Genomic DNA, 57,116 nt, shown 5'->3' with positions numbered 1-57,116 from the left:
CGTCCAGCTCCGCGTCCTGGCCCAGCGCGATGCCGGTGTCGCGGCCGCCGTTGACCAGGTTGACCACGCCGTCCGGCAGGCCGGCCTGCTGCCACAGCTGCACCGTGCGCACCGCCGTGCGCGGCGCGAATTCGCTGGGCTTGAAGACGATCGTGTTACCGGCGATCAGGGCCGGCACGATGTGGCCGTTGGGCAGGTGGCCGGGGAAGTTGTACGGGCCGAACACGCCGAACACGCCGTGTGGACGGTGGCGCAGCACGGCCTCGCCGTCGGCCACCTTGTTGTGGCTCTCGCCCGTGCGCGCCGCGTAGGCCTGCACCGAGATGTCGACCTTGTTGGCCATGGTGGTCACTTCGGTGCGCGACTCCCACAGCGGCTTGCCCACTTCTTCGGAGATCAGCTGCGCCAGTTCCTCGGCGTTGGCCTTGAGCAGATCGCGGAAACGGGTGCAGACGGCGATGCGCTCATCCAGCGGGGTCTGCGCCCAGCCTTCGAACGCGGCGCGTGCGGCGGCGCTGGCGCGCGCCACGTCCTGCGCCGTCGCCTCGCGGCTGGCCCAGGTCTGGCGGCCATTGGCCGGGTTGACGGTGACCAGCTGCTCGCCGCTGCCGGCCAGCCATTGACCGTTAATGAAGTTGCTCAATGGGGTGTTCGCTTCAGACATTTGGGTTCTTCCTCACGTTGAGAGACAGGGTGCGCACGGTGTCGCCGGTATGGCAGTGCAGTAGCTTTTGTTCAGCTTCGGGCAGCGCGATGGCGCCGTTGACGGGGGCCGCATGTGACAGCAGCATGCGGAAGTCGCGCATATTGGTGTTCGACACCAGCACCGGCTCGGCCGGCGCCGTTTCGGGCGCGCAGGCCGTGTCCCAGTCGCCGGCCAGGCCGATCTGGGCCAGCGTGCTGTCGCGCATGGCGCGCAGTTCGGACACGCGTGCCTGCAACACGGGACCGGCGTCGAAGATGTCGACATAGCCTTCGAAGTGCATGCCTTCCTGCTCCAGCAGGCGGCGCGCCGGTGCCGTGGACGGATGCACCTTGCCGATCACGTCGCGCGCTTCCTGCGGCAGGTAGGCCACGTACAGCGGCTGGCGCGGCATCAGCTCGGCGATGAAGGACTTCTTGCCCAGCGCCGTCAGCTCGTCGACGTGGTTGAAGTCCATCTTGAAGAAGTGGCGGCCCAGGCCCTCGTAGAACGGCGAGCGGCCCGCCTCGGCCTGGTAGCCGCGCATTTCCGCGATCAGCTTTTCCGTGAACAGGTGCGGGAACTGGGCGATGAACAGGAAGCGGCACTTGGACAGCAGCTTGCCGTTGTTGCCGCTGCGGTAGTCCGGGTGCAGGAACAGCGAGCACAGTTCCGTGCTGCCCGTCAGGTCGTTCGACAGGTACAGCGTCTCCATGCGCGTGAACACATCGAGCTCGCGGCTCGAATGCACCAGCGTGCCGATGCGGTAGTTATAGAACGGCTCCGTCAGACCGACGGCGCTCTTGATGGCGCACACGCCGGCGATGCGGCCCGTGTCGGTGTCCTCCATCACGAACATGTAGTCGCGTTCGTGCGGCGGGATGGTTTCGGCGAACGAGGCCACGGCCACGCGGACCCGGTCGCCCAGCATCTTCATGTCCGGCTTGAGCGTGGTCATGCCGCTGCCGACCTGGGTGGCCATGACGTACAAGGCATCGAGATCGTCGGCCTTAATTGCGCGTACAACTAGCATAGGAATTCCAATGTTTGACTGAGTGCTTACAGACGGACGCAGACCACGGTGTCGCCGTCGGTCACCTGCAGCGCGGCCTGCACGGCCACCGGCAGCGCCACCACGGCCAGCGATTCGAGCGGCGCGCAGGCCATCACGACGGCGCGGAAGTGCTGGTCGGCGCCGGTGGCGATGGCGTAGGCGACGGGCGGTTCGCGGTTGCGGTCCGGCTCGGCCGGGCAGGTGGCCACGCGCCGCTGCAGTGCACCGGTGAAGGTGCGCAGCGCGTGCTTGTGGGCTTGCAGGATCGGGCCGCCGTCGAAGATGTCGATGTAGTCGTCGGCCTCGAAGCCTTCGGCCGTCAGCAGGTTGAACGCCAGTTCGCCCGACGGGTGGATCTGGCCCATGGCCGCCTGGGCGTCGCCCGGCAGCAGCGGCACGTACACCGGATAGTGGGGCATCAGCTCCACGATCAGGGTGCGGTTACGGGCGCCGCCGATCACGCGTTCGGCGTCCAGGAAATCCATCTGGAAGAACTTGCGGCCCAGCGCATCCCAGAACGGCGAACCGCCCTGCGCGTCCGTGATGCCGGCCAGCGGCACGAAGAAACGGTCGGCGAAGCGCTGCGGCGCCAGCACGGCGAACAGCAGCCGCGCGCGCGACAGCAGGGCCGCTTCCGGCGCGTCGCACATGCTGGGGTCGACGTAGAAGGTCGACAGCTGGGAGTAGCCCGTCAATTCCGAGCACAGCGTGAGCGCGTGCACGCTGTGGCTGATGTTCAGGTCACGCGACACCTGCTGGATCACGTCGTTGCGGAACGAGAAATAGGTGCCGTTGGAACCGGCCGCCGCGTAGATGGACGCGGTGCCGAGGATGGTGTGGTCGGCCAGCGATTCGAGCACGAACAGGTAGGACTCTTCGCTGGGCATGTCGACGTGGGCGGCGAACGAGGCGATCGAACGCTCGACCAGCGCGGCGATCTTCTCACGCGTCTTGGGCAGCGTGTGCACACCCGGCATGGTCACTGCCGCCAGCGCTTCCAGGGCCGCGATATCCGCAATCTCTACCGGACGGACAACATACATGGGAGCTCCTTCAATTTCTTACCAGGCTTGCGGATGCCGGTGGGGTAAAACGCAGCGCTCCCGCGCGAAGGCGGGAGCGGCGGGTTGCGGTGCGGTCGCTTACGCTGCCTTGAGCAGGTCGTCCAGCGCGGCGCGCAGCAGGCTGTCGGCCTTGGCGATCTGGGCGTCCGACACGATCAGGGCCGGCGCCAGGCGCACCACTTCGGTGCCAGCGATCAGCAGCATCAGGCCATGCGCTTCAGCGGCCTTCTGGATGTCCTTGGAACGGCCCTTGAAGCTTTCGGCCACGACCATGCCCAGCAGCAGGCCGGAACCGCGCACGGTGCTGAACACCTGCGGGTAATCGGCCGCCAGTTTCTGCAGCGTGGCCACCAGGTTCTTGCTGGCTTCCTTGACGCGGGCCAGGAAGGCCGGCTGGTTGATCGTCTCCAGCACGTTCAGGGCCACGGTGGCGGCCAGCGGGTTGCCGCCGTAGGTGGTGCCGTGGCTGCCCACGCCCAGGCTCTTGGCCAGTTCGTTGGTGGTCAGCATGGCGCCGATCGGGTAGCCGTTGCCCAGCGCCTTGGCCGAGGTCAGGATGTCCGGGGTCACGCCGTAGCCCATGTAGGCGAACAGCTCACCGGTACGGCCCATGCCGCACTGGACTTCGTCGAAGATCAGCACGGCGCCGGTCTTGTCGCACAGCGCGCGCAGCTCTTTCAGGAAGTCGGCATCGGCCGGCACCACGCCGCCTTCGCCCTGCACCGGCTCCACCACCACGGCGCACACGTCATCGGTGATGGCCATTTGCGCCGCCTCGATGTCGTTGTACGGGATATGGTCGATCGACGGCGGCAGCGGCTCGAAGCCTTCCGTGTACTTGGCCTGGCCGCCGACGGAGACGGTGAACAGGGTACGGCCGTGGAACGAGTGGAAGCACGACACGATGCGCGACTTGTGCGCGCCGTACTTGGTGTGGGCGTGCTTACGGGCCAGTTTCAGGGCCGCTTCGTTGGACTCGGCACCCGAGTTGCAGAAGAAGGCGCGGTCGGCGAAGGTGGCTTCCGTCAGCGCCAGCGCCAGGCGCAGCACGGGTTCATTGGTGTAGCCGTTACCGAGGTGCCACAGGGTGTTGGCCTGCTTGGTCAGCGCCTCGACCAGCACCGGGTGGCAGTGGCCCAGCGAGTTGACCGCGATACCGGACGTGAAGTCCAGGTACTGCTTGCCGTTCTGGTCCCACAGGTCCAGGCCGGCGCCGCGCACCGGCACCATGGCCGACGGGGCGTAGGTCGGCACCAGCACCTCGTCGAAGGTCTGGCGAGTTACAGGACGTGTGGTCACGGTCGAATCAAGCTTGGCGTTCATGGCTATCCCTATCAAAGTGGGTACGGTGGCGGCGGGGCCGCACTGGAGCACCCATTATAAAAAGCGGGATGCTAAAACTCTTTTGAAATGGCGACAAGGATTTTCATTTTTACCGCGTCCCGGCGGCGGACTCAGAACGTGTGCAGCACGCCCAGCTGCACCCCGTCGATGGCGCCGCCCGGCTGGGGCGAGCGGATCTGGGCGGCCGGCGCCACCACGGCCGCCCCCACCAGCGCAAAACTGTTGCGCTGGTCGTATTGGCGCAGCCGGGCCAGCGATCCGTACAGCGAGGTGCGCACGGACAGCCGGTACTGGGCCTGCGCACCCAGCTCGGCCGCGTCGCCATGGCCGGCGCCGGCCAGCCGGTCGCGCAGTCCGGCCCAGCCAAACGACAGCGCCAGCGGGCCATCGGCGCGCCAGCGCACGGACAGCGAATACAGCATGGAGCGCTGGCTGCCGTCGCTGCGGCGCTCGCTGCCCACGGCCCCGAACACGGTCCAGCGCGGCGTCCATGTCCAGGACGCGCCCATGCTGGCGCGCCGCGCCCGGTACGGCAGGGCCGCATTGTCGACCTGCTGGTAGTTCGCCCCCAGATACAGGCCGGGGCGCTCGTATTCGGCCGCCAGCTGCAGGTTGCGGTTGGCGGCCGTCTCGGCCAGCGGCGCGGCCCCGCCCGTGGCGCCGCGCGCGGCCAGCACCTGCAGCGTCAGCCCGCCCAGGTCGGGCGAGAAGTAGCCGATGGCGTTGTCGATGCGCGGCGGCGCGCCATACATATTGTTCCAGCCCGACGCCTGGGTGGCGCTGGTGAAAGCGTCAAACTTGCCGTTCATGTAAAACTGCGGGGTGTTCTGGCGGCCCAGCCGCACTTCGCCCAACGGGCCGCCCAGCCCCACCCAGGCCTGGCGGTTGAACAGGCGGTTGCCGTCCGCGCCGCTGCCGTCGTCGCCGTTCAGGCCTGCCTCCAGCACGAAACTGCTGCGCAAGCCGCTGCCCAGCTCCTCGCGGCCCCGCAAGCCCAGCCGGCTGGCCAGCAGGCCGCTGGCGTCGATGCGCGTGACGGGCGCCAGGCCATCGGCCGCGATGCGGGTGGCGAAGGTGTCGATCACGCCGTAGGCCGTCACGCCGCTGTCGGCCAGGGCACTGTGGCAGACGCCCCACAGCGCGCCGGCAAGCAGTTTCAGATTTGCCCGGCAGATTGTGTCTTTGCCGCGAAGATTGTTCATCATGTCTATATTCCGCCCTCAGAGTGGGCTATGCTGTGAAACATTCGGGGGCGCATCGCAAAAGGCTACTCTCAAAATGCACACAGCACGAGCCGCACTGGCCACTTTATTTTGCATGCTGCTTGCATGGCCCGCCCTGACGGCGGCACAGGTTGCGCTCACACCACAAGAGCAGGCGTGGGTGCGCGCCCATCCGGTGCTGACCATGGCGCTCGACCAGTTCAACCCGCCCATCGCCTTCCGCCGCGCCGACAGCGAAGGCTCCTACGCGGGCGCCTGCTACGACTACGCGGAGCTGGTGGCGCGCAAGACCGGCCTCAAATTCCGCTACCAGGGCTCGACCTGGGACCAGGCCCTGACCAAGGGCATGGCGCACGAGGTGGACGGCGTGCTGTGCGCGCGCGACCGGCCCGAGCGCAGGAGCAGCCTCAATTTCTCCCTGCCCTACCTGGAACTGCCGATCGCCATGGCGACCCGGCCCGACCACGCCGCCACCCACATGCTGGGCGACTACGCCCACCAACGCGTCGCCGTGGTGCGCAATACGGCGCGCGTGCCGGTGCTGAAGGCGCGTTGCCCCGATTGCGAGCTGGTCGAAGTGGACAGCTCCCAGGACGGCATGGCACGCGTGCAGCAGGGCGCAGCGGACGCCTATTTCGACGACCTGCCCGTGGTGCAGCGCGCCATCGGCCAGGGCGCCCCGCTCAAGATCGCGCTGCTGTACTACTACTCGGAGGCGGCCACCATCCGGCTGGCCCTGCGCAACGACGCGCCCGAACTGCTGTCCATCATCGACAAGGGCGTGGCCGCCATCACGGCCGACGAGCACGCGCTGATCCGCGCGCGCTGGCTGGCGGCGGCCGAAGGCACGCCGGTGCAGCGCGAACTGGCCCTCACGCCGGCGCAGCGCGCCTGGCTGGCGGCCCACCCGGTGCTGCGGGTGGCCGTCGACAGCGGCCGCGCGCCCGTCGAATGGCGCGGCGAGGACGGCGCCTTGCACGGCATCTCGCTGGACTTCCTGCACCGCGTGGAAGAACAACTGGGCGTGCGTTTCGAGCTGCTGCCGGCGCGCGACGTGGCCGACGAACTCAGTCGCATCGAACAGCGCCAGGTGGACCTGGTGTCGGCCATTTCGCACACGCCGGGGCGGGCCGGCTTCATGCTGGTGACGGAGCCGTATCTGAGCACGCCGGTGGTGATCTTCGCCGGCACGGCCACCCCGCCCATCGGCGGCCTGGCCGGCCTGAGCGGCCAGCGCGTGGCCGTGGCCGCGCGCACCGGGGTGGCCGACGTGCTGCCGCATGACTGGCCCGGCATCGCCATGGTCCCGGTCAGCAACTTCCGGGCCGGCACCGAGCTGCTGCGCAACGGCAAGGTGCACGCCGTCGTCGGCCCGCTGCTGACAGGCACCCACCAGCTGGTGGAGCTGGGCGCGACCGACGTGCGGGTGGCCGGCGAAACCGATTACCGTTACCAGATCGGCATCGGCGTGCGTTCCGACTGGCCGGAACTGCTGCCCATCCTCGACGCGGCGCTGGCGGCCATCCCCAAGAGTGAGCGCGAGGCGTTCCGCCAGAACTGGAGCACCGTCCACTATGCGCACGACATCGATTACCGGCCGCTGGGCGCGCTGCTGCTGGCGGTGCTGGTGGCCGTCACCTTCATCGTGCAACTGCGGGTGATGGTCAAGCGCCGCACGGCCGAGCTGCAGCAGGAAGTGGCGGCGCGCCGCGCGCGCGAGGCCGAGATCCAGGAATTAAACGCAGAGCTCGAACAGCGCGTGACGGCCCGCACGGCCGAACTGCGGCAAGCGAACGACGACCTGCGCGTGGCGGCCGAGCAGTTGCTGCAGACGGAGAAAGTGGCGTCGCTGGGGCGGCTGGTGGCCGGCATCGCGCACGAACTGAGCACGCCGCTGGGCAGCGCGCTAACAGCGTCCACCACGCTCAAGGCCCACGTGGACAGCTTCGCGCGGGCGCTGGCGACCGGCCAGCTCAAGCGCTCGGCAGCCGACACCTTCGTCGGCCAGTGCCAGCAGGCCACGGAAATCATCGAGCGCAACACCTTCCGCGCGGCCGGGCTGATCGACAACTTCAAGGAACTGGCCGTGGACCAGGCCAGCGTGCGGCGCCGCGTGTTCCCGCTGCGGCGCACGGTGGAGGAAGTGATCGCCAGCCACCACAATGCTTGGAAGCACCGCGGCCACCACATCGCACTGGAGGTGGCGCCCGACATCGAGCTCGACAGCTTCCCGGGGCCGCTGGCCCAGGTGCTGTCCAACCTGCTGGAAAACTCGCTGGTGCACGGCTTCGAAGGCCGCAAAGGTGGCCACGTCCAGATCCGCGGCCAGCGCCAGGACGAGCGCGTGCTGCTGACCTACACGGACGACGGCAAAGGCATCCCGGCCGAATACCGCAACAAGATCTACGACCCGTTCTTCACCACCCGGCTGGGCCAGGGCGGCTCCGGGTTGGGCCTGTACATCGTGCAGACGCTGGTGACGGGGGTGCTGGGCGGCACCATCACGCTGCAGGGCGAACCGGGCGCCGGCACCTTGTTCCAGATCAGCCTGCCATTGAAGGCGCCCCAGCTCACCGAGCACAACGCCAGCGGCGCGCATGGCATGGTGGCCCTGCCCGACGCCAGCGGCCCGGCGCCGGTGCAGGCGCCTGTGTAGGACGCCTCAGCCGGCCGGCGGCATCAGCTTACGCTGGCGCTCCTCGCGCGGCGTGTTGCCGAACAGCGCGCCGAACGCAGTGGAGAAGTGCGAGCCGGACGAGAAGCCGCACATCAGCCCCACCTGCACGATCGAGTGATTGGTTTCCAGCAGCAACTGGCGCGCGCGCTGCAGGCGCAGCTCCAGGTAGTAGCGCGACGGCAGGCTGTCCAGGTATTGCTTGAACAGCCGTTCCAGCTGGCGCCGCGACAGGCCCACCAGGCCGGCGATGTCGTCGGTCGACAGCGGTTCCTCGATATTGGCCTCCATCAGCGTCACCGCCTCCGACAGCTTCGGTTGCAGCGCCCCAAAACGGGCCTGCAGCGCCACCCGCTGCCGTTCGTCATGGGGACGCACGCGCTCGATGCACAGGCTTTCCTTGATGGCGGCCTGCACGGTGGCGCCATACAGCGCCGCCACCAGCGTCAGCGCGAAATCGATGCTGGCCGCGCCGCCGCAGCAACTGAGCATGCGGCCGTCGAGCTCGAACAAATGGGGCGTGAGGATGGCGCGCTGCGTCAGCGCCTCCGTTTCCGCGTACAGCGCCCACGGCAGCGCGATGCGCACGCCGGCCATCAGCCCGGCGTCGGCCAGCCACAGCACGCCGGCGCCGACCCCGCCCCAGTAGCGGGCCGAGCGGCAACGGTCCAGCACCGTGCGCAACAACTCCGGCGGCGGCGGGGCTTGCTGCTCGTCGGCCACCAGCAGGGCCAGGTGCCAGCCCGGCTGGGGCTGGGTCAGCGCCGCCTGCTGGGGACTAAGGATATCGAGCCGCAGTTGCTCCGGCCCCAGCATCCGGGCCGCCAGCCGCAGCGGCTGGACCAGGCCGGCCCAGGTCAGGGCGTCGGGCTCGCCCGCGTTGACCAGCAGCACGCGCAGCGGCTGTTCCTGGGCCAGACGGGAGAGCGGTGAAAATGGCATGCGGTGTTTAATGGTCAGAAGGACGAGATAGTTGGGGCGGCGCTCATTCCGGCGCCAGCACGGCGGCGGGCCGGCTGCTGCTCCACTGGCTCACTATCATACCGGAGATCAACAAGGCGGCGCCCAGCAAGCCGTTCCAGGCCAGCGTCTCGCCCAGCCAGAAATAGGCGAAGATGGCGGCGCAACCGGGTTCGAATGCGTAGATGACGGCCGCCTCGTTGGCGCTGCTGTGGCTCTGGCCCCACGTTTGCAGCGAGATGATGGCGGCCGTGGCCACCACGCCCAGGTAGATCAGGTTGCTCTTGTAGGCCAGCACGGCCTGCCAGGCGGCCGCCTGCCACGGCCCGGCCAGCTCGCCGGACGGCATGTCGCGCCACAGCAGCCAGCCGGCCGCGCACACGGCCACGGTGACGATCTGGGCCGCCGTCAGCGTCATCAGCCGCTGCACCTTGCGGGTGGCCACCTCCATCATCTTCACGTACAGGCCGAAGCACAGCGCCGCCAGCAGGGCCAGCGTGTCGCCGCGGCCCCAGCTGATGCCGCCGTCCCAGCACAAGGCGAACAAGCCAGCCAGCGCCAGCAGCAGCGCCACCACGATGCGGCGCTCGGGCAGCTTGCCGGACGCCATACCCAGCAGCGGCACCACCAGCACGTTCAGGCCGGTGAGGAAGGCGTTGCGGTTGGAACTGGTCAGGCTCAGGCCTTCGATCTGGAACACGTAGCAGAAGAACAACACCACCCCGGCCAGCACGCCCTGCCCCACGTCGCCCGCCCGCGCCCGCCAAAGGAACGGCGACAGCAGCAGGCCGGCCAGCGCGAAGCGCACCAGCACGATCATGCTGGCCGACAGGGCGCCCGTCATGTCCTTCATGGCGGGAAAGGTGGTGCCCCAGACGAGGGTGACGGTCAACAGGGCGGCGATGCCGCGCAGGTGCAATGGGGCGGAAGGCTTCAAACAGGTCTCGACACGATGGCGGTGGCGGCGCGCTCAGGGGCGCCGGGGAGGCATAGTGTACCCGGCCACGGCGCGCTTGGCGACCTTGCCCCAAAGATGGGCGCGCCCGGCCAGCTATAATCATGGTCTATGGGTGAACGCTATTTGAAAAGTATCCGGCTGCTGGCCGAATGCATGCAGGGCTTTGAGCGCCTGTCGGGCGAACACGTGCGCGAGTGCGGCCTGACCCACGCCCAGTTCGACATCATCGCCACGCTGGGCAACACGGCCGGCATGTCCTACAAGGAACTCGGGGAGAAAACCCTGATCACCAAGGGCACGCTGACGGGGGTGATCGAGCGCCTGGAGGACAAGGGACTGGTGGCGCGCGAGCGCAACGCCAACGACAAGCGCTCGTTCTTCGTGCGCCTGACGGCCGCCGGCGAAGCCACCTTCCGCGACGTGTTCCCGCGCGTTGTGGCCAGGGGCAGCGCCGTGTTCGCCAATTTCACGGCCGATGATTACGCAGACCTTGAAAAAACCCTGTCCAAGCTCAAAACTGTCATTAACGGCAGCAGTCCGGCCACCCACGACTCAACCAAGGAAAACATTTGAAAACAACTCTGCTCGAAGGCAAGAAACCTGCCAAATTCGATAAACACATCATCGGCAACCTGTTGCTCAACGTCAGCACCCCGGAAGAAGTGCGCCAGGAAAAGCTGTTGATCGGCATCCGCAATGAAGCGGGGGAAATCTATCGCCTGATCGGCGCAACCAAGCACAACAGCTTCATGAACGCGATCGAGGAATTGTTCGACCTGGGCCTGGTCGACGAACTGCAGGACACGGACGCCACCCAGGACGGCTGCGACGCCATCTTCAGCGAAGCCTGATCCGCGTCCCACCCTTGCGGCAAGCTATCGGTTGGCCGCAAGGGATAGAAAAGTATTTTGCGAAAAAGTTCCACACGGCAATATTCCGAGTATAATTTTTTCGATGGACAGACTGGACGCCTTCAAGCAGATCGCAGCTCAAGCGAGCCGGGGGGAGCTGACGTTCCCCACCAATGTGAACGCCTCGTTGCGCCTGCAGCAGGCGCTGAACGACCCTGATTGCCATATCGACGCGGCGGCCAAGCTGATCCAGGCCGACCCCTTGCTGGCGGCCCGCACCGTGGCCATCGCCAACGCCGTCGCCTACAACCGTTCCGGTAACGAAATTTCGAGCGTGCGCGCGGCCGTGCAGCGGCTCGGCATGCGCACGCTGCAATCGCAGGTGGCGGCCCTGATCGTGCGCCAGCTCGGCGGCCAGTCCAGCGACCCGGCCGTCAAGGCCAAGGCGGCCCAGTTGTGGGAACACACGGCCCACGTGGCCGCGCTGGCCCAGGTGATCGCGCGCCGCGTGACCCATGTGGACCCGGACACGGCCATGTTCGCCGGCATCGTGCATGAAGTGGGCGGTTTTTATCTGCTGTCGCAGGCCGGCGCCTGGCCCGGCATCCTCGACGGCGATCCCGGCGACTGGATCGAATTCGGCGAGGCCGAGATCGGGCGCGGCGTGCTCAAGAAGCTGGTGATCCCCGAACCCGTGGCCCAGGCCGTGGAAGCCATGTGGGTGGGCTTGCGCGCGCTGCCGCCCGAAACCCTGGGCGACACGCTGCTGCTGGCCAACGACCTGGCGCCCGTGCCATCGCCGCTGCAGGAACGGCCCGGCGCCACCACCCTGCTCGGCGCGCGCACCATCGACTTCCTCGTCGGCGAAGGCACGCTGCACGACATCCTGGCCGAATCGGCGCACGAAGTGCAGGCGCTGTTCGCCGTCCTCATGCTGTAATCCCCCTCCCGCAAAGAACCGGGGTCAGGTCATGAAATTGCGCAACTTGCGCAATTTCATGACCTGACCCCGGTTTTGGGCCGTGAAGCGGGCCCCACCCGTTCACTCAATTCCAGCTTGTTGCTCACGCCCAGTTTCAGGTAGCACTCGCGCAGATAGGTGCGCACGGTCGACGGCGCCAGGCCCAGGTTGCGCGCGATTTCCTTGTACGAAAAGCCGGCCACGTATTCGCGCGCCACCCGTTCCTGGCTGGCCGTCAAACCATCGCCCACGCGCGGGCGCAGCGTGAGCCGCACCCGCTGCGGGCCGCCATCCGCCAGTTCGATGTGCACCTGCTTGCCGCTCCAGTGGCGCTGGCCCTCGGCGATCGCGCGCGCCAGCGGCAGCGGCAAGGGGCCGCCCTGCCAGGCCGGCCACTCGCGCAGCAACTGCTGGCAGAACGCACCGCTGGCGCCGACCAGGCAGGCATCGTCGTCAACGTCGGCCACCAGCTGGTTCTCCAGGTAAGCGCCCAGCGCGTGCCGCCATGACAGCTCGCCCGCGTGCATCAGGTGCGGCACCAGCAACTGCATGCGCACCCGCTCGTCCTCGCTGAAGGGCGCGCCATCCTGGCGCCGGAATACGGACAAAAAGGTGCCGAACCCCGTTTGCGCATCGCCATGGCTGGTCGCCAGCGACGGCCCCAGATCGTAGTGGCGGTCGAAGGCGCGCATGGCCTCGCTGTAGCCGCTGTCGTCCACCAGTGCCTGCGTCACCCCCACTTGCGCCTGCACGGCGAAGGCGAAACTGTCGTCGGCCGACACCGCCAGCCAGTCCAGCGCGAAACGCTGCGGCAAGCGGTATGGATGACTCTCGATGATGCGCGGATGGCGCGCGCCGCGCACGCCCGTGCCCCACCAGGCCGCATCGAACGGCAGGTGCTGGCGCAACGCGTCCAGCGCGCCCTCCTTGAACGCGTGCGGCGCCGCCTGCTGCGCCAGGGCGTTCCAGTGCGTGATGAGGTGCGAAAAATCTTCCAGCTTCAAGGTCACTCCCGGGTCGAGTCGGTTCCGATCATAGCCCAGCCGCGGCGGCGCGGCTACGGCGGCCGCCCCCTGCATTTGCGGAGTGGCGCCGCCGTTGCGCTTCCACCATGCTGTCAGCCCAAACACACCAACACCACACCAACACCAACAACAGGAGACAACATGCGATCGATACTCATGGCGGGCGCCGCCGGCGCGCTGCTGGCGCTCACGGGCTGCGGCCCAGGCACGCCGGGCGGCACCGCCAACCCCGCCACCACAGCCGGCACCTTGATGCAGGCGCCGCCGCTGCGGGTGGCCTCGCTGAACCGCGACGACCTGGCCGCCCAGCTGGGCGCGACCAGCGACGGCCAGCAATTGCTGGCCATGGCCGGCGCCCCAGCCTGCGGCGTCGATTTCCACTACTTCCAGTACCGCACCACGGGCGGCGCGGCCGAACCCACCTCCGCCTCGGGCGCGCTGATGCTGCCCACCGGCGGCGCCGGCTGTTCCGGCCCGCGCCCGGTGCTGCTGTACACGCACGGCACGGCCGTCACCCGCGGCTACAACATCGCCGCCATCAACGATCCGTCCAACGAGGGCTGGGCCGAAAGCGCCATCATGGCCGCCTTCTTCGCCGCCCACGGCTACATCGTGGTGGCGTCCAACTATGCCGGCTACGACAGCTCGCCCCTGCCCTACCATCCCTACACCAACGCCGAGCAGCAGTCGCACGAGATGGTCGACGCGCTGGCGGCGGCGCGCGCGGCGCTGGCGGCCGGCTTGCCCGCCGGGGTGTCCGACAACGGCCAGTTGTTCATCACCGGCTATTCGGAAGGCGGCCACGTGGCCATGGCCACCCACCGCGCGATGGAGGCCGCCGGCATGCACGTGACGGCGGCCGCGCCCATGTCCGGCCCCTACGCCATGCTGGCCTTTGGCGACGCCGTGTTCGCGCACGGCGACGTGGGTTTCGGCGGCTCCATCTACTACCCGCTGGTGATCAACAGCTACCAGCACGCCTACGGCAACCTGTACGCGACGCCGGCCGACGTGTACGACGCCACCTACGCCAACGGCATCGCCGCGCTGCTGCCCGGCCAGTACAGCGCCAGCACGCTGTTCAGCACGGGCAAGCTGCCCATGCTGGCCATCTTCGACAGCGCCACGCCGCGCACCGGCGACGCCGCGCTGGACGCGGCGCTGGCCGCGCCCGACGCCACGCTCAATCCGATCGCCGCGCTCGGCTTCGGCCAGCCGGCCTTGTTCCGCAACAGCTTCCGCACGGCCTACGCGCGCGACGCGCTGGCCACGCCGGACGGCGCGCTCCAGCCGGGCGGCGACCTGATGCCGCCATCCGCCGAACCCGCCTCGCCGATGCGCCGCGCGCTGAAAAAGAACGATCTGCGCGGCTGGCAGCCGCGCGCACCCCAGATGCTGTGCGGCGGCATGAACGATCCGGACGTGAATTACCCGGTCAACACGCTGACCATGCAGGGCTTGTGGGCGCCGCAGGTGGCCTCGGGCCAGGTGCGCGTGGTGGACGTGGACCCCACCTCCCATGGCGAGCGCGCCTCGGCCGGACAGGTGGCCAGCGTGGTCGGCGGCATCGTCGCGCAAGTGGTGATGGCCGCGCCGGAAGCGTCCAGCGCGCAGCAAAGCGCGGCCGTGCGGACCGCCGTGGCGTCATATTTTTCGGCCACGCCAGCGGGCAGCGCGCAGGGCGCGATGGCGCTCGGCCTGGCCAGCGTGGCCGCGCAGGCGGTCGACTATTTCCGCGCCCAGGGCGTGACCCGGGCCGACGAACTGGCCACCCACGTGGGTGAAGCCATCATGGCCAACTACCACTACCCGCTGGTGCAAACGGCGTGCGAAGTGGCGGCGCAAGCGTATTTCGCCGGCTTTGTGAAGGAAGCGAAACAATGAACAAGTCATCGATCTGGGCGCTGGCCTTGCTGGCCGGCCCTGCCACGGCGCACGCCGACGACATGCCCGCCAACCAGCTGCGCGCCGGCATCTACGCGGTCAGCTATGCCAGCCACGCCGACGACGTGACGGGGCCGTTCACGCCGCCCGGCGTCAACCTGGCGGTGCAATCGGTGCGCACGCCGTATCTGGCTTATGCGCGGCGGCTGGCGCCGCACTGGGAGCTGGAACTGGCCGCCGGCGTGCCGCCGACCACGCGCACGGTGGGCAGGGGGCCCGCCAAACTGGGTTCGGTCCCGTTCGACGGGCAACTGGTGGCGACGGCGAAATGGTGCTCGCCCACGCTGCTGCTGCACTACCGCTTCGGCGCCGAGGATGACGCGCTGCGGCCCGCCATCGGCCTGGGCGTGAATGCCACCTGGTTTTACGAACGCAGTTCGACCCCGGCCGGCGACGCCGTCAACGGCGGCCCGACCCGCATCAGCCTGTCGCGTTCGGTCGGCCCGGCGGCGACGGCTGGCTTGTCGTACCGGCTCACACCCGAACTCAGCGTAATCGCGTCCTATTCCCGGGTGCGCGTGAACAGCCATTACCAGTCCGACACGGCCGGCATCGCGCGCGCGACGACCATCCGCTTCAACCCGTCCGCCTGGGTGCTGGCCCTGGGCTACGCGTTCTGAAAAAAAAAGCCCGCCGGAGAGGCGGGCAAAGTCCAAAACTAGGGATCTCCCGAAAGAGATACATGCAGCTTACGCGCCGCATGGGCCGTTTTCCGTGCGGCAGCGCACATAGCGCGCAATATTGTCGATTCGGCACCGTGCGTGTCCGCGCAGTCCGCCGCGGGCACGGCCGAGCCGGGCCATCCGCCCGGCACCACGACGGCGCGGCGGGCCACCAGCCCGCCGCACCTGTCCCGTTCAGGCATCCTCACGCAAGCCCTGTTCGCTGCGCCAGGTCTTGAGCAGCGCATGGCGCCGCACCGGGTAGCGTTCCCCGGTCGATGCGGCCGCCGCGATGCGGTCGATGCGGAAGTGGCGGTAGGCGCCGCGCAATTCGCACCAGGCCGCCAGCAGGCGCTTGCCTTCGAGGAAGGCCAGCGCGAACGGCCACACGTAGCGCTCCGATTCGGCGCCCTGCTCGTCGCGGTACTGGATGCGCAGCCGGTGCTGGTAGCGGATCGCCTCGCGCACGGGACGCACGAAGGCGTCGCTGGCGTCGGGCTGGCTCACGCCCAGCGGCACCCACAGGCTGGTCTCGGCCATGTCGTCGCGCAAATCCTTGGGGGTGGCGGCGGCGATCTTGGCCAGCGCATTGGTGGCGGCCTGGGCCAGCGCCTCGTCGCCCTGGCGCCGCACCCAGCGCGCGCCCAGCACCAGCGCCTCCAGCTCGTCGGCGCCGAACATCAGCGGCGGCAGGAAGAAACCGGCCCGCAGCATGTAACCGACCCCGGCCTCGCCTTCGAGCGGCGCGCCCAGCCCGCTCAGGGTCTGGATATCGCGGTAGATGGTGCGTACCGACACGCCCAGTTGCTCGGCCAGCCGGGCCGCCGTGACGGGCCGGCGGTAGCCGCGCATGGCGTCCATCAGCATGAATAATCGGCCGGTACGGCTCATCGTCTTTCCATCCCCGCAACTGTTTGACCATACGGCCGGTACGGCATTATGACAAATTTGTGGCTATCATCCTGCATCCTGGATTATCCTAATGCCCATAGTTATTTCCATTTACCAACAATATGCACCGCCCGGCCCCCACCCCGCCCGGCAGGCGCAAGGATCATCCATGCTAGAAAAAACCGCCGCGGCGGCGCTGCTGACGGCCGCGCTGGCGCTGTCGCCGGCCTGTTCCGCCGCCGATGCCGGGACCGATGACGCAGCCCTGAGCGCGCTGCTGGTCGGCACCTGGATCAACCCGCCCGACAGCCCCGACTTCGAGCGCATCCCGTCGCGCGAAACCTTCCTGGCCAACGGCACCTACACCTATTTCGAGTACAAGGACATGGCCTGCCGCAAGCTGGCCGAGCGCATCACGGTGCGCTGGACGCTGCGCGACGGCATCCTCACCTCCATCCTGTCCGACGGCGCCATCCTCAAGGACAAGATCGTCAGCCTGACGCAGGAAAAGATCGTGCTGCGCTCGCTCGACGACGGCCGCAGCTACTTCCGTATCCGCTCCACGGCCTGCCCCACGGCGCTCAAGGGCGCGCACACGGCCAGCCACTGAGGCGGGCCAAGGGGGCCGGCGCCGGGGCCACCTGCTGGCGCCAGCCATCGGCCGTCGCTTGCTACATCAGTCGAGCAGGAAATTGCGCTGCGCCGCCTCCGCCGCCAGCGCGGCGCCCGCCGTTTCATCCTTCAGCGCCACGCCGGACAACTGGCGCTGGCGCGCCTGGGTCAGCAGATAGTGCAGCCGGTAGGCCGCCTCATCATAGCCCTGGCCGGCCGGCCGGACATTGGAGATGCAGTTGCGCCCGGCGTCGCTCATGCCCACCCGCGGCGCCCAGCTCAGGTACAAGCCCATGCTGTCGGGCGAACTGAGGCCGGGCCGCTCGCCGATCAGCACCACCACCATGCGCGCGCCCAGCAGCTGGGCGATCTCGTCGCCCACGGCCACCCGCCCCTGCCGCACGATGGCGGGCGGCGCCAGCGTCCAGTCGTCCGGCGCCAGGCGCGCCGCCAGCACTTGCAGGAAGGGCAAGGCATGCTGTTCGATGGCCAGGGCCGACAGGCCGTCGGCGATGACGATGGCCAGGTCGCCGGCCGCCGGCGTGCGCTCGCGCAACAACTGCCGCGATGGCTCGGACAGGCTGCGGCCCAGGTCCGGCCGCTGCAGATAGACTTGCCGGCTGGCGGCAGCGCTGTGCAGCTGCAAACAGGACCAGCCCAGCGCCGTGTGCAGCGACTGCGCCAGCGCCGCATGGTCGAGCGCGCGGTGCACGGCGTCGCGCGCCTGCGCATGGGCCAGCTGGAAGGCCAGCTGCGGCGCCGTCGGCTGGCTCACGCCGCTGCGGCCCAGCGCCACGCGCGCGTCCGTGTAGCGGCGCAGCGCCTGCCAGGGATTGGGCGTGACGATGTCGTCGTCCGGAATGCTCATGCCGTCTCTCCGCGCGCTCATTGCAACCGCAGCAGCGCCGGCTGGAACGCCGGCGGCAGCGCCTTGCCCAGGGTGACGTAATCGTCACGGGTGAAGATCTCCATCTCCTTCAGCCACGCTGCGAACTCCGGCGCCGGCTGCAGGCCCAGCGCGCGGCGCGCGTACAGCGCATCGTGGAAGGAGGTGGTCTGGTAGTTGAGCATGATGTCGTCAGACCCGGGGATGCCCATGACGAAGGTGCAGCCAGCCGTGCCCAGCAGGGTCAGCAGCACGTCCATGTCGTCCTGGTCGGCCTCGGCATGGTTGGTGTAGCACACGTCGCAGCCCATGGGCAGGCCCAGCAGCTTGGCGCAGAAATGGTCTTCCAGGCCGGCGCGGATGATCTGCCGGCCATCGTACAGGTATTCGGGGCCGATGAAGCCGACCACCGAATTGACCAGCAGCGGCTGGAACCGCCGCGCCACGGCGTAGGCGCGCGCCTCGCAGGTCTGCTGGTCGACGCCATGGTGGGCGTTGGCCGACAGCGCACTGCCCTGCCCTGTCTCAAAATACATCACATTGTCGCCCACTGTGCCGCGCCGCAACGACAACGCCGCTTGCTGCGCCTCGGCCAGCAAGGCCAGGTTGATGCCGAAGCCGGCGTTGGCCTGCTCGGTGCCGGCGATGGACTGGAACACCAGGTCCACCGGCGCGCCCCGTTCGATGGCGGCGATGGTGTTGGTGACGTGGGTCAGCACGCAGGACTGGGTGGGTATGCCGTAGCGGGCGATGATCTCGTCGAGCATGGTGACGATCTTGATCACCTGCGGCAAGTTGTCGGTGGCCGGATTGATGCCGATGACGGCGTCGCCGCTGCCGTACAGCAGGCCATCGAGCAGGCTGGCGGCGATGCCGCTGGCGTCGTCGGTCGGGTGGTTGGGCTGCAGCCGCGTCGACATGCGTCCCGGCAGGCCGATGGTGTTGCGGAAGCGCGTGACCACGCTGCATTTCTTCGCTACCAGGATCAGGTCCTGGATGCGCATCAGCTTGCACACGGCGGCCGCCATTTCCGGCGTGATGCCGGGCGCCGTGCGCGCCAGCTGCGCCGTGTCGGCCGCGTCGCTGAGCAGCCAGTTGCGGAAGTCGCCCACGGTCAGGTGGGCGATGGGGGCGAAGGCGGCGGCGTCGTGGCTGTCGATGATCAGCCGTGTCACCTCGTCCTGCTCGTACGGCACCAGCGCCTCGCTGAGGAAGGTGTCCAGCGGCAGGGCCGCCAGCGCCATCTGCGCCGCCACCCTTTCCTCGGCACTGGCGGCGGCCAGGCCGGCCAGGTAGTCGCCCGAACGGGCCGGCGTGGCCTTGGCCATCAAGTCCTTCAAGTCGCGGAACTGGTAGGTGCGGTGGCCCACCCGGTGTACGTAGCTGCTCATGTTGTCTCCTGCGCGGCAGTTGCTGATGTTGCTGATCCTGCCGCTGATACCGTCATGCGTCCGGCCGGCGCCATGCCGGTCATCCCCTAGAAATTGCGCGCCGCCGTCAGCAGCAGCCGCTTGCGCACCACGTTCTTGCCGCTGCCGTCGGCATCGAAGAAGGTCCACAGCGGTGTGCCGTTGCGGCTGGCGTCGCCGTTGTTATAGACGGCCGCCGCCGAGAACGCCCAATTGTCCACCGTCTTGGTGACGCCGGCCTTGAGGTCGACAAAATCGAACGCGCTCATGTTGCGTACGTGCTGCTTACCGGCATGCAGGTTTAATGCCAGCCCCGGCGCCAGCTCCGGATTCCAGTTCACTTCGCCGTACAGCGTGCCGCGCGTGTCCACATTCTTGCCGCTGTAGGGATCGACGGCGAAGCCGAACCAGTGCTGGCTCAGGGTCAGCCAGCCGTAGACGTTGAAGCTGCCCATGTTCAGGCCCAGCTTGGCGTCCTGGGTATGGTAGCGGATGTCGCCGCCGGCCGTCTGGTAGTGGGCGGCCGGATACCAGTAGGTGACCAGGCCGGCGTCGATGTTGCTGTCCGCATTGAGCGGGTAGCGGTAGCCGCCGTACAGGTCGATCTCGGAACCGCTGCCGTTGTTGTAGGCCGCGTGCGATACGCCGGAACCGAACAGGCCCAGGTACAGGCCGCTGGCGTGGGTGAAGTCCAGGTTGGCCTGCACGGTGGGATGGCCCTGCGTTTGCGAAACGCCGCGGAACAGGTAATCGGACACCAGCGTGACGTTGCCGGTGTTGGTCCAGTCCGGCGCCGGCGCGGCGGCCGGCGTATCGGCCGCATGGGCGGCGGCGGCGCCCAGCACGCTGGCGGCGGCGCCCAAGCAGGCGAGGTGGCGCGCGGAGAACAGTGGAGCGGAGGTGGTCATGGTTTTCCTTTGCAAGTGAGAGCGAAACATGGGCATCAGGCGGCGTCGGCGGACGTGAGGGCGGCATGCTGCTGCCGGCTGTCCTTGGTGTAAAGGAAGAACCCGTATCCGCCCGCCATGAAGGCGGCGAAGATGCCGAACACCAGCAGGTTGTAATAGATCATGGTGGCCATGCAGACCACGGCGCCGGCCAGCGCGAACGCCGGAAACACGGGGTAGAACGGGGCGCGGAAGGGACGGTGCATGTCCGGCGCGGTGCGGCGCAGCTTGAACAGGCTCATCATGCTGAGGATGTACATGGTGATGGCGCCGAACACCGACATGGTGACGATGTTGGCGGTCAGCGTCTGGCCGCCGAACTTGATCAGCTCATCGCTGTAGATGGCGGCGATGCCGACCACGCCGCCGGCGATGATGGCGCGGTGCGGCGTGTGGAAACGCGGATGGATCTTGGCGAAGTAGCGCGGCAGGTAAGCGTCGCGGGCCAGCGCATAGATCTGACGCGAATAGCCGAGGATGATGCCGTGGAAGGAGGCGATCAGGCCGAACAGGCCCAGCCACACCAGCATGTGCAGCCAGTTGCTGTGCTCGCCGACGATGATCTTCATCGCCTGCGGCAGCGGGTCGTTGATGTTGGCCAGCTTGGTCCAGTCGCCCGCGCCACCGGCGAACACCATCACGCCGACGGCCAGCAGCACCAGGGTGATGATGCCGCAGATATAGGCGATGGGGATGGAACGGCGCGGGTCCTTGGCTTCCTCGGCCGCCATGGCCACGCCTTCGATGGCGAGGAAGAACCAGATGGCGAACGGGATCGCGGCGAACATGCCCGGGATCGCGGCGACGCTGAAGCTGTCCTGGCCGGACCAGCCGCCCTTGACGAAATGGCCGAGCGAAAAACCGGGCGAGACTACGCCCATGAACACCAGCAGTTCAAAGATGGCCAGCAAGGTCATCAGCAGCTCGAAGCTGGCCGCCACGTGCACGCCGACGATGTTGAGCGTCATGAACACCAGGTAGGCGCCCACGGCCGCCGTCTTCGGATCAACGGCGGGGAATTGGACGTTCAGATAGGCGCCGATGGCCAGCGCGATGGCCGGCGGCGCGAACACGAATTCGATCAGCGTGGCCGCCCCCGCCAGATAGCCGCCCAGCGGGCCGTAGGCGCGTTTGCTGTAGGCGAACGGGCCGCCGGCGTGCGGAATGGAAGTGGTCAGTTCGGTGAAGCTGAAGATAAAGGTGGCGTACATCGCCGCGATGAACAGCGCGGTGATGGTAAAGCCCAGCGTGCCCGCCGAAGCCCAGCCATAACTCCAGCCGAAATACTCGCCCGAAATGACCAGGCCAACCGCGATGCCCCATAGCTGAAATGTGCCCAGTGTTTGCTTCAGCGCCGGCGCGGCGCCCTGATGTGCGTTCATTTGGTACTCTCCCGTGGTGTTGGTCTGTCCTGCAAGGCAGGTATGGAAGTTGCTGAAATCGAGTATAGGTGGCCGTCACGGCCAGCGTTATCGAAAATCGGCAAACTTGCGGCAGCCCAGCAACCACGGGCGAAACGCCGCGCGAGCCGGCTCTCCGACGGAGGAAGCGATGCACCAGAATGTGACAGATACCTTGCGCGTTGCGCCGGATCAGCGCACCGCCGCCGCCTTGCGCACGGTGTTGGCGCGCGACGCCGACGAGCTGGCCAGCAAGCTCACCAACTGGCAGCAAAGCTACGACCAGTTCAGCGCCGGCCTGTTCCTGGGCGCCCTGACGGAGTTGCGCCAGCCACAGATTCAAATCTTCCGGGAAAGTCTGAGCCAGTCCGTGCGCCAGTCGTGCCGGGTGTGGCCGGATGCGATCTGGTTCGGCCTGCCCGACCATGCGGTGGCCACGCGCATCAATGGCCGGCTGGTGGAGCAGGACTGGATCATGGTACAGCCAGGCAATGTGGAATTTGAACTGGTCACCCCCAGCGCCTACCGCATCTACGGCATCGTGGTCAGCCGCGCGCTGCTGACGGCGGCGGCGGCGCGCAGCGGCTGCCAGGTCGACTGGCCCCGGGTGCAGGCGGCCGAAGTGCTGCGGGTGGACGCCCGCGCCCGCGCGCACTGCGTGCACCTGCTGGCCCAGCTGCTGCCCGAGCAGCAGCCGGCGACGTGGCAGGGCGAGGCGCAATGGCAGGCTGGGGCGCAGTGGGAGGCGCAATGGCAGGACACCATCCTGTCCGCCCTGCTGGACATGCTGGACCATAGCTGCGTGGAACCGGCCATCGCCGCCAGCCTGCAGCGGCGCCAGCGGGTGGTAGCCAGGGCGCGCGAATACATCCTGGCGCACCGTGCCGAAGCGATCACCGTGCCGGAGCTGTGCGAGCAGGTGCACGTGAGCCGGCGCACGCTGCAATATTGTTTTGAAGACGTGCTGGGCATGAGTCCCATGCTCTACCTGCGCATGATGCGGCTGAACGGCGTGCGCCGCCAGTTGCACGACCCGGCCGCCCGCGGCAGCACCATCGGCGACGTGGCCGGCGCCTGGGGCATGTGCAACTTCAGCCAGTTTTCCAGCGACTACCGCAAGCTGTTCGGCGTGCGCCCGTCCGCCGCGCTGAAGGCAGGCATGTAAGGCCGCCCTGTCGCGGTCCCACTTTGGACGGACGCGCGCCAAAAAATGAAACATCCCCCCTGGCGCTGCCGCGAGGGGGGATGTTTTAGAGCGGAACCGGCTTACACCACCGCGCCGTCCGTCTCGTCCTTTTCCTTGATCGGCTTGATCAGGTCTTCGCGCTTCACGCCCAGCCACATGGCCACGGCCGCCGCCACGAACACCGACGAGTAGATACCGAAGCAGATACCGATGGTCAGCGCCACGGCGAAGTAGTGCAGCGTGGGGCCGCCCAGGAACAGCATCGACAGCACCATCATCTGGGTGCAGCCGTGGGTGATGATGGTACGCGAGATGGTGCTGGTGATGGCGTTGTCGATCACCTCATGCACCGACATCTTGCGCTGCTTGCGGAAGTTCTCGCGGATCCGGTCGAAGATCACCACCGATTCGTTGACCGAGTAGCCGAGCACCGCCAGCACGGCGGCCAGCACCGTCAGCGAGAATTCCCACTGGAAGAAGGCGAAGAAGCCCAGGATGATCACCACGTCGTGCAGGTTGGCGATGATGGCCGCCACCGCGAACTTCCACTCGAAGCGCACGGCCAGGTAGATCATCACGCCGATCACCACCATGGCCAGCGCGTTCATGCCGTTCTGGGCCAGCTCGTCACCCACCTGCGGGCCGACGAATTCCACCTTCTGCAGCGACACCGTTTCGGCGCCGGCCGCGTCCATGCAGGCCGTCTTGGTCACTTGCTCGCCCTTGGGGCTGACGCTGTCGATCTGCTTGAGCGTGCCCTGCTCGGCCTTGCACAGGCCGTCGAACACCAGCTGCGAGGCGGCGTTGCCGGTCACGGTCTTGATCACGGGCAGGCGCAGCATGACGTCGTGCGCGGTGCCGAAGCTGGTCACTTCCGGCTGCTCATAGCCGACCTTTTCCAGCGTGTGGCGGATGCTCTCCAGGTTGGCCGGCTTGGCGTACTTCAGTTCCATCACGGTGCCGCCCGTGAACTCGACCGAGAAGTGCAAGCCTTTATGGAACAGGAAGAACACGGCAGCCACGAAGGTCAGCGCCGAGATGGCGTTGAACACCAGCGCGTGGCGCATGAACGGTATGTCTTTTTTGATGCGGAAAAATTCCATGAAATCCTCTGAGGTTGGAGCCCGTCCCGCCGAAGCGGGACGGTGAACTTATTTCGACAGGCCGGGCACCCACACGGTGCCGATGGCGATCGATTGCAGTTTCTTCTTGCGGCCATACCAGAGGTTGACCACGCCGCGCGACATGAACACGGCCGAGAACATGGACGTCAGGATGCCCAGGCAGTGCACCACGGCGAAGCCGCGGATGGCGCCCGAACCGAACACCCACAGCGCCAGGCCGACGATCAGCGTGGTCACGTTGGAGTCCAGGATGGTGGCCCAGGCGCGGTCGAAGCCGACCGAGATCGCTTGCTGCGGCGAGGCGCCGCCGCGCAGCTCCTCGCGGATGCGTTCGTTGATCAGCACGTTGGCGTCAATTGCCATACCGAGCGCCAGCGCGATTGCGGCGATACCGGGCAGGGTCAGCGTGGCCTGCATCAGCGACAGCAGCGCGATCAGCAGCAGCAGGTTGCAACCCAGCGCCAGCACGCTGAAGAAGCCGAACATCATGTAGTAGGCCATCATGAACACGGCGATGGCGGCGAAGCCGTACATGGTCGAATGCAGGCCCTTGCTGATGTTCTCGGCGCCCAGTTGCGGGCCGATGGTGCGTTCTTCGATCACGTCCATCGGCGCGTACAACGCGCCCGAGCGCAGCAGCAGCGCCAGTTCGGCCGAGTTCTCGGCGTTGCCCATGCCGGTGATCTGGAAGCGGCTACCCAGTTCGCTCTGGATGGTGGCCACCGACAGCACTTCCGGCTTGCCCTTCTCGAACAGCACGATGGCCATGCGCTTGCCCACGCGCTCGCGGGTGGCGTCGCGCATCTTGCGGCCGCCGTCGCCGTTCAGGTCGATGCCCACGGCCGGTTGCTGGTTCTGGTCGAAGCTGGCGGTGGCGCTGGAGATGTAGTCGCCGGTCAGCACCACGTCCTTGCTCAGCACCACGGGCACGCCCTTGCCGACCGTGAACAGCTCGGAGTTGAAGGGAATCGCGGCCGTCAGTTCGGTGCCGGGGGTGATGGTGTCGTCCACCATGCGCACTTCCAGCGTGGCGGTGCGGCCGATCACGGCCTTGGCGCGCGCCACGTCCTGCACGCCGGGCAACTGCACCACAATGCGGTCCGGACCCTGCTGCTGGATGATGGGTTCGGCCACGCCCAGCTCGTTCACGCGCTTGGACAGGGTGGAGATGTTCTGTTTGACGCCTTCCTCGATGGTCTGCTTGAGCGCGGCCGGCTTGAGGCTGACGATCAGCTTCAGGTCGGGGGCAACACCTGCGTCCACCAGCGACAGGTCGCCCATGGACGAGGACAGCACGTCGCGCGCCTGGGCGCGGGTGGCGTCGTCGCGGAATTTGATTTCGATGGTGTCGCCCACGCGGTCGATGCCGGCGTGGCGCACGTTCTTGTCACGCAGCAGGCTGCGGGCCGAGGCCTGGATGCCTTGCACGCGCTTGGTCAGGGCCGCCTTCACGTCCACCTGCATCAGGAAGTGCACGCCGCCGCGCAAGTCCAGGCCCAGGTACATGGGCAGGGCGCGCAGGCTTTGCATCCATTTCGGGGTGTTCGGCTGCAGGTTCAGCGCCACCAGGTAGGTCGGATCGGCCGGATCGGCGTTCAGATCCTTCTCCAGCACGGCCTTGGCCTTGAACTGGGTGTCGGTGTCGGCGAAACGGGCCCGCACGGAGGCGTAGGTGCCGGTGCCGTCGAAGCTCACGCCCTCCACCGCCAGGTTTTCCTTGCGCAGCACGGCTTCCACCTGGGAGGCCATCTCGGCCGTCATCTTGACGGTGGACTTGCCGCTGGTGACTTGCACGGCCGGCGATTCGCCGAAGTAGTTAGGCGCCGTGTACAGCGCGCCCAACAGGATGGCGATGCCGATGACGATGTATTTCCAGACAGGATAGCGATTCATATAGTTCAGCGTTTGATGTTGAGCCGACTGGACACGGCCCCGCTCTTGGCGGGGCCGGTCGGGATTACAGCGCCTTCAGCGTGCCCTTGGGCAGCAGCACGGTGACGGATTGCTTCTGCACCACGATTTCGGTGCCGCTGGACACTTCCAGCGTCACGTAGGCGTCGGTGACCTTGGCCACTTTGCCCAGCAGGCCGCCGGCCGTGACCACTTCGTCGCCCTTGGCCAGCGCGTCCATCATGGCCTTTTGTTCCTTGGCCCGCTTTTGCTGGGGGCGGATCATCAGGAAATACATGGCCACGAACATCAGGATCAGCGGCAGGAAGCTGGTCAGGTTGCCACCGAGGCCGAGCGCGTCGCCGGCCGATTGTGCGTAAGCGTTGGAAATGAACACTGCGTACTCCGTTTATAAGTTTGAAAAAATAGCGCTGTATTCTAGCACTGGCGGGAAGGCGTCAACCTCCCCGGAATATGGGTGGCATGCATCTTTTTACAAGATTGCAACAGACCACCGCCGTTTTACACCCCGCGCGCCCGGTCCGCGTGGAATTGCAGGGTCCACGCGTGGAAGCGGTCCTCGTCCAGCGCATCGCGCATCTGCTGCATGATGTCGAGGTAGTAATGCAGGTTGTGGATGGTGTTCAGGCGCGCGCCGAGGATTTCCTGCGAGCGGTGCAGGTGGTGCAGGTAGGCGCGCGAGAAGTTGCGGCAGGCGTAGCAGCCGCAGGTCTCATCCAGCGGCGCCTTGTCATCCTTATAACGGGCGTTCTTGATCTTGATGTCGCCGAAGCGGGTGAAGATCCAGCCGTTGCGGGCGTTGCGGGTCGGCATCACGCAGTCGAACATGTCGACCCCGTTCGAGACGCCGGCCACCAGGTCTTCCGGCGTGCCCACGCCCATCAGGTAGTGCGGCTTGTTGGCCGGCAGGCGCGGGCCCACGTGGGCCAGCACGCGCATCATGTCCTCCTTCGGTTCGCCCACGGACAGGCCGCCGATGGCCAGGCCGGGGAAGTCGATCTCCTCCAGCTTGGCCAGCGATTCGTCGCGCAGCGATTCGAACATGCCGCCCTGGACGATGCCGAACAGCGCGTTCGGGTTGCCGCCGCGGTGGAACTCATCGTGCGAGCGCTGGGCCCAGCGCAGCGACATGCGCATCGACTTGGCCGCCTCGTCCAGCGTGGCGGGCCGGCCGGCGATCTCGTACGGCGTGCATTCGTCGAACTGCATCACGATGTCGGAGTTGAGCACGCGCTGGATCTGCATCGACACCTCGGGCGACAGGAACAGCTTGTCGCCGTTGATGGGCGAATTGAAATGCACGCCCTCCTCCGTGATCTTGCGCATCTCGCCCAGCGAGAACACCTGGAAGCCGCCCGAGTCGGTCAGGATGGGCTTGTCCCAGCCCATGAAGTCGTGCAGGCCGCCGAACTTGGCCATCACGTCGTTGCCGGGGCGCAGCCACAGGTGGAAGGTATTGCCGAGGATGATCTGGGCGCCGATTTCCTTCAGCTCCAGCGGCGACATGGCCTTGACGGAGCCGTAGGTGCCGACCGGCATGAAGATCGGGGTTTGCACTTCGCCGTGGTTCAGTTTCACGGTGCCGCGGCGGGCCTTGGTCAGGCCGCTGCTGTCGGTCTTGATGAGTTTAAATTCCAGCATGGAGGGTTCTTTCAGTTAAATCCGGGAAGCGCGCGCCTGGGTCGTCAGCAGCATGGCGTCGCCATAGCTGAAGAAACGGTATTCCTGGGCGATGGCGTGGGCATAGGCCGCGCGGATCTCGTCGAAACCGGCGAAGGCCGACACCAGCATCAGCAGCGTCGACTTGGGCAGGTGGAAGTTGGTGATCAGGCGGGTGACAGTCTTGAACTGGTAACCGGGCGTGATAAACAGGGCCGTGTCGGCGCTGCCCGCTTCCAGCGTGCCGCTCTGCGAGGCCGATTCCAGCGCGCGCAGGCTGGTGGTACCCACGGCCACCACGTCGCGCCCGGCGGCGCGGGTGGCGCGCACGGCGTCCACCGTCGCTTGCGGCATGGTGTACCACTCGGTGTGCATCTTGTGCTCGGACAGCACTTCCGTGCGCACCGGCTGGAAGGTGCCGGCGCCCACGTGCAGCGTGACGTAGGCGAAGTTGACGCCCTTGGCCTTCAGTTTGTCGAGCAGCGGCTGGTCGAAATGCAGGCCGGCCGTGGGTGCGGCCACGGCGCCGGGCACCTTGTTGAACACGGTCTGGTAGCGCGTCTCATCGAACGCGTCAGCCGCGTGCTCGATGTAGGGCGGCAGCGGCAGGCGGCCGTGGGCCTCGATCAGCTCGAACACGTCGGCGTCGAAATGCAGGGTGTAGAACTCGCCGGCGCGCTCGCCGACGGTGACGTTGAAGGCGTCGGCCAGGCGGATCTTCACGCCGGGGCCCGGCGACTTGGAGGCGCGCACCTGGGCCAGCACGGTGCGGTTGTCGAGCACGCGCTCGACCAGCGCCTCGATCTTGCCGCCGCTGTCCTTGACGCCGAAGAAGCGCGCCTTGAGCACGCGGGTGTCGTTCATCACCAGCAGGTCGCCCGGCTGCAGCAGGTCGATGATGTCGGCGAACTGGCGGTCCACCAGCTGCGCGCCGTCCACGTGCAGCAGGCGGGAGGCGCTGCGGTCGGGCAGCGGGAACTGGGCGATGCGCTCGGGCGGCAAGTTAAAATCGAAATCGGAAAGCGAATACATGAGCAAACTTCTAGTGTGATGGAATACCGGAACTGGCCCCGTGCTTTCTGCGCAAGCCTTACAATACGGCGTTGCCGCGCGACGGCCAACCCTCTATTTTACGCTAGTACGCCCTGAAGCACCTGAATATGCCTGTTTCAAAGCCCAAGACCGCCAAGAAGACCGTCAGCCCGCAAGCCCGGCTGGCCAAGCTGGGCCTGCACACGGACATGGACCTGGTGCTGCACCTGCCCATGCGCTACGAGGACGAAACCCAGGTGGTGACGATACGCGAAGCCTGCCTGCATGGCGGCGAGTCGTCCCAGGTCGAGGGTGTGGTGGTCAAGAATGAAATCGCCTACAAGCCGCGCCGCCAGCTGCTGGTCCATATCGCCGACGAGACGGGCGACCTGCAACTGCGCTTCATGAACTTCTATGGCAGCCAGGTCAAGCAACTGGCCGAGGGCACGCGGGTGCGCGCGCGCGGGGAACTCAAACACGGTTTCTTCGGCGCCGAGATGGTGCATCCGACCTACAAGGTGGTCAACGAGGGGGCGCCGCTGCCCACCTCCCTCACCCCGGTCTACCCGGCCGGCGAGGGCTTGTCCCAGCCCGTGCTGCGGCGCGCGATTGGCGACGCGATGAAGCGCGTGGACTGGACCGATACGCTGCCCGCTGAACTGATCGACAGCATGCGGCTCACCAATTTCGAACCGGCCGTCAAGCTGCTGCACTATCCGCCCCAGCAGGTGGACGAGCACGCGCTGGCCGACCGTTCACACCCGGCCTGGGTGCGCATGAAGTTCGACGAACTGCTGGCCCAGCAACTGTCGCTGAAACGGGCGCAGCGCGCGCGCCGTGCCAAGGGGGCGGCCGCGCTCAAGGTGGTGGGCGACCTGTCGGCCCGCTTCGAGGCCGCGCTGCCGTTCAAACTGACGGGCGCCCAGCAGCGCGTGCTGAACGAGATCCGCGCCGACCTGCGCCATCCCTACCCCATGCAGCGCCTGCTGCAGGGCGACGTGGGCAGCGGCAAAACGGTGGTGTCGGCGCTGGCCGCGACCCAGGCCATCGACAGCGGCTTCCAGGCGGCCCTGATGGCGCCGACGGAAATCCTGGCCGACCAGCACTTCCGCAAGATCGCGGCCTGGCTGGAACCGCTGGGCGTGAAGGTGGCGTGGTTGACCGGCAGCCTGAAAAAGAAGGACAAGCTGGCCGCCACCGCGCTGATCGAATCGGGCGAGGCGCAACTGGTGATCGGCACCCATGCGCTGATCCAGGATGGCGTGAACTTCGCCAACCTGGGCTTGGTGATCGTGGACGAGCAGCACCGCTTCGGCGTGGGCCAGCGCCTGACCTTGCGCAACAAGGGCAACGAGGGCGCCATCCCGCACCAGCTGATGATGTCGGCCACGCCCATCCCGCGCACGCTGGCCATGACCTACTACGCCGACCTGGAAGTGTCGGTGATCGACGAACTGCCACCAGGCCGCAGCCCCATCGTCACGCGGGCCGTGGACCAGAACCGGCGCGACGAGGTGATCGCGCGCGTGCACGCGGCCGCGCTGGAAGGCCGGCAAATCTATTGGGTCTGCCCGCTGATCGAGGAATCGGAAGCGCTGCAACTGCAAACAGCCACCGACACCCACGCCCTGCTGGCCGAAGCCCTGCCCGACCTGAACGTGGGCCTGGTGCACGGCCGCCTGAAGCCGGCCGAAAAGCAGGAGGTCATGGACGCCTTCAGCGCCGGCCAGATGCACGTGCTGGTGGCCACCACCGTGATCGAGGTGGGGGTGGACGTGCCCAACGCATCGCTGATGGTGATCGAGCATGCCGAACGTTTCGGCCTGTCGCAGCTGCACCAGTTGCGCGGGCGGGTGGGACGGGGATCGGCGGCCAGCGTGTGCCTGCTGCTGTACCAAAGCCCGCTGGGCGGCGTGGCGCGCCAGCGCCTGATGACGATGCGCGAAACGACCGACGGTTTCGAGATCGCCCGGCGCGACCTGGAGATACGCGGCCCCGGCGAATTCCTCGGCGCGCGCCAGTCCGGCCAGGCCATGCTGCGCTTCGCCGACCTGGAGACGGACGGCTGGCTGGTCGATCAGGCGCGCGACGTGGCGCACGACCTGCTGCACGCGCCCGACAAGGCGGCCACGGTGGAAGCCCACCTGGCCCGCTGGCTGGGCGGGCGCGAGGAATTCCTCAAGGTCTGAAGATCAGAACTACAATCAGCAGCACGATCAGAAGCACATATACAGCCGGGTGGCCATGTCCAGCATGAAGTCCGGCTTGAGATAGGCGGCGAACACCAGCGTCAGCACCACGGCCAGCGCCAGCCGCATTAGCCACGGCTTCAACCACGTCTTCATGCCGGCTGCAATTGTGCCCGCACCAGCGGACGCTCATTGATGGGCAGGTTGACCAGCGCCGCCATCACGCCGAGCGCGATGGCGATGCCCCACACCACGTCGTAGCTGCCCTGGCGCGCGAACAGGTAACCGCCCAGCCACACCCCGAGGAAGCTGCCCACCTGGTGCGAGAAGAACACCACGCCCGCCAGCATGGACATGTGCTTGACGCCGAAGATGCCGGCGATGATGCCGTTGGTGAGCGGCACGGTGGACAGCCAGATCAAGCCCATGGCCGCCGCGAACACATACACCGTCCATTGCGACAGCGGCGCCAGCAGGAACAGGCTGATGAACACCGAGCGCGAGAAGTAGATCGCCGCCAGCAGCATGCGCTTGGGCAGGCGTCCACCGAGCTTGCCCGCGAAGTAGGAGCCGAAGATGTTGAACAGGCCGATCAGGGCCAGCGCCGTCATGGCCACCTTGGGATTGGCGATGCCCTTGTCAGCCAGGTACACGGCCAGGTGCGCGCCGATGAACACCACCTGGAAGCCGCATACGAAATAGCCGGCCACCAGGAACAGGAAGGAACGGTTGCCCATCGCCTCGCGCATCGCTTCACCCGCGCTTTGCTGCGGTCCGTGGCTATGGCTCACCTCCGGCTCGCGCAGGAACAGCGCCATGGGGATCATCGCCACGATCACCAGCACGGCCAGCAGGTAGAATGCGTTCTGCCAGCCGGCCGAGGAGATCAATTGCTGCGCGACGGGCAGCATGAAGAACTGGCCGAACGAGCTGCATGCGCCGGAAATGCCGAACGCCCACGAGCGCTTTTCAACCGGCGCCACGCGCCCGATGATGCCGCTGACGGCGCCGAACGCCGTGCAGGACAGACCCAGGCCGATGAACACCCCGGAGCCGATCACGAACAAGGTGGCATCGTTCACCACCGCCATCCACACCAGTCCCAGCATGTAGCTGACGGCGCCCACCAGCACCACGCGCATGGTACCGAAACGATCAGCCGCCATGCCGGCGAACGGGCCGAACGCGCCCCATAGCAGATTCTGCAGCGCCATCGCCAGCGAGTAGGTTTCGCGGGTCCAGCCGTGGGCTTGCGAAATGGGTTGCATCCACAGGCCGAAGCCGTGGCGCACGCCCATCGCGAGCGTGAGGACGACGCCGCTGGCCAGCAGCACGGTTTTGAGCGACGGGGCGCGGGAGGTGGTGATCATGTCTGAACTCTGCCTGATATGGTGTTGTGCGTTATTGGTCGGCGCTGTAGCGCAGGCCGATCTGGTCCCGGATGGTGTCGAGCACGCCCATGATGGCCAGCGTTTCCTCGTGCGGCATGACGGGGCTTTCGATCAGGCCCAGGCGCATGCAGCGCACCACTTCCTGGGCCTCGTGCGTGTAGCCGTTGCCGCTGTGGGGGATGGTGAGCGTGCGTTCGTTGCGCGCCAGGCCATCCACCAGCGTGACGGAGATCTTCTCCGTTTTGTAGAAGCGGTCATGCAGGCGCACGAAACCCTTGTCGCCCGAGATGGTCAGTTCGGTCGGCGTGCGCGCGCGCAGGCTGCAGCTGCAGGCGGACATGGCGCCGCCTTCGTGGCGCAGCGTGAACATGGTCTGCAGATCGATGCCGGTGGTGGCCATCTGGGCCTGCGCCTGCACGGCCGTCACTTCGCCGAGGAAGAACGAGGCCATCGACAGCGGGTAGATGCCCACGTCCAGCAACGCGCCGCCGCCCAGGTCCGGATTGAACAGGCGATGCTCGGGGCCGACCGTGGCGGCGAAGCCGAAATCGGCGCTGACGTGGGTCGGGGTGCCGATCTCGCCGCTGTCGATGATGCGCTTGGCCTCAACCACGGCCGGCATGAAGCGGGTCCACATGGCTTCCATCACGAACAGCTGCTTGCGGCGCGCCAGCGCGATGATGTCCTCGGCCTGCCGGCGGTTCATGGTGAACGATTTCTCGACCAGCACGCCCTTGCCGCCGTGCAGGCACATCATGGCGTTCTCGTGGTGCATGGGGTGCGGCGTGCCGATGTAGACCACGTCCACCTGGTCGTCGTCGGCCAGCGCCTGGTAGGAGCCATGGCAGCGTTCCACGCCGAAGCGGGCGCCAAACGCGGCGGCGCCGTCGGCGCTGCGCGAAGCGACGGCCACCAATCTGGCGCCGGGCGTATCCTGCAAGGCGGTGGCGAACGCCGTCGAGATTTTGCCGGTACCCAGGATGCCCCAGCGGATGACCTGACCCATATTCGTTTCGCTTTCCGCCGCCATGCGACCTAGTTGACCACTGTCCCCCGTTTAGGACGGAACACCGTGGCGTCTGCATAAAATGTCTCGTCCTGCCCTGGCCACCAGTCCGGTACGCCCAGCACCGGCAGCGGCGTGAAGCAGGCCGTCGTCAAACCCTGTTGCGCCAGATCCTGCGCAACATGCTCGTCCAGCCAGGCGCGCCGGCCTGCATCATCCAGCGCAAAATAATCGCCCCCGGCGACGACCACGCGGGTGTGCGCGGTGATCGCCTTGTAGGGCGCCACCAGTTTCTCCATCAGCGCATGACCGAACAACCAGACTTGCGCATCCGGGCCCCAACTGGCGCGCTGCTCGACGAACGCGGCGCGCCACTGATGGCCACGCAACGCATCGGCCAGCGCATGGCCGGCAACACTGTCGCGCACCACCAGCAAGGCGGCGTTCTCGTCGAACAGCGTGGCCGCGTCGCGGGCCGGGCCGCGCGACTTGCCGACGCCATCGCGCGCGATCTGCGCCGCCTGCAGCGCGTTCAGTTGCCGCTTGATGCGCGGGAAGCTGAGCCACACCAGGGCGTTGAAGAAATCGTGCAGGTTGTCGCGCGTAGGCACGCAGCCGGTGGCGCCGATGAATTCCTCATACGCGGTGCCGTCGGGCAGCGCGCTTTGCGGCACAAACCTCAGCGGCAGTCCCCGATGATTACATAAATCGAGCGCGGCTGCTCGCGCGTTGAATTTTTCGATCTCGCTGCCGGCGCCAGGCGCCAGCAGGGTCGCCGCCGCCCCTACCGTCTGATACCAGGGGCGCGGCCAGTCGATGGCGCCGAACACGCCTCAGACCATCTTCCAGTTGATGGTTTCGCCGGCGTTGAGCGGCACCACCTGCTGGTCGGCCAGCGGCAGCGTGGCCGGCAGCTCCCACGCTTCGCGCTTGAGCGTGATGGTGCCCGTGTTGCGCGGCAGGCCGTAGAAGGCCGGGCCGTTGAAGCTCGCGAAGGCTTCCAGTTTGTCGAGCGCGCCGGCGCGTTCGAACGCTTCCGCGTACAGCTCCATCGCGTGCAGGGCCGTGTAGCAACCAGCGCAGCCGCAGGCCGCCTCTTTGGCGCCCTGCGCGTGCGGCGCCGAGTCCGTGCCCAGGAAGAAGCGCTCGTCGCCGCTGGTGGCGGCCGTCATCAGCGCCAGGCGGTGTTCCTCGCGCTTGAGCACGGGCAGGCAGTAGTAGTGGGGACGGATGCCGCCCTTGAAGATCTCGTTGCGGTTGTACAGCAGGTGGTGGGCCGTGATGGTGGCGGCGATCGGGCCGTCCGCCTCGGCCACGTACTGGGCCGCGTCCTTGGTGGTGATGTGCTCGAACACCACGTTCAGGGCCGGGAAATCGCGGCGCAGCGGGCGCATCACGCGCTCGATGAACACGGCTTCGCGATCGAACAGGTCGATGTCGGGGTCCGTTACCTCGCCATGGACCAGGAAGGGCATGCCCACTTCCTGCATCATTTCCAGCGTCTTGTAGCAGTTGCGCAGGTCGGTCACGCCGGCGTCGGAATTGGTGGTGGCGCCGGCCGGGTACAGCTTGACGGCGTGGATGAAGCCACTTTCCTGGGCGCGCACGATCTCGTCAGGCGGGGTGTTGTTGGTCAGGTAGAGCGTCATCAGCGGCTCGAATTCCATCCCCTGCGGCAGCGCGGCCAGGATACGCTCGCGATAGGCCAGCGCCATGGCCGTGGTGGTGACGGGCGGCTTCAGGTTGGGCATGACGATGGCGCGGCCGAACTGGCGCGCGCTGTGCGGCAGCACGCTGGCCAGGGTGGCGCCATCGCGCAGGTGCAAATGCCAGTCGTCTGGACGGGTGATGGTCAGGCTCTGGGGGATGTGTTCGAAATCGGACATGGCAGCGGACTCTCAAATTGCGGATCCCGCCATTTTAACTGGTCGCGGGAATGGGTGCCCGGTTGCGGGGTCATGGCTGACATAACTGCCAGAAGATGAAATTCTTGCAACCACCCGCGAGCGGAATCGCCCCTATCGGATGATGGCCACCCGCCGCTGCAACCGCCGGGCCGCCCACGACAGCAGACAGCACAGCACGAAGTACACCACCGCCACGAACGTGTACATTTCCACCAGCCGCCCGTCGCGCTGGGCGACCTTGCTGGCTGCGCCGACGAAATCGGGCACCGACAGCACATACACCAGCGACACGTCCTGGAACAGCACGATGGTCTGGGTCAGCAGCACCGGCAGCATGTTGCGGAACGCCTGCGGCAGCACGATGTGCCACATGGTGCGCCCGTAGCCCAGCCCCAGCGCCTGCGCCGCCAGCACCTGCCCGCGCGGAATGGCCTGTATCCCGCCGCGCATGATCTCGCAGTAGTAGGCGGCCTGGAACAGGGTGAATGTGATCAGCGCCGACCAGAACGTGCCCACCTTGATCGGTTCGTCCGCCCCGATCAGCCACGCCGCCACGTACGGCACCAGGAAATAGAACCAGAAGATCACCAGCACCAGCGGCACGGCCCGCACCAGGTTCACGTAGCCGGCCGCCGCCAGCGCCAGCGGCCGGCGCCGCGACATGCGGCCCAGCGCCAGCAGCGTGCCCAATGCCACGCCACCCAGCATGGCCAGCACCGTCAGCTCCAGCGTGAACGTCATCCCCACCTGGAACAGGTAGACCCAGGAACGGGCGATGACGTCGAAATCGAACTGGGCGAACATGCTCAGTGCCTGCCTAATGTGCCGGGCAGCGCCAGCCGCCGTTCCAGCCAGTGCATGGCGGCGATCACCACCAGGTTGGCCAGCACGTAGATGGCGGTGGCGGCGGAAAACGCTTCGAACACCTGGAACGAGAATTCCTGGATGGCGCGCGCGCTGGCCGTCAGTTCCATCAGGCCGATGGTGAGCGCCACGGAACTGTTCTTGATGATGTTGAGGAATTCGCTCGTCAGCGGTGGCAGCACGATGCGCAGCGCCAGCGGCAGCAGCACGTAGCGGTAGGCCTGCGGCAGGCGCAGTCCCAGCGCCAGCGCGGCCAGCCGCTGCCCACCGGCCAGCGCCTCGATGCCGGCCGTGACCTGCACCGCCACCCGGGCCGACGTGAAGAAGCCCAGGCACACGACGGCCGTGAGGAAGGGCGCGTTGGGCAGCGCCTTGAGCCAGTCGCCGGCCGCCTGCGGCAGCAGTTCCGGCATCACGAAAAACCACAGGAACATCTGCACCAGCAGCGGCACGTTGCGGAACAATTCCACGTAGGCCGTGCCCAGCCGCCGCAGCCACGGCGAAGGCAGCGTGCGCAGCGTGCCCACGGCCAGCCCCAGCGCCAGCGCCATCACCCAGCCGCACAGCGAGGTGGCCAGGGTCCAGCCCAGGCCCGACAGCAGCGTGTCCCAGTAGGTGTGGACGCCGTCGGGCGAGAGCTCGCCGAAGATGGCCCAGTTCCAGTGGTAATGCATATCACTTCCTGCGGCTGGCCGCCTTCTGCGCCGCCGGCACCTCGGCATAGGCGGCCGGATCGGGCGAGTCGGTCGGCTTGGCGATCACCGCCTTCAGCTGGGGCGGCATGGGGAAGTTCAGGTTGATGCCCTTGGGCGGGATGGGACTGAGGAACCACTTGTTATAGATCTTGATGAAATCGTCGGACTGGTACAGCCGCGTGAGCGCCGCGTCCACCACCTGCTTGAAGGCCGGGTCGTCGCGCCGCAGCATGATGCCGTACGGTTCCACCGACAGGGCTTCCTTGGTGATCTCGAACTCGCCCGGATTGCGCGAGGTGGCCACCTGGCTGGCCAGCAGGATGTCGTCGTTGGCCTCGGCCACGGCGCGCCCCGTCTCCAGCATCAGGAACGATTCGGGATGGTCCTTGCCCACCACGATGTTCATGCCCAGCTGCTGCTCGTTGTTCAGGATCGTCATCTGCTTGAGCGTGGTGGTGCCGGCCGTGGCCACCAGCGTCTTGCCCTTCATGTCGGCCAGGCTGCGGATGTGCGAGGACTTCTTGGCCAGCAGCCGGTTGGCGATCACGAACATGGTGGGCGCGAACGCCACCTGCTTCTGGCGCTCGGCGTTGTTGGTGGTGGAGCCGCATTCAAGGTCGATGGTGCCGTTGGCCATCAGCGGGATGCGGTTGGCCGCCGTCACGGGATTCATCTGCACCTTCAGGCCCGTCAGGCCCAGCTGCTTCTGCACCGCCACCACCACCTTCATGCACAGGTCGACGGAATAGCCCTGGTACTGCTGCTTGTCGTCGAGGTAGGAGAACGGAATGGAGCCGTCGCGCACACCGAGCGTGATGGTGCCGGTGCGCTTGATTTTGGCCAGCGTGCCGCCGGCCTCCTCGGCGCCGGCATGCGCCGCCAGTAGCAGGCCCGCCGCGCAGGCCAGGGAGATGAACAGGGACTTATGTAAGCTACTATGTACGCTACTCGAACCAGCCATGATTCCTCCTTCAGCAGAAAAAATCCAACCATTGCGAATCGTACTGCGCGTTGCTCCTTCAGTGGATGATACGCGCCAGGAAGTCGCGCGCCCGCTCGGAACGGGGCGCGCCAAAGAATTCGTCCTTGCCGCAGTCTTCCAGGATGCGGCCGTGGTCCATGAACACCACGCGGTTCGCCACCCGTTTGGCGAAGCCCATCTCGTGGGTCACCACCATCATGGTCATGCCATCCTGCGCCAGGCCCACCATCACGTCCAGTACTTCGTTGATCATTTCGGGATCGAGCGCCGACGTGGGTTCGTCGAACAGCATCGCGATCGGGTCCATGGACAGGGCGCGGGCGATGGCCACGCGCTGCTGCTGGCCGCCCGACAGCTGGTTCGGATACTTGTCCTGCTGCGCCAGCAGGCCCACGCGGTCCAGGTACTTCAGGCCGCGCGCCGTGGCTTCGTCCAGGCTGCGGCCCAGCACTTTGGTCTGCCCCAGCGTCAGGTTGTCGCGCACCGACAGGTGGGGGAACAGTTCGAAATTCTGGAACACCATGCCGATCCGCGCCCGCAGCGCCGGCAGGTCGGTGCCGGGCGCGCCGACGGACACGCCGTCCACCGTCACCGTCCCCTGCTGGAACGGCTCCAGCCCGTTGACGGTCTTGATCAGGGTCGATTTGCCGGAGCCGGACGGCCCGCAGATCACCATCACATCGCCCTTGGCCACGCTGGTGCTGCAATCGGTGAGCACCTGGAACTGGCCGTACCATTTACTGAGTTTGTCGATCGCTATCATGCTTTTCCGTCGCCAAAGAGGCCCAGGCGCGGCCCCGAACGGGCGCCCGCGCGCGCTTGACAGTACCCTTGCCCGCAAGGATACTGCGGAACTTGCTCATAGTTTCATCAGTTTACAAGGCTGGACCGCGCGATATTCACGTCATCGTTGCGGCCCTTTGACGCTATTGTGCACGAGATCGCGCGGCGACAGCGACCCTGTTGCAGCGCCGGCCACGCCAGAGAGACACTACCACAGGAACTCAAAAAATATGAAAAAACAAAGCCGATTGACCACCTACATCCTCGTCGGACTGGTGCTGGGCATCTTCGCCGGCTACCTGGCCAACCTCAATCTGTCCGATCCGGCCGGATTTGCCGACATCATGTCGCTGGTGACGACCCTGTTCCTGCGCCTGATTAAGATGATCATCGCGCCGCTGGTCTTTTCCACCCTGGTGGTGGGTATCGCCCGCATGGGCGACGCCAGCGAAGTGGGTCGTATCGGTATCAAGACGCTGGGCTGGTTCTTCATCGCCTCGCTCATTTCGCTGACCCTGGGCCTGGTGCTGGTCAACATGTTCCACCCCGGCGACGCGCTGCTGGGCCACCTGCCGGCCACCACCGCCGCCAGCGGCATCACCACTGCCGGCTTCACGCTGAAGGATTTCGTCACCCACCTGGTGCCGGCCTCCATCATCGAAGGCATGGGCAAGAACGAGATCCTGCAGATCGTGATCTTCTCGCTGTTCTTCGGTTCGGCCGCTGCCGCCGTGGGCGAAAAATCGGCGCCCATGGTCGACGCGCTCGACGGCGTGGCCCACGTGATGCTGAAAGTGACGGGCTACGTGATGAAGTTCGCCCCGTTCGCCGTGTTCGCGGCCGTGGCCGGCGTGATCGGCAAAAGCGGCCTCGGTGTGCTCAAGACCTACGGCGTGTTCATGTCCGAGTTCTATTTCGGCATTGCGCTGCTGTGGGCACTGCTGATCGCCATCGGCTTCCTGTTCCTGGGCAAACGCGTTGGCGGCCTGATGGCCGAAATGCGCGGCCCGGCCCTGCTGGCCTTCTCCACCGCGTCGAGCGAAGCGGCCTACCCGAAAACGCTGGAAGGCCTGGAGCGCTTCGGTGTGCGTAACCGCATCGCCGCCTTCGTGCTGCCGATCGGCTACTCGTTCAACCTGGATGGCTCGATGATGTACTGCACCTTCGCCACCGTGTTCATCGCCCAGGCTTACGGCATCGAAATGTCGCTGGGCCAGCAGATGACGATGATGATGGTGCTGATGCTGACCTCCAAAGGCATGGCCGGCGTACCGCGCGCCTCGCTGGTGGTGATCGCCGCTACGCTGGGCCAGTTCAACATCCCGGAAGCGGGCCTGGTGCTGCTGCTCGGTATCGACCACTTCCTGGACATGGCCCGTTCCGCCACCAACGTGATCGGCAACAGCATCGCCACCGCTGTCGTGGCCAAGTGGGAAGGCGAACTGGTTGACCCGATCCGCCGCGACCTGGCCGACGCACCGCTGCCATAACACTGGCGCGATCGCTCAACAAAAAGGCTTCCCGAGGGAAGCCTTTTTTCATGCGGCGACGAGCTTATTTCACGACTGTTCGGCCACCATCCGGTCCGGGCCCGGGCTGGCCGGCGAGGCAAGGTCTTCGTCGACACGCGCCTGCTGGCGCAACCACATCTGCGCATACAACCCATCGGCCGCCAGCAACGACTGGTGCGTGCCGCGCTCCACGATGCGGCCATGGTCGAGCACCAGGATCTGCTCGGCGTCGGCCACCGTGGACAAACGGTGCGCGATCACCAGCGTGGTGCGGCTGCGGGCGATCTCCTTCAACTGGGCCTGGATCGCCTGCTCGGCCTTGGAGTCCAGCGCCGACGTGGCTTCGTCGAAGATCAGGATGGCAGGATTCTTGAGCAGCGTGCGCGCGATGGCCACGCGCTGCTTCTCGCCGCCCGACAGCTTGAGTCCGCGCTCCCCCACCATCGAGCCGTAACCGTCCGGCAGGCTCTCGATGAAGTCGTGGATGGACGCCGCCTTGGCCGCCGCCACGATCTGCTCCTTGGTGGCGCCCGGCTTGCCGTAGGCGATGTTGTATTCGATGGTGTCGTTGAACAGCACCGTATCCTGCGGCACGATGCCGATCGCGTGGCGCAGCGAGTCCTGCGTTACGACGCGCAGGTCCTGGCCATCGATGGTGATGCTGCCGCCGTTGACTTCATAGAAGCGGAACAGCAAGCGCGACAAGGTGGACTTGCCCGAACCGCTGTGTCCCACCACGGCCGTGGTGGTGCCGGGCGCGATCGTGAAATCGACATCGAACAGGATCTTGCGCTTGGACTCGTAGCTGAAATCGACGTGCTGGAAACGCACTTCGGCGCCGTGCGTGCGCAGCGGCTGGGCGTCCGGGGCGTCGGCCACTTCACGGTGCTCATCGAGCAGCGAGAACAAACGCTCCATGTCGGCCAGGCTTTGCTTGATCTCGCGGTAGATCACGCCCAGGAAGTTGAGCGGGATGTAGAGCTGGATCATGAACGAGTTGACCAGCACCAGGTCGCCCAGCGTCATGGTGCCGGCGATTACGCCCGCCGTGGCGCGCCACAGGATCAGCGTGACGGCGCTGGCGATGATCAGCGACTGCCCCGTGTTGAGCAACGACAGCGACGTTTGCGATTTGACGGCGGCCGACTCGAAACGCTGCAAGCCCTCGTCGTAGCGGCGCGCCTCGTAATCCTCGTTGCCGAAGTATTTGACCGTCTCGTAGTTGATCAGCGAATCGATGGCCTTGGTGTTGGCCTTGGAATCGAGGTCGTTCATGGTGCGGCGGAAGTGGGTGCGCCAGTCCGTCACGAACACGGTGAAGGCGATGTAGAGCACCAGCGCGCAGAAGGTGATGACGGAGAACCAGATGTCGTAGTGCGTGACCAGGTAGCCCAGCACCAGCGTGATCTCCACCAGCGTCGGCAGGATGTTGAACAGCGTGTACGAGATCAGCGAACCGACGCCGCGCGTGCCCCGTTCAATGTCGCGCGTCATGCCGCCCGTCTGACGGTTCAGGTGGAAGCGCAGCGACAGCGAATGCAGGTGGCGGAACACCTTGAGCGCGATGGTGCGCACGGCCCGCTGCGTGACGCGCGCGAACAGGAACTCGCGCAGCTCCGTGAACAGCGTGGTCGACACGCGCAACACGCCGTAGGCCAGCAAGGCGCCCAGCGGCAGCACCAGCAGCGCTTGCGGATGATTGGGGTTGACGCTGAGCGCATCGATCAGCCGCTTCATCACCAGCGGCACGCCGACGTTGGCCAGCTTGGCGCCTACCAGGCACAGCAGCGCCAGCAGCACGCGCCATTTGTAGACCCACAGGTAAGGGAGCAGGGTTTTCAGGGTGGCCAGGTCGCTGCGGGTGGCGACACGGGCGTCCGGCGCGGGGCCGGAGGAAGAGGGAGGATGGCGGCGCATGGCAAAGGTCTGCTTTTTATGGTTCAATCTAAACCATTGTAGCCCTTCACGAGATTTTGCGATGACCACCCCAGAAAACACGACACCCTGCCCCGAACACCGCGGCCTGCCCGTTGGCCGCATGCCGGAACTGCGCATGATGCCCGCGCCGTCCGATGCCAACGTCTACGGCGACGTGTTCGGCGGCTGGATCATGTCCCAGGTGGACATCGCCGGCTCACTGCCGGCCACGCGCCGCGCCAATGGCCGCGTGGCCACCATCTCGGTCAATTCCTTCGTGTTCAAGAACCCCGTGTTCGTGGGCGACCTGCTGTCGTTCTACGCCGATATCGTCAAGGTCGGCAACACCTCGATCACCGTCAACGTCGAAGTGTATGCCGAGCGCAATCGCCTGCAGGCCTGCACCGTCAAGGTGACGGAAGCGACGCTGACCTACGTGGCCACGGACTCGGACCGCAAGCCGCGCAAGGTGCCGCCGCTGGAAACCCTGCTGGCATAAGGCGCGCCGGCGCATGGAAGCCGCGCGCCGCCACTTCCTCGTCCACGGCGCCCGCCTGGCGGCGCTGGCCACCGCCGGCGCCAGCGGCGTCCGCCACGCCGCCGCCCAGCCCAACGCGCCCTACCCGTTCACGCTGGGCGTGGCCTCCGGTTCACCGCTACCGGACGCGGTGGTGATCTGGACCCGCATCCTGTTCGATCCCCTGAACGCGGCCGCCATGCCGCCGCTGGCCTATGCCGTGCGCTGGGAGATGGCCGAGGACGAAGCGTTCCGCCGCCTCACCGCGCGCGGCACGGCCAGCGCCGTCCCCGCGCTGGCGCACAGCGTGCACGTGGACGTCACCGGCCTGGCGCCGGACCGCTGGTACTGGTATCGCTTCCTGCTGGGCGACGCGGTCAGCCCCGTGGGCCGCACCCGCACGGCGCCGGCGCCCAACGCCATGCCGGGGCAACTCAAGCTGGCCGTGGCGTCCTGCCAGCACTGGGAATTCGGCAGCTACGCGGCGCACCGCCACATCGCCGCCGCCGCACCGGACCTGGTGGCCTTCCTGGGCGACTACATCTATGAATGGGGCCCCTACCAGTTGCACCACCCGCTGGCGGCCCTGCGGACGGCCGAGAGCTTCACGCTGGCCGAATACCGGGCCCGCTATGCCCAATACAAGACCGATCCCGACCTGCAGGCGGCGCACGTGGCCGCGCCGTGGATCGTCACCTGGGACGACCATGAAGTGGCCAACGACTACGCCAACGACCACGATGAGCGCCTCGATCCCCGTTTCGCCGAACGGCGCGCGGCAGCCTACCAGGCCTTCTATGAGCACATGCCGCTGCGCTTGCCGGCACCATCAACGGCAGCGACAGCAGCAACGGCAGCGCCGCCGCCGGGAGGCTTCGGCCAGCTGCGCATGTACCAGCGCTACGACTGGGGGCGGCTGGCCCGCTTCCATGTGCTGGACGACCGCCAGTACCGCGCCTATCCGGCCTGCCTGCCGCCGGGCCGGGGCGGTTCCAGCTCCGTCTACCTGCGCGATTGTCCCGCGCTGCGCGACCCGTCGCGCACCATGCTGGGCGCCCGGCAGCAGGCCTGGCTGGAACAGGGGCTGCAATCGTCGCGCGCGCGCTGGAACGTGCTGGCCCAGCAGACGCTGATGGCGCAGAACAGCCAGGTGCCGCTGCGCACGGAGCAGGATGGCCGCTTCTGGACCGATGGCTGGGATGGGTACCCGATGGCGCGCCAGCGCCTGTACGACGCGCTGCGCGCCAGCCACGCGGCCAATCCATTGGTGCTGTCGGGCGATGTGCACAGCTTCTTCGCCGCCGAACTGCGGCGCAATCCGCTGCGGCCCGTGTCGGCCGCCAATCCCGTGCTGGCCACGGAATTCTGTGGCACTTCCGTCACCTCGCCTTCGCGCCCGCAGGCGCGCACGGCGCAGTACGTGGCCATGAACCAGGAACTGAAATTCGGCCGTAGCGACAAGCGCGGTTACATGCTGCTCACGTTCACGCCGGACGACTGCACGGCGCTGTTCCAGGCGCTGGACGACGTGCATGATCCCGCGTCCGGCGTGGCCACGCTGGCCCGCTTCCGGGTAGTGAACGGCAAGCCAGGACTGGCGCCCGGCTAGCCTTGCATCACCGGGACCGCGTCCTATACTGGGAAGACCATCTCCAGGAGGCCAGTCATGTTGAAGGTGAAGGAAGACGAGGTCGCGCAGGAACTTGACACCTGGCTGCAGCGCGCACTGACCCAGCCGCTCGTGATCGAGCCGGCCGGGCGTGATGCCGTGGTCATGCTGTCGCTGGCCGAATTCGAACGGCTGCAGGACGCGGAAGACGAACACTGGGCGGCCTGCGCCCGCCGCGCCAACACCGAAGGTTACCTCGACCACGACCACGAAGTGCGCCAGCGCCTGGCCGAAGCCATGCGCGCCCGCTGCCTGAACAGCATCCGACAGAAAAGCGGCGCCTGAACCGGCCGCGCCAAAAAAAATCGCCCGGCTTGGCGGGCGATCTTCTATGGCGGGAGCCGGTGTGCGTCAGGCGGCCTGCTTCTCGTCGCGCAGCTGGCGGCGCAGGATCTTGCCCACGTTGGTCTTGGGCAGCTCGTCGCGGAACTCGATGTATTTCGGCTTCTTGTAGGCCGTCAGTTCATGCTTGCAGTAGTCCTGCAGCTGGTCGGCCGTCAGGTTCGGGTCCTTGCGCACCACGAACAGCTTCACGGCTTCGCCCGAGTTCTTGTCCGGCACGCCGATGCACGCCACTTCCAGCACGCCCGGATGGGCCGCCACCACGCCTTCGATCTCGTTCGGGTACACATTGAAGCCCGACACCAGGATCATGTCCTTCTTGCGGTCCACGATGCGGGTGTAGCCGCGCTCGTCCATGATGCCCACGTCGCCGGTCTTGAAGAAGCCGTCGGCGGTCATACACTTGGCCGTCTCGTCGTCGCGCTGCCAGTAGCCAGCCATCACCTGCGGACCACGGATGGCGATTTCGCCGGCCTGGCCATATGGCAGCGGATTGCCGTCGTCGTCCAGGATCTGGATTTCCGTCGACGGGATCGGCAGGCCGATGGTGCCCGTGAATTCCTTGATGTCGACCCGGTTGGCCGTGGCCACGGGCGAGGTTTCCGACAGGCCGTAGCCTTCGATGATGGGGGTGCCCGTCAGCTTGAGCCAGCGGTCGGCCACGGCTTGCTGCACGGCCATGCCGCCGCCGTTGCAGATCTTGTAGGACGAGAAGTCGAGCTTGGCGAAGTCGGGGTTGTTGAGCAGCGCGTTGTACAGCGTGTTCACGGCCGGGAACACGCTGACCTTGTACTTGGCCAGTTCCTTGACGAAGCCGGGGATGTCGCGCGGATTCGGGATCAGCAGGTTCATGCCGCCCAGGCGCATACCCATGAAGCCGCTGATGGTCAGCGAATAGATGTGGTACAGCGGCAGCGCGCACACGAACACCCGCTGCTCCTGCTGCGGCGGCAGTTGCAGCCACGCTTCGTTCTGCAGCACGTTGGCCACCACGTTACGGTGCAGCAGCACGGCGCCCTTGGACACGCCCGTGGTGCCGCCCGTGTATTGCAGGAAGGCGATGTCGTCATGGCCTTGCTTGACGGGCTTGAGCTTCAGGCGCGCGCCCTCGGCCAGCACTTGCTTGAACGAGATGGCCTTGGGCAGCGAATAGGCGGGCACCATCTTCTTGACCTTGCGCACCACGAAATTGACCAGCATGCCTTTCAGGCCGCCCAGCAGGTCGCCCATGCTGCCCACGATCACGTGCTTGACCTTGGTGCTGGCCACCACCTGCTGCACCGTGGTGGCGAAGTTTTCCAGCACGATGATGGCTTCGGCGCCCGAATCGTTCAGCTGGTGCTGCAGTTCGCGCGGCGTGTACAGCGGGTTGACGTTGACCACCGTGTAGCCGGCGCGCAGGATGGCGGCCATGGCCACCGGATATTGCAGCACGTTGGGCAGCATGATGGCTACGCGCGCGCCCTGCTTCAAGCCCTTGCTTTGCAGCCAGGCGCCCATGGCGGCCGACAGACGGTCCAGCTCGCCGTAGGTGAGGAACTTGTCCATGCAAACGTAGGCGTTGCGATCGGAGAACTTGCGGAATGCCTCCTCCAGGATGTGGGTGACCGAACGGTATTGCGTGATATCGATCTCCGCCGGCACGCCTTCGGGGTAGGACTTCAGCCAAATCTTTTCCATCTATTGCCTCATTATCAGGTTAACGGCGCCAGCGCCAGGTTCGTTTGCTATGGTTTTAAAAACGATAAGGCCGGCAAGCCACCACGCTCGCCGGCCGCGATTATATGTCCGCTAGGCGGCCTGCTTGACGGCCGCCGGCGGTTCGTCGCGCAGCGCGCGGCGCAGGATCTTGCCGACGTTGGTCTTGGGCAGCTCATTGCGGAACTCGATGTATTTCGGCTTCTTGTAGCCCGTGAATTGTTCCTTGCAATAGGCCATCAGCTGGTCCACGGTCAGGTTCGGGTCCTTGCGCACCACGAACACTTTGACCGCCTCGCCCGAATGCTCATCCGGTACGCCCACGCACGCGCATTCGAGCACGCCGGGGTGGGCCGCGATCACGCCTTCCAGCTCGTTCGGGTAGACGTTGAAGCCCGACACCAGGATCATGTCCTTCTTGCGGTCGACGATCTTCACGTAGCCGCGCTCGTCCATGACGCCGACGTCGCCGGTCTTGAAGTAACCGTCCGGCGTCATCACCTTGGCCGTCTCGTCCGGACGGTTCCAGTAGCCCACCATCACTTGCGGACCGCGGATGGCGATCTCGCCGGCCTGGCCCAGCGCCACCGGCTGGCCGTCGTCGTCCAGGATGGTGACGTCGGTGGACGACACCGGCAAGCCGATGGTGCCGGAGAATGCCGTGCTGTTGGCCGGATTGCTGGTGGCCAGCGGCGACGTTTCCGACAGGCCGTAGGCTTCCACGATCGATTTGCCGGTGGCCTTCAGCCACTTGTCGTTGACGGCTTGCTGCACCGCCATGCCGCCGCCGTTGGCGACCTTGAGCGCGGAGAAATCGAGCGACGCGAATTGCGGGTGGTTGACCAGCGCGTTGTACAGCGTATTCACGGCCGGCAGCACGTTGATCTTGTATTTGCTCAATTCCTTGATAAAGCCCGGAATGTCGCGCGGATTGGGGATCAGCAGGTTGAGCGCACCGGCGCGCGCGCCCCACAGCGCGCAGGCCGTCAGCGCGAAGATGTGGTACAGCGGCAAGGCGCACACCACGGTCAGCGCTTCCTGCGACTGGCCGATGGCCGGCGCCGACCAGGCCTCGACCTGCAGCACATTGGCCACCAGGTTGCGGTGCGTGAGCGTGGCGCCCTTGGAGACGCCGGTGGTGCCGCCCGTGTATTGCAGGAAGGCCACATCGGACGGTTGCAGTTCGACCGGCGTCAGCTTCATGCGGCCGCCCTGCGACAGCGCATCCTTGAAGCGCACGGCGTTGGGCAGCGAGAACGGCGGCACCATCTTCTTGACGCTGCGCACCACGAAATTGACCAGCATGCCCTTCAGGCCGCCCAGCATTTCGCCCATGCTGGCGACAATGATGTGCTTGACGCGGGTCTTGCTCAACACTTGTTCCAGCGTGTTGGCGAAGTTTTCCAGCACGATGATGGCTTCGCTGCCCGAGTCATTGAGCTGGTGTTCCAGTTCGCGCGGCGTGTACAGCGGATTGACGTTGACCACGGTATAGCCGGCGCGCAGGATGGCGGCCACGGCGATCGGGTATTGCAGCACGTTGGGCAGCATCACGGCCACGCGCGCGCCCGGCTTCATGCCACGGCTTTGCAGCCAGGCGCCCAGACGCTTCGACAGCGCATCGAGTTCGGCGTAGGTCAGGAATTTATCCATGCAGACGTAGGCATTGCGGTCTGCATATTTGTGAAACGCTTCTTCCAGCAGTTGCACCAGGGAGCGATATCGATCAGGATCAATATCAGCCGGCACACCAGGGGGATACGACTTCAACCAGATTTTCTCCATCCTGTGCCTCTTGTCTCGATATTATCGTTGTGGAAACCGGCGCACAGGGCCGGGAAGCAGGGTCAGGCGCTCCCCCGGCACGCGAGCGCCGTGAAAGTACTTGAACCGATGCTATATAAACGAACGCTCGTGCGCAAGCGCTTTCAAGCCGATTGGAGCAAGCCTTCTAAGCGTGCTGAAGCGTATTTTTTTGACAACAGCAATGCTGCGATGCAGCATCATTGCACGGCGCCGGCAGCCGGTGCCGGCATGGCGTTGTTCTCCGCATTAAGCATGGCGGGGCGTCCAAGCCACTGCAAGCGTTGCTGGCGTTGCGCGACCGTCATGTCCGCCAGTGATCGCACTGCAGCATAAAAATGCGGGAAAGTCTTTTCCTGCGCCAGCAGCGCGCGGAATCCCGGCAAATCCTGCTCGTAGGTGGCCACGGCGCTGAGGTGGGCGTTGTTCAGCGGCTCAGCGAACCAGCGGTCATAACCGGCGTAACCGCCCCAGCTTTCCTTGAGTTTCAGGTAATCGGCCTTGAGGGCGGCGAAGATGCGCGCCTTCTCCTCGCGCTTGTGGTGGGCGCTGACGTGGCGCGCGTAGTTGGCGGCCAGCGCCGCGCGATGCTTGACCAGCAAGGCCAGGAATTGCTCGCGCCGCGCATGGTAACGGGCATAGCCTTCGCGCATGGCGTCGTTGCCATACAGGTCCAGCCACAGTTGCACACCGGCTTCCTCGACGGCGGTGGCGAAGCCTTCGTTGAACTGGCTGTCGCCCTGCACGTAGACCACCTGGTGGGCCAGCTCGTGGAAGATCATGCGCGCCAGTTCGGCATCAGAATAGTTGATGAAGGTGGACAACAGTGGATCGCTGAACCAGCCCAGCGTGGAATAAGCCGGCACGCCGCCCACCTGGACGTCGTCGCCCTCGGCACGCAGCTCGGCGGCGTAGGCGAACGCGTCCTCCTTGCTGTAGTAGCCCCGGTAGCTGACGCAGCCGGCGATGGGAAAGCACCACTGGATGGGCCGCAGCGACAACTCCGGCGTCGCCACCACGTTCCACAGCACAAACGGCCGCGACAGGGCCGCGTAGTTCTTGTAGCTGGCGTTATCGGGCAGGCCCAGGTGGCGCACGGCGAAGCGCCGGATCAGCAGAGCTTTTTCCAGCCTGGCCTTCAGTTGGGGATCGGTGCTGGGATCGCCCAGCCAGTCTTCAATCGGCCGGGCGTCCGACCACAGCGAATACTGGCCCTGGGCGGCCTGGATGTAATACTTGAACTGGGCGCAACCGGCCAGCATCAGCGCAAGCCCGCTCCCCACCAGCCAATACCTGGCGCGGAAGAACAGACTGCGGAACTGGCCCATGGCACACCTTCATGCGGCAACTTTCTCGACTTGTACCAGTGTATCGTAAAACGTGGGGCCACGGCCCATGTCGGTCAGCGCCTGGCTGGTCACCTCGTTGGCGTTCTTGCCGTCGCTGGCCAGCTTCTTCCACCACACGGACAAGCCCACCACCAGCCCCGCCCGCGCCTTGGTCGTCACGCGCGCCTTGGCCACGAAAGCGCCGCGGTCGTTGAAGATGCGCACCATGTCGCCATCGGCGATGCCGCGCGCAGCGCAGTCGTCCGGGTGGATGTCGAGGTGGGGCTCGCCTTCAGCCGCGCGCAGGCTCTTCACGTTGACGAAGGTGGAATTGAGGAAATTGCGGGCCGGCGGCGAAATCATGGCCAGCGGGTAGCGCGCCGCCAGTTCCGGGTTGCTGCCCGGCGATTCGTAGGGCGCGTTGTAGGACGGCAGCGGATCGAGGCCGTCGGCCGCCATGGTGGCCGAATAGAACTCGCACTTGCCCGATGGCGTGGGGAAACCGCCGTCGGCAAATGGCGCGTCCGGCATGGCCAGCTTTTGCCAGCCCTTGCGCTTGAGCGACTCCCAGTCGAAGTGGATGGCGCGCGGGCTGTCGCGCCGGAAGGCCTGGGCCGCCAGCTGGTCGTCGCTTTCCTGGAAGCAGGGATCATCGAAGCCCATGCGGGCCGCCAGCAAGCGGAAGATTTCCGTGTTGGGCTTGGCTTCGCCGATCGGCGCGATGGCCGCGTTGTTGGCCATCATGTACGAGTGGCCGTAGGCCGTGTGGACGTCCACGTGTTCGAGCTGGGTGGTGGCGGGCAGCACGATGTCGGCATAGTCCGCCGTATCGGTCTGGAAATGTTCGAGCACGACGGTGAACAGATCCTCGCGCGCGAAACCGGCCGCCACCTTGGGCGAATCGGGCGCGATGGCCACCGGGTTGGCGTTGTAGACGATCACCGCCTCGACCTGGGGGCCGAACGCGGCCGAGGCCGGGCGCAGCAGGTCGTCGCCGATGGTGGCCATATTGATGGTGCGCGGCGCGTTCGGCAGCAGGTCGGGCCGCTGCAGGGCCGGCTTGTCGGTGGGGAAGGCGCCGGACGCCGACAATTGCACGCCGCCGGCCGGGTGGCGCCAGGCGCCCACCAGCGCCGGCAGGCAGGTGATATTGCGCACCGACATGCCGCCGCCGCGCACGCGCTGCACGCCATAGTTGAGGCGGATGGCCACCGGCTCGCCGGCCTTGGCCATCTGGCCGTAGACGCGGGCCAGTTCCACCACCTCGTCCACGGTGATGCCGCAGGTGGCGGCCACGCGCTCGGGCGTCCACTCGGCGGCGCGCTGCTTGAGTTGCTCGAAGCCCAGCGTGTGGCGGGCCACGTAATCGTGGTCGAGCAGGTCTTCCTTGATCAGCACGTGCATCATGCCCAAGGCCAGGGCCGCATCCGTGCCCGGCATCAGCGCAATGTGCTGGTGGCATTTTTCTGCCGTCAGCGAACGGTAGGGGTCGATGGCGATCAGCTTGGCGCCGCGCCGCTTGGCTTCCTGGGCCCGGGTCCAGAAGTGCAAGTTGGAGGCGATGGGATTGCCGCCCCAGATCAGGATCAGTTTGGCGTTCTGGAACTGTTCCAGGTCGGTGCCGATGGTGGCGCCCATTGTATATTTGTAGCCGGTCGCGCCGGCCGAGGCGCAGATCGTGCGGTCCAGCAGCGACGCGCCCAGTTGATGGAAGAAGCGGGCCGACATGGAATCGCCCTGCACCAGCCCCATGGTGCCGCAATAGTTGTACGGCAAAATCGCTTCGGGCGCGCGCGCGGCAATCTCCTTGAGGCGGGCGGCGATGGTGTCTAGCGCCTCGTCCCAACTGATGCGCTCGAACTTGCCCTCGCCCTTCTTGCCCACCCGGCGCAGCGGGTGCAGCAGGCGCTCGGCGTGGTAGGTGCGTTCCGTGTAGCGCGACACCTTGGTGCACAGCACGCCGGCCGTGGGCGGATGGTCGGGATCGCCCTTGACCTCGGTGGCCACGCCATCTTCCACCGTGACCAGCAGGGCACAGGTATCGGGGCAGTCATGCGGGCAGGCGGCGCGAACGTGGGTGATCGTCATGTCGGGTTCCAAAAAGCGTACACTGAAACCGCTATCGTAAACGATTCCGGCGCAGCGCACCGCCCGTCGGGTTGGCGCTGGATTTCCCGCTGTTACAAGGGCTACAATGCCTGATCTCGCAGGCGGCCTCGGCAGGCTGCGACACCCAACACGGAGACAGCAATGAAACTAGTTGAGCCTATCCTGGCGTTTCAATCCGAATTGCAGCAGATCCGGCGCGACCTGCACGCCCATCCCGAGCTGTGCTATGAGGAACGGCGCACATCCGACGTGGTGGCGGCCAAGCTGACGGAATGGGGCATCCCCATCCTGCGCGGCATGGGCCAGACGGGCGTGGTCGGCATCATCAAGCACGGCACCTCGCAGCGCGCGGTGGGCCTGCGGGCCGACATGGACGCGCTGCCCATGCAGGAGATCAACACCTTCGAGCACGCCTCGCGCCACCCCGGCAAGATGCACGCCTGCGGCCACGACGGCCACACGGCCATGCTGCTGGGCGCGGCCCGCTACCTGGCCAGCCACCGCAACTTCGACGGCACCGTTTACGTGATCTTCCAGCCGGCCGAGGAAGGCGGCGCCGGTGCCCGCAGCATGATCGCCGACGGCCTGTTCGAGAAGTGTCCGATGGATGCGATCTACGGCATGCACAACTGGCCCGGCGCCCCCACCGGCACACTGAGCGTGACGGAAGGGCCGATGATGGCATCGAGCAATGAATTCCATGTCACCATCAAGGGCAAGGGCGCGCACGCGGCCCAGCCCCACAATGGCATCGACCCGGTGATGGTGGCCGTGCAGATCGCGCAAAGCTGGCAAACCATCATCACGCGCGAGAAAAGCCCGCTCGATACGGCCGTGCTGTCGATCACCCAGATCCACGCCGGCAGCGCCACCAACGTGATTCCGGACGAAGCCAAGATGGTGGGCACGGTGCGCACCTTCACCACGCCAGTGCTGGACTTGCTGGAAACGCGCATGGGCGAGATTGCCCGCCACACGGCCGCCGCCTTCGGCGCCGACGTCGATTTCGAGTTCAAGCGCAACTATCCGCCGCTGATCAACCACGCGCGCGAAACCCAGTTCGCGCTGGACGTGATGCGGGAGGTGGCCGGGGCCGACAACGTCAACCCCAGCGTGGAGCCGACCATGGGCGCGGAAGACTTCGCCTTCTTCCTGCAAGCCAAGCCGGGCTGCTACGTCTTCATCGGTAATGGCGAAGGCGGCCACCGCGATGGTGGCCACGGCCTGGGCCCGTGCGTGCTGCACAACGCCAGCTACGACTTCAACGACGACCTGCTGCCGATCGGCGCAAGCTTCTGGGTGCGGCTGGCGGAAAAGAGCCTGCCGCTGGCGAAGTAAGTCACCAGCGGGGCCAGCGGCAACTCAGGCCAGCTTGTCCGGCGCCGTGCCCACGCGCTGGCCCGGATTCAGGCGCTCCAGTGCCAGCAGGGCGGCCGAATGGTCGGCCTGCGGGTAGACCTGCTCGATGGTCTCATAACGCTGCGTGACCAGCTCGGTGACGGGCAAGGTCACGCCAGCGGCCGCTGCGGCAGCCAGGATGTTGCGCTGGTCCTTGATCTGCGTCTTGACCTGGCCGCCGGCGACGAAATTGCGCTCCAGCATGCGCTGGCCATGCACCTCCAAAATCTTGCTCTCGGCGAAACCGCCACGGATGGCCGTGCGCACGGCGGCCGGGTCGGCGCCGGCTGCCTGCGCCAGCAGCAACGCTTCGGCCACGATGTTGAGCGTCGCGCCCACGATCAGCTGGTTGCACAACTTCGATACCTGACCGCTGCCGGCCGGGCCCACCAGCGTGGGCCGCCCCATGGCCGCCAGCACCGGCTCGGCCTGGGCGAAATCCTGGGCGCTGCCACCGGCCATGATCGCCAGCGTACCGGCCTGGGCGCCGCCCACGCCGCCGGACACGGGGGCGTCGATGAAGCGCCGGCCCTGCGCGGCGAGCAAGGCGTGGAACTGCTGCGCCTCCGACTGGCGGGTCGAGCTCATGTCGATCCAGAGCGCGTTGGGCGCGAGCGCCGGCAAGGCGGCTTCCAGCACCAGTGCCACGGTGGGGCCCGCCTCCAGCATGGAAATGACGATGTCGGCGTCGCGCACGGCTTCATCGAGCTGCTGCACGGGCACGGCGCCGGCCTCAGCCAGCGCTTGCGCCTTGCTGTGGGTGCGGTTCCAGGCCTTGACGCTATAGCCAGAATTCAACAGCCGGCGTACCATCGGGTCTCCCATCAAGCCGATGCCAAGAAAGGTGATGCGCATGGGGGTACTTACTCCTGAAAAGGTCGATATTGCTATCAATTTAAGAAAATTCTCACGCTAAAACATTTTGTTGGAACCCCGGTACAATCAGGTCAGCCGTATCCGTGGAGAGATACAGCTTTTTAATTGTAAGGATACTATGTTCGCTAAAAAGTTGATTGCGGCAGCCGCCGCATTGTTGGCCGTGCACGCGGCACAGGCAGCAGATGGTAGTGTGATCGATTCCGTTTCCGTTGACTATGGCAGTTCCGCTAAGGTGCGTATGGTGCGCCTGGGGGTGCAGAAGGATTGGAGCGCACGCTGGTTCCAGTCCAACGGCAGCCACCTGAGCGGCTACTGGGACGCCAGCTTCGGCTTCTGGCGTGAATACCAATACCAGAACGTGTCGGGCGCCCATGAAAACCTGACCGACATCGGCTTCACCCCGGTGTTCCGCTGGGAGCACGACAACAAGAAGGGCATCTATTACGAAGGCGGCATCGGTGTGCACCGGCTGTCCGAGCTGTACAACAACGATACCTACCGCTTGTCCACGCTGTTCCAGTTTGGCGACCACATCGGCATTGGCTATGTGCTCGACAACAACTGGGAGATCGGCGCCAAGATCCAGCACTTTTCCAATGGCGGTTACCGCAAGCCCAACACGGGCGTGAACTTCCTGGAACTGAAGGCGTCGTACCACTTCTGACGGCCACGCCCGATTAAGAAAACCGCCATGTGGCCGTGCGACGATCTTGAGCGTCGCACGCGCACATGGCGGTCTTTTTTTACGCGTTCGATTCCGCGACGATCTTCCAGGCCTGGCCTTCCTTGGCCCAATACTGTTTCTTGCGCACGGCATGGCGGTAGCGGCCCACCACGGTTTCCTGGATGAAGTTGCTAACGATGATCTCTTCCTTGCTGGGTTCCCGGAAATAGCTGGGATCGATCACGGTCACGCTGACCTTCTTGGCCCCGGGCAGGAATTGCTGCTTGGCCAGCCAGGTGTCCACATCCTCGTCATTGGCGGACTTGAAGTGCGCCGAATAATGCGAGCGCAGGCCCGCTTCGTCGCGCCGCTCCACGTCGCGCCGCCAACTTTCCACCAGGCCGGTGGCCAGCTTGAGGTCGTTCTCCATGACGGATTTGGTGACGAACTCCACCTGGTCGCCAATCAGCACCGGGGTCTTGCCGATTTCCACCGTGCGGGTCAGCTTGAACAGGTCGTCATTGCTGACCACCACGCAACCGTCCGTGGACAGCGGCGGCCGGCTGAACGTTTCCGGTGGCGTGCCGTGCACCCAGATGCCGGAACCGCCGCGGCCGTGGACCTTGTCCCAATCGTTCGGATAGTCGAGCGGCAAGGCGCCCTTGCCATACATGTCGGGCAGCTTCACGCCGGGCAGGCGGCCGACGATGTAGTACACGCCGATCGGCGTGCGCATGTCGCCTTCGCGCGACTTGTTGATGCCCAGCTTGCCCTGGCTGACGTAAAAGTCCGACAGCAGGCGCAACTGGTCATTGCGGTTTTCGTACAGGTAAAGCCGGGAATGCTTGGCGTCCACGATCAGGGCATGGCGCTGGTCCTTGCGCATCTGCAGCAAGGCGCGCGGTACCAGCGAGGCTGCGGGGCGGCCAGGCTGGGCCTGGAAGCGCACGGCCGCTTCGCGCCGCAGGTCGGCCAGCCGCGCTTCCGCGCCAACGGGCACGGCCGCGCCCAGCATGGCCACGGGACGGGTATGCATCAACAGCAAGTCACCGCGCAGCAGGTGGCCAAGACGGAAATTCGGATAGGCTTCGACCAGCGCGTCCGCCTTGTCCTGCGCGGCGCGCAGATTATTCTCAGCCAATTCCCGGTAGATGTCGGACAACAACTCTTCAGGGTCGGCCTTCTGGACTACCGGCGCATGGCGCGCCTTGACGGGCTTTTTTGCGGCAAGGCTGCTCCCTCCCCCCAATAACCCCATGAGGAGGACGCACAGCACACGACTTGTCCGCCAATCTTGCATAAATCTAAAGTGTGACATCAGCTACCCGAGGACTCCTGCTTGATCTGCCATTTTCCACCATTTTTGATCAGCACGAGCGTTTTCCGGCTACGAGCCGTTAATCGGTCGGATTCATAGGTCTGCCGGAACGTCACTTTGGCCGTATTGCCATGAACATCGACTTCGGGTGTGCCGATCTCCACGTGGATGCGGCCCTTGCCGGCGATGCGCGCGCGGCGCTCCTCGGCCCAGGCCTTGCGCGACATGCCCTTGGGCGGCTCGAACTCATTGGCGTAATAGCCCAGATAGCCATCGACGTTCTGCGCCGACCAGGCTTTGGCCCAGCCATGCACCTGTTTCAGGACCGCATCGTTCTCGCTGTTATCTGGTTTGGCCGGTTCCGGCTTGGGGGCCGGCTTCGGCAGTTCCACCTTGGCCAGCACAGGCGCCGGTGCAGGTTTAGGCGGCTCCGCCTTCACTGGAGCGGGAGCAGGCTTGGCCGGTTCCACCTTCGCTGGGACGGGCGCTGGCGCGGCCACGGGCTTGGCGGGTTCAACCTTCGCCAGCACCACCGGCGCCGCCGGTTTGGCAGGCACAGGGGCCGGCATCGGCACTGCCTTGGGCGGTTCGACCTTCGCCAGCACGGGAGCCGGTGCCGGTGCCGGGGCCGGTGCGGGCGCCGGCTTGGCGGCCACGGCCGGCGGCGGCGTCACCGCCAATGCCGGAATGCGCTGTGGCGGCATGGACTTGGCCGTGTTCGGCGACAATGGCGTGATCAGTTGTACAGGCGCATTGGCCACGGGATGGGCCGGTGCTGGCGCGGCTTGCGCCACTTGCGGTTCCGGCACGGTCACCTTGGCGCCGGTGCTGCTGGAGAACGTGCGCAGCAAGGTCAGCTTGGACTTGGCGGGCGTGTTGTTGGCGCCCAGGGCCAGCGCCTTGTCGTAGGCCTGGCTGGCCATCTTGCCATAGACATCGCCCAGGTTCTCATAGGCCGTCATATAGCTGGGATTGGTGCGGATGGCCTTTTCCAGCGCGATGCGCGCCTTCTCGTACTGGCCGTTGGCCGCGTACAGGACAGCCAGGTTATTATAGGGTTCAGGCAAATCGCGGTAATCTTCGGTCAGCTTGGTGAAGACGGCAATGGCTTCGTCCGACTTGTTCTGTTCGGTCAGCAAGACGCCTTTCATGAAGCGCATTTGCGGATCGGACGGGTGCTTGGCCAGGAACTCATTGGTCTTGACCAGCGCTTCGGCCACTTTGCCTGCACGCAGCAATTTACTCACATCCGCGACTTCATCGGCCTGCGACGGCGACGCCCACAACAGTGCAATCATGCCGGAATACCCCAGCAACCGGGCAATGGCGCGACGCATGCTCGGGGCGGAAACCTTGTTGTTGCTACTGGTTGGAGCAGTCTTAATTTTCATTGAGTTCTAAAGCTGGCGCGAAAGGGGACATGGTACACCTTCTATTTCCTCATATCAAAAGTAAGGAAAGATACGGATGCTTTTAGTAACGGATACCCAACAATGATGACAAACAAATACCGCAGACGAAAAAAAACCCCGCCGACACATGTCAGCGGGGTTTTTTCATAATAACTAGCTTGACGATAACCTACTTTCACACTGGTTGCAGCACTATCATCGGCGCAGAGTTGTTTCACGGTCCTGTTCGGGATGGGAAGGGGTGGGACCAACTTGCTATGGTCATCAAGCTTTGA

50 protein-coding genes and 1 rRNA gene (1 of these 51 running past the window's edge) are annotated in these 57,116 nt (G+C 66.1%); 15 read left to right on the top strand and 36 right to left on the bottom strand.

Annotation, left to right across the window (positions count from 1 at the left end; genetic code table 11):
* The 5 genes from astD to H3H37_RS19245 form a co-directional block, all read right to left on the bottom strand.
* Positions 1-664: the beginning of a succinylglutamate-semialdehyde dehydrogenase gene (gene astD, locus H3H37_RS19265; protein ID WP_182165553.1), read on the bottom strand. Its footprint begins 818 nt before the window's first position; the window shows 664 of its 1,482 coding nt (coding positions 1-664); it begins with the start codon at positions 662-664; its stop codon lies beyond the left edge, outside the window.
* Complete coding sequence (astA, locus tag H3H37_RS19260; protein ID WP_182165551.1) at positions 657-1,715, bottom strand: arginine N-succinyltransferase; 1,059 nt, start codon at positions 1,713-1,715, stop codon at positions 657-659. The genes astD and astA (H3H37_RS19260) overlap by 8 nt, the downstream gene beginning before the upstream one ends.
* 26 nt (positions 1,716-1,741) lie before the next feature.
* A complete protein-coding gene (gene astA, locus H3H37_RS19255; RefSeq protein ID WP_182165549.1) occupies positions 1,742-2,779 on the bottom strand; it encodes an arginine N-succinyltransferase in 1,038 nt (345 codons plus the stop codon).
* A 99-nt stretch (positions 2,780-2,878) separates the two neighbouring features.
* A complete protein-coding gene (gene astC, locus H3H37_RS19250) occupies positions 2,879-4,099 on the bottom strand; it encodes an acetylornithine/succinylornithine family transaminase (RefSeq protein WP_311197562.1) in 1,221 nt (406 codons plus the stop codon).
* Between the two features lie 155 nt (positions 4,100-4,254).
* A complete protein-coding gene (locus H3H37_RS19245; RefSeq protein ID WP_182165545.1) occupies positions 4,255-5,349 on the bottom strand; it encodes a porin in 1,095 nt (364 codons plus the stop codon).
* A 112-nt stretch (positions 5,350-5,461) separates the two neighbouring features.
* Here H3H37_RS19245 and H3H37_RS19240 point away from each other — a divergent pair, with 112 nt between their 5' ends.
* The gene (locus H3H37_RS19240; RefSeq protein WP_182165543.1) at positions 5,462-8,023 is read left to right on the top strand and encodes a transporter substrate-binding domain-containing protein; all 2,562 of its coding nucleotides are present in this window, start codon (positions 5,462-5,464) and stop codon (positions 8,021-8,023) included.
* A gap of 6 nt (positions 8,024-8,029) precedes the next feature.
* Here H3H37_RS19240 and H3H37_RS19235 read toward each other — a convergent pair whose 3' ends face one another.
* Together H3H37_RS19235 and H3H37_RS19230 are read right to left on the bottom strand one after the other, a co-directional pair.
* Entirely contained in the window at positions 8,030-8,983 is a 954-nt protein-coding gene (locus H3H37_RS19235; protein ID WP_182165542.1) for a GlxA family transcriptional regulator, read from the bottom strand.
* Positions 8,984-9,026: 43 nt separating this feature from the next.
* Positions 9,027-9,938, bottom strand: coding sequence for a DMT family transporter (locus H3H37_RS19230; protein ID WP_229218919.1), 912 nt, complete (start codon positions 9,936-9,938; stop codon positions 9,027-9,029).
* 129 nt (positions 9,939-10,067) lie between these two features.
* Between H3H37_RS19230 and H3H37_RS19225 the strand changes: the two genes are divergently transcribed.
* From H3H37_RS19225 to H3H37_RS19215, 3 genes are all read left to right on the top strand, one after another.
* Complete coding sequence (locus H3H37_RS19225; protein ID WP_182165540.1) at positions 10,068-10,532, top strand: MarR family winged helix-turn-helix transcriptional regulator; 465 nt, start codon at positions 10,068-10,070, stop codon at positions 10,530-10,532.
* Positions 10,529-10,810 (top strand): hypothetical protein, encoded by a 282-nt coding sequence (locus H3H37_RS19220; RefSeq protein ID WP_182165538.1) that lies wholly within the window; start codon positions 10,529-10,531, stop codon positions 10,808-10,810. Before H3H37_RS19225 ends, H3H37_RS19220 begins: the two co-directional genes overlap by 4 nt.
* A 103-nt stretch (positions 10,811-10,913) precedes the next feature.
* The gene (locus tag H3H37_RS19215; protein WP_182165536.1) at positions 10,914-11,750 is read left to right on the top strand and encodes an HDOD domain-containing protein; all 837 of its coding nucleotides are present in this window, start codon (positions 10,914-10,916) and stop codon (positions 11,748-11,750) included.
* 56 nt (positions 11,751-11,806) lie between these two features.
* Here H3H37_RS19215 and H3H37_RS19210 read toward each other — a convergent pair whose 3' ends face one another.
* A complete protein-coding gene (locus H3H37_RS19210; protein ID WP_182165534.1) occupies positions 11,807-12,775 on the bottom strand; it encodes a helix-turn-helix transcriptional regulator in 969 nt (322 codons plus the stop codon).
* 162 nt (positions 12,776-12,937) lie between these two features.
* Here H3H37_RS19210 and H3H37_RS19205 point away from each other — a divergent pair, with 162 nt between their 5' ends.
* Positions 12,938-14,680, top strand: coding sequence for an alpha/beta hydrolase family protein (locus H3H37_RS19205; protein ID WP_182165533.1), 1,743 nt, complete (start codon positions 12,938-12,940; stop codon positions 14,678-14,680).
* On the top strand, positions 14,677-15,360 hold the full coding sequence (locus tag H3H37_RS19200) for an OmpW/AlkL family protein (protein WP_182165531.1): 684 nt from the start codon (positions 14,677-14,679) through the stop codon (positions 15,358-15,360). Before H3H37_RS19205 ends, H3H37_RS19200 begins: the two co-directional genes overlap by 4 nt.
* Positions 15,361-15,597: 237 nt before the next feature.
* Here the strand turns inward: H3H37_RS19200 and H3H37_RS19195 are convergent, their stop codons facing one another.
* A complete protein-coding gene (locus H3H37_RS19195; RefSeq protein ID WP_182165528.1) occupies positions 15,598-16,293 on the bottom strand; it encodes a helix-turn-helix transcriptional regulator in 696 nt (231 codons plus the stop codon).
* A gap of 169 nt (positions 16,294-16,462) precedes the next feature.
* On the opposite strand from H3H37_RS19195, the gene H3H37_RS19190 reads away from it, so the two are divergent.
* Positions 16,463-16,903, top strand: coding sequence for a lipocalin-like domain-containing protein (locus H3H37_RS19190; protein WP_182165526.1), 441 nt, complete (start codon positions 16,463-16,465; stop codon positions 16,901-16,903).
* 66 nt (positions 16,904-16,969) lie between these two features.
* Here H3H37_RS19190 and eutC read toward each other — a convergent pair whose 3' ends face one another.
* The 4 genes from eutC to eat form a co-directional block, all read right to left on the bottom strand.
* On the bottom strand, positions 16,970-17,773 hold the full coding sequence (eutC, locus tag H3H37_RS19185) for an ethanolamine ammonia-lyase subunit EutC (RefSeq protein WP_229218918.1): 804 nt from the start codon (positions 17,771-17,773) through the stop codon (positions 16,970-16,972).
* A 17-nt stretch (positions 17,774-17,790) separates the two neighbouring features.
* Entirely contained in the window at positions 17,791-19,182 is a 1,392-nt protein-coding gene (locus H3H37_RS19180) for an ethanolamine ammonia-lyase subunit EutB (RefSeq protein ID WP_182165522.1), read from the bottom strand.
* A gap of 86 nt (positions 19,183-19,268) precedes the next feature.
* Positions 19,269-20,108 (bottom strand): TorF family putative porin, encoded by an 840-nt coding sequence (locus H3H37_RS19175; protein WP_182165520.1) that lies wholly within the window; start codon positions 20,106-20,108, stop codon positions 19,269-19,271.
* A gap of 35 nt (positions 20,109-20,143) precedes the next feature.
* Positions 20,144-21,529: an ethanolamine permease gene (eat, locus tag H3H37_RS19170; RefSeq protein ID WP_182165518.1), complete on the bottom strand. Its 1,386-nt coding sequence runs from the start codon at positions 21,527-21,529 to the stop codon at positions 20,144-20,146.
* Between the two features lie 169 nt (positions 21,530-21,698).
* Between eat and H3H37_RS19165 the strand changes: the two genes are divergently transcribed.
* Positions 21,699-22,712, top strand: coding sequence for a helix-turn-helix domain-containing protein (locus H3H37_RS19165; RefSeq protein ID WP_182165516.1), 1,014 nt, complete (start codon positions 21,699-21,701; stop codon positions 22,710-22,712).
* A gap of 101 nt (positions 22,713-22,813) precedes the next feature.
* Here the strand turns inward: H3H37_RS19165 and secF are convergent, their stop codons facing one another.
* The 5 genes from secF to queA all read right to left on the bottom strand — a co-directional run bounded on the left by secF (position 22,814) and on the right by queA (position 28,459).
* Positions 22,814-23,836: a protein translocase subunit SecF gene (secF, locus tag H3H37_RS19160; protein WP_182165514.1), complete on the bottom strand. Its 1,023-nt coding sequence runs from the start codon at positions 23,834-23,836 to the stop codon at positions 22,814-22,816.
* Positions 23,837-23,884: 48 nt separating this feature from the next.
* Positions 23,885-25,750 (bottom strand): protein translocase subunit SecD, encoded by a 1,866-nt coding sequence (gene secD, locus H3H37_RS19155; RefSeq protein ID WP_182165512.1) that lies wholly within the window; start codon positions 25,748-25,750, stop codon positions 23,885-23,887.
* Between the two features lie 64 nt (positions 25,751-25,814).
* Positions 25,815-26,144 (bottom strand): preprotein translocase subunit YajC, encoded by a 330-nt coding sequence (gene yajC / locus H3H37_RS19150; RefSeq protein WP_182165510.1) that lies wholly within the window; start codon positions 26,142-26,144, stop codon positions 25,815-25,817.
* Positions 26,145-26,269: 125 nt separating this feature from the next.
* Positions 26,270-27,409, bottom strand: coding sequence for a tRNA guanosine(34) transglycosylase Tgt (gene tgt / locus H3H37_RS19145; RefSeq protein ID WP_182165508.1), 1,140 nt, complete (start codon positions 27,407-27,409; stop codon positions 26,270-26,272).
* 15 nt (positions 27,410-27,424) lie between these two features.
* Positions 27,425-28,459, bottom strand: a complete 1,035-nt coding sequence (queA, locus tag H3H37_RS19140; RefSeq protein WP_182165506.1) for a tRNA preQ1(34) S-adenosylmethionine ribosyltransferase-isomerase QueA — start codon at positions 28,457-28,459, stop codon at positions 27,425-27,427.
* Between the two features lie 128 nt (positions 28,460-28,587).
* Between queA and recG the strand changes: the two genes are divergently transcribed.
* Positions 28,588-30,648 (top strand): ATP-dependent DNA helicase RecG, encoded by a 2,061-nt coding sequence (recG, locus tag H3H37_RS19135; protein ID WP_182165504.1) that lies wholly within the window; start codon positions 28,588-28,590, stop codon positions 30,646-30,648.
* Positions 30,649-30,675: 27 nt separating this feature from the next.
* On the opposite strand, the gene H3H37_RS26065 is transcribed toward recG, so the two are convergent.
* The 9 genes from H3H37_RS26065 to H3H37_RS19095 form a co-directional block, all read right to left on the bottom strand.
* A complete protein-coding gene (locus H3H37_RS26065; protein WP_255459156.1) occupies positions 30,676-30,804 on the bottom strand; it encodes a hypothetical protein in 129 nt (42 codons plus the stop codon).
* Positions 30,801-32,018 (bottom strand): MFS transporter, encoded by a 1,218-nt coding sequence (locus H3H37_RS19130; RefSeq protein ID WP_182165502.1) that lies wholly within the window; start codon positions 32,016-32,018, stop codon positions 30,801-30,803. The genes H3H37_RS26065 and H3H37_RS19130 overlap by 4 nt, the downstream gene beginning before the upstream one ends.
* A gap of 31 nt (positions 32,019-32,049) precedes the next feature.
* Positions 32,050-33,045, bottom strand: coding sequence for a Gfo/Idh/MocA family protein (locus tag H3H37_RS19125; protein ID WP_182165500.1), 996 nt, complete (start codon positions 33,043-33,045; stop codon positions 32,050-32,052).
* Between the two features lie 29 nt (positions 33,046-33,074).
* Positions 33,075-33,875 carry a DUF3025 domain-containing protein gene (locus tag H3H37_RS19120; protein WP_182165498.1) on the bottom strand — a complete coding sequence of 267 codons (801 nt, stop codon included), beginning with the start codon at positions 33,873-33,875 and terminating at the stop codon, positions 33,075-33,077.
* 3 nt (positions 33,876-33,878) lie between these two features.
* A complete protein-coding gene (gene pyrC, locus H3H37_RS19115) occupies positions 33,879-34,931 on the bottom strand; it encodes a dihydroorotase (protein WP_182165496.1) in 1,053 nt (350 codons plus the stop codon).
* A gap of 132 nt (positions 34,932-35,063) precedes the next feature.
* Positions 35,064-35,756 (bottom strand): amino acid ABC transporter permease, encoded by a 693-nt coding sequence (locus H3H37_RS19110; protein ID WP_182165494.1) that lies wholly within the window; start codon positions 35,754-35,756, stop codon positions 35,064-35,066.
* Between the two features lie 2 nt (positions 35,757-35,758).
* Positions 35,759-36,490 (bottom strand): amino acid ABC transporter permease, encoded by a 732-nt coding sequence (locus H3H37_RS19105; protein WP_182165492.1) that lies wholly within the window; start codon positions 36,488-36,490, stop codon positions 35,759-35,761.
* A 1-nt stretch (position 36,491) separates the two neighbouring features.
* On the bottom strand, positions 36,492-37,472 hold the full coding sequence (locus tag H3H37_RS19100) for an amino acid ABC transporter substrate-binding protein (protein ID WP_182165490.1): 981 nt from the start codon (positions 37,470-37,472) through the stop codon (positions 36,492-36,494).
* Between the two features lie 58 nt (positions 37,473-37,530).
* Entirely contained in the window at positions 37,531-38,256 is a 726-nt protein-coding gene (locus H3H37_RS19095; protein WP_182165488.1) for an amino acid ABC transporter ATP-binding protein, read from the bottom strand.
* 250 nt (positions 38,257-38,506) lie between these two features.
* On the opposite strand from H3H37_RS19095, the gene H3H37_RS19090 reads away from it, so the two are divergent.
* The gene (locus H3H37_RS19090; RefSeq protein ID WP_182165486.1) at positions 38,507-39,766 is read left to right on the top strand and encodes a dicarboxylate/amino acid:cation symporter; all 1,260 of its coding nucleotides are present in this window, start codon (positions 38,507-38,509) and stop codon (positions 39,764-39,766) included.
* Between the two features lie 69 nt (positions 39,767-39,835).
* Here the strand turns inward: H3H37_RS19090 and H3H37_RS19085 are convergent, their stop codons facing one another.
* The gene (locus tag H3H37_RS19085) at positions 39,836-41,704 is read right to left on the bottom strand and encodes an ABCB family ABC transporter ATP-binding protein/permease (RefSeq protein WP_182165484.1); all 1,869 of its coding nucleotides are present in this window, start codon (positions 41,702-41,704) and stop codon (positions 39,836-39,838) included.
* A 61-nt stretch (positions 41,705-41,765) separates the two neighbouring features.
* Between H3H37_RS19085 and H3H37_RS19080 the strand changes: the two genes are divergently transcribed.
* Genes H3H37_RS19080 through H3H37_RS19070 form a run of 3 tightly spaced genes read left to right on the top strand, consistent with a single transcriptional unit; the run spans position 41,766 to position 44,175 of the window.
* Positions 41,766-42,203, top strand: a complete 438-nt coding sequence (locus H3H37_RS19080; RefSeq protein WP_182165482.1) for an acyl-CoA thioesterase — start codon at positions 41,766-41,768, stop codon at positions 42,201-42,203.
* 13 nt (positions 42,204-42,216) lie between these two features.
* On the top strand, positions 42,217-43,830 hold the full coding sequence (locus tag H3H37_RS19075) for an alkaline phosphatase D family protein (RefSeq protein ID WP_182165480.1): 1,614 nt from the start codon (positions 42,217-42,219) through the stop codon (positions 43,828-43,830).
* Positions 43,831-43,887: 57 nt separating this feature from the next.
* Complete coding sequence (locus H3H37_RS19070) at positions 43,888-44,175, top strand: hypothetical protein (protein ID WP_182165478.1); 288 nt, start codon at positions 43,888-43,890, stop codon at positions 44,173-44,175.
* A gap of 66 nt (positions 44,176-44,241) precedes the next feature.
* On the opposite strand, the gene H3H37_RS19065 is transcribed toward H3H37_RS19070, so the two are convergent.
* The 4 genes from H3H37_RS19065 to H3H37_RS19050 form a co-directional block, all read right to left on the bottom strand.
* The gene (locus H3H37_RS19065; protein ID WP_182165476.1) at positions 44,242-45,912 is read right to left on the bottom strand and encodes a long-chain fatty acid--CoA ligase; all 1,671 of its coding nucleotides are present in this window, start codon (positions 45,910-45,912) and stop codon (positions 44,242-44,244) included.
* 111 nt (positions 45,913-46,023) lie between these two features.
* On the bottom strand, positions 46,024-47,715 hold the full coding sequence (locus H3H37_RS19060) for a long-chain-fatty-acid--CoA ligase (RefSeq protein ID WP_182165474.1): 1,692 nt from the start codon (positions 47,713-47,715) through the stop codon (positions 46,024-46,026).
* 218 nt (positions 47,716-47,933) lie between these two features.
* Positions 47,934-49,061 (bottom strand): aminopeptidase, encoded by a 1,128-nt coding sequence (locus H3H37_RS19055; protein WP_375540019.1) that lies wholly within the window; start codon positions 49,059-49,061, stop codon positions 47,934-47,936.
* A gap of 9 nt (positions 49,062-49,070) precedes the next feature.
* Entirely contained in the window at positions 49,071-51,149 is a 2,079-nt protein-coding gene (locus tag H3H37_RS19050; RefSeq protein WP_182165472.1) for a molybdopterin-containing oxidoreductase family protein, read from the bottom strand.
* 162 nt (positions 51,150-51,311) lie between these two features.
* Here H3H37_RS19050 and H3H37_RS19045 point away from each other — a divergent pair, with 162 nt between their 5' ends.
* Positions 51,312-52,508 (top strand): M20 aminoacylase family protein, encoded by a 1,197-nt coding sequence (locus tag H3H37_RS19045; protein WP_182165470.1) that lies wholly within the window; start codon positions 51,312-51,314, stop codon positions 52,506-52,508.
* Positions 52,509-52,532: 24 nt separating this feature from the next.
* On the opposite strand, the gene H3H37_RS19040 is transcribed toward H3H37_RS19045, so the two are convergent.
* Positions 52,533-53,423, bottom strand: a complete 891-nt coding sequence (locus H3H37_RS19040; protein ID WP_182165468.1) for an NAD(P)-dependent oxidoreductase — start codon at positions 53,421-53,423, stop codon at positions 52,533-52,535.
* A 214-nt stretch (positions 53,424-53,637) separates the two neighbouring features.
* On the opposite strand from H3H37_RS19040, the gene H3H37_RS19035 reads away from it, so the two are divergent.
* A complete protein-coding gene (locus H3H37_RS19035; RefSeq protein ID WP_311197554.1) occupies positions 53,638-54,111 on the top strand; it encodes an acyloxyacyl hydrolase in 474 nt (157 codons plus the stop codon).
* A 79-nt stretch (positions 54,112-54,190) separates the two neighbouring features.
* On the opposite strand, the gene H3H37_RS19030 is transcribed toward H3H37_RS19035, so the two are convergent.
* The 3 genes from H3H37_RS19030 to rrf all read right to left on the bottom strand — a co-directional run bounded on the left by H3H37_RS19030 (position 54,191) and on the right by rrf (position 57,110).
* On the bottom strand, positions 54,191-55,273 hold the full coding sequence (locus H3H37_RS19030) for a L,D-transpeptidase family protein (RefSeq protein WP_229218917.1): 1,083 nt from the start codon (positions 55,271-55,273) through the stop codon (positions 54,191-54,193).
* 155 nt (positions 55,274-55,428) lie between these two features.
* Entirely contained in the window at positions 55,429-56,727 is a 1,299-nt protein-coding gene (locus H3H37_RS19025) for a L,D-transpeptidase Cds6 family protein (RefSeq protein WP_229218916.1), read from the bottom strand.
* Positions 56,728-56,997: 270 nt separating this feature from the next.
* A 5S ribosomal RNA gene (rrf, locus tag H3H37_RS19020) occupies positions 56,998-57,110 on the bottom strand.
* Between the last annotated feature and the right edge of the window lie 6 nt (positions 57,111-57,116).

The organism is Rugamonas brunnea (assembly GCF_014042345.1).
GTDB classification, from domain to species: Bacteria; Pseudomonadota; Gammaproteobacteria; order Burkholderiales; family Burkholderiaceae_D; genus Rugamonas; species Rugamonas brunnea.
Note: the sequence above shows the minus strand (reverse complement) of the source record. Positions and strands in the feature narration are given on the sequence as shown.

Excerpts from the sequence above, each read along its gene's own strand:
- H3H37_RS19085 (WP_182165484.1), bottom strand. The coding sequence starts at position 41,704 with ATGCGCCGCCATCCTCCCTCTTCCTCCGGCCCCGCGCCGGACGCCCGT.
- secD (WP_182165512.1), bottom strand. The coding sequence starts at position 25,750 with ATGAATCGCTATCCTGTCTGGAAATACATCGTCATCGGCATCGCCATC.
- H3H37_RS19240 (WP_182165543.1), top strand. The coding sequence starts at position 5,462 with ATGCTGCTTGCATGGCCCGCCCTGACGGCGGCACAGGTTGCGCTCACA.
- secF (WP_182165514.1), bottom strand. The coding sequence starts at position 23,836 with ATGGAATTTTTCCGCATCAAAAAAGACATACCGTTCATGCGCCACGCG.
- H3H37_RS26065 (WP_255459156.1), bottom strand. The coding sequence starts at position 30,804 with ATGAAGACGTGGTTGAAGCCGTGGCTAATGCGGCTGGCGCTGGCCGTG.
- astA (WP_182165549.1), bottom strand. The coding sequence starts at position 2,779 with ATGTATGTTGTCCGTCCGGTAGAGATTGCGGATATCGCGGCCCTGGAA.
- H3H37_RS19205 (WP_182165533.1), top strand. The coding sequence starts at position 12,938 with ATGCGATCGATACTCATGGCGGGCGCCGCCGGCGCGCTGCTGGCGCTC.
- H3H37_RS19100 (WP_182165490.1), bottom strand. The coding sequence starts at position 37,472 with ATGGCTGGTTCGAGTAGCGTACATAGTAGCTTACATAAGTCCCTGTTC.
- H3H37_RS19095 (WP_182165488.1), bottom strand. The coding sequence starts at position 38,256 with ATGATAGCGATCGACAAACTCAGTAAATGGTACGGCCAGTTCCAGGTG.
- H3H37_RS19060 (WP_182165474.1), bottom strand. The coding sequence starts at position 47,715 with ATGGAGAAAATCTGGTTGAAGTCGTATCCCCCTGGTGTGCCGGCTGAT.
- H3H37_RS19165 (WP_182165516.1), top strand. The coding sequence starts at position 21,699 with ATGCACCAGAATGTGACAGATACCTTGCGCGTTGCGCCGGATCAGCGC.
- H3H37_RS19055 (WP_375540019.1), bottom strand. The coding sequence starts at position 49,061 with ATGGGCCAGTTCCGCAGTCTGTTCTTCCGCGCCAGGTATTGGCTGGTG.
- H3H37_RS19090 (WP_182165486.1), top strand. The coding sequence starts at position 38,507 with ATGAAAAAACAAAGCCGATTGACCACCTACATCCTCGTCGGACTGGTG.
- H3H37_RS19110 (WP_182165494.1), bottom strand. The coding sequence starts at position 35,756 with ATGTTCGCCCAGTTCGATTTCGACGTCATCGCCCGTTCCTGGGTCTAC.
- tgt (WP_182165508.1), bottom strand. The coding sequence starts at position 27,409 with ATGCTGGAATTTAAACTCATCAAGACCGACAGCAGCGGCCTGACCAAG.
- H3H37_RS19190 (WP_182165526.1), top strand. The coding sequence starts at position 16,463 with ATGCTAGAAAAAACCGCCGCGGCGGCGCTGCTGACGGCCGCGCTGGCG.
- queA (WP_182165506.1), bottom strand. The coding sequence starts at position 28,459 with ATGTATTCGCTTTCCGATTTCGATTTTAACTTGCCGCCCGAGCGCATC.
- H3H37_RS19200 (WP_182165531.1), top strand. The coding sequence starts at position 14,677 with ATGAACAAGTCATCGATCTGGGCGCTGGCCTTGCTGGCCGGCCCTGCC.
- H3H37_RS19180 (WP_182165522.1), bottom strand. The coding sequence starts at position 19,182 with ATGAGCAGCTACGTACACCGGGTGGGCCACCGCACCTACCAGTTCCGC.
- H3H37_RS19105 (WP_182165492.1), bottom strand. The coding sequence starts at position 36,490 with ATGCATTACCACTGGAACTGGGCCATCTTCGGCGAGCTCTCGCCCGAC.
- H3H37_RS19050 (WP_182165472.1), bottom strand. The coding sequence starts at position 51,149 with ATGACGATCACCCACGTTCGCGCCGCCTGCCCGCATGACTGCCCCGAT.
- H3H37_RS19130 (WP_182165502.1), bottom strand. The coding sequence starts at position 32,018 with ATGATCACCACCTCCCGCGCCCCGTCGCTCAAAACCGTGCTGCTGGCC.
- H3H37_RS19215 (WP_182165536.1), top strand. The coding sequence starts at position 10,914 with ATGGACAGACTGGACGCCTTCAAGCAGATCGCAGCTCAAGCGAGCCGG.
- eat (WP_182165518.1), bottom strand. The coding sequence starts at position 21,529 with ATGAACGCACATCAGGGCGCCGCGCCGGCGCTGAAGCAAACACTGGGC.
- H3H37_RS19125 (WP_182165500.1), bottom strand. The coding sequence starts at position 33,045 with ATGGGTCAGGTCATCCGCTGGGGCATCCTGGGTACCGGCAAAATCTCG.
- H3H37_RS19195 (WP_182165528.1), bottom strand. The coding sequence starts at position 16,293 with ATGAGCCGTACCGGCCGATTATTCATGCTGATGGACGCCATGCGCGGC.
- eutC (WP_229218918.1), bottom strand. The coding sequence starts at position 17,773 with ATGAGCATTCCGGACGACGACATCGTCACGCCCAATCCCTGGCAGGCG.
- H3H37_RS19225 (WP_182165540.1), top strand. The coding sequence starts at position 10,068 with ATGGGTGAACGCTATTTGAAAAGTATCCGGCTGCTGGCCGAATGCATG.
- H3H37_RS19070 (WP_182165478.1), top strand. The coding sequence starts at position 43,888 with ATGTTGAAGGTGAAGGAAGACGAGGTCGCGCAGGAACTTGACACCTGG.
- astA (WP_182165551.1), bottom strand. The coding sequence starts at position 1,715 with ATGCTAGTTGTACGCGCAATTAAGGCCGACGATCTCGATGCCTTGTAC.
- H3H37_RS19045 (WP_182165470.1), top strand. The coding sequence starts at position 51,312 with ATGAAACTAGTTGAGCCTATCCTGGCGTTTCAATCCGAATTGCAGCAG.
- recG (WP_182165504.1), top strand. The coding sequence starts at position 28,588 with ATGCCTGTTTCAAAGCCCAAGACCGCCAAGAAGACCGTCAGCCCGCAA.
- H3H37_RS19025 (WP_229218916.1), bottom strand. The coding sequence starts at position 56,727 with ATGATTGCACTGTTGTGGGCGTCGCCGTCGCAGGCCGATGAAGTCGCG.
- H3H37_RS19080 (WP_182165482.1), top strand. The coding sequence starts at position 41,766 with ATGACCACCCCAGAAAACACGACACCCTGCCCCGAACACCGCGGCCTG.
- H3H37_RS19065 (WP_182165476.1), bottom strand. The coding sequence starts at position 45,912 with ATGGAAAAGATTTGGCTGAAGTCCTACCCCGAAGGCGTGCCGGCGGAG.
- H3H37_RS19245 (WP_182165545.1), bottom strand. The coding sequence starts at position 5,349 with ATGATGAACAATCTTCGCGGCAAAGACACAATCTGCCGGGCAAATCTG.
- H3H37_RS19040 (WP_182165468.1), bottom strand. The coding sequence starts at position 53,423 with ATGCGCATCACCTTTCTTGGCATCGGCTTGATGGGAGACCCGATGGTA.
- pyrC (WP_182165496.1), bottom strand. The coding sequence starts at position 34,931 with ATGTCCGATTTCGAACACATCCCCCAGAGCCTGACCATCACCCGTCCA.
- H3H37_RS19235 (WP_182165542.1), bottom strand. The coding sequence starts at position 8,983 with ATGCCATTTTCACCGCTCTCCCGTCTGGCCCAGGAACAGCCGCTGCGC.
- H3H37_RS19175 (WP_182165520.1), bottom strand. The coding sequence starts at position 20,108 with ATGACCACCTCCGCTCCACTGTTCTCCGCGCGCCACCTCGCCTGCTTG.
- H3H37_RS19075 (WP_182165480.1), top strand. The coding sequence starts at position 42,217 with ATGGAAGCCGCGCGCCGCCACTTCCTCGTCCACGGCGCCCGCCTGGCG.